Here is a 57,262-nt window from a genome sequence, read left to right on the forward strand (position 1 = left end):
GTCGGTCGGACGGCACCATGGCTCCCCTACCCGCCGGCGCGAGCGTGCTCGCCGCCACATTGACCATTGGTGGCGGCGGATCGGTGGGGCCGGAGGGACCGATCGCCGAGCTGGGCGCAAGTACGGCCAGCGTCTTCGGGCGGCGCCTGGGGCTGCCGCGGCGCTCCGTGCGCCTACTGGCGGCCGCGGGCACGGCCGCCGGGATCGCCGCCGCCTTCAACGCCCCACTGGCCGGGGCATTCTTCGCCCTGGAGGTGGTGCTCATGGACTTCACCGTGGACGCCTTCGCCTTCGTGGTGCTGGCCTGTGTGGCCGCCACGGTGCTGGCGCACCACCTGCTGGGGACCACCCTGTCAGTGTCGCTGCCGGCGCTTGACCTGCACGGCGACACTCAGCTGCTATGGGTGGCGCTGCTGGGCCTGGTCGGCGGCGTGGTCGGGGTGATCTTCTCCCGCTGTCGCTACCTGGCGGCGGACCTGTTGGGGGCCGTCGGAGACTGGCTGCACCTGCCCGCATGGGTCCGGCCCGCGGTGGGCGGACTACTGGTGGGGGCGCTGCTGCTGGCGGTGCCGGAGGTGTACGGCGAGTCGGCCGCGGTGCTGGATCGTGCCCTGGGCGGCCAGTACACGACGGCAGCACTGCTGGGACTCACGGCCGCGAAGATCCTGGCGACCTCGGTGACCCTGGGGGTCGGTATGCCCGGTGGCGTGTTCGCGCCGTCGTTGTGCATCGGGGCCACCCTGGGGGCGGCCTGGGGCAGCGCGCTGGCGCCGAATCGGCCCGAGGCTGCGGCCGTGTTCGGAGTGATCGGCATGGGGGCGGTCTTCGCGGGCTCGGCGCGCGCCCCCATCACCGGCACCGTGCTGATCATCGAGATGACCGGCCAGTACCACCTGCTGCTGCCGCTGATGCTGGCGGTGGCGCTGTCCACCACCATGAGCCGGTTCCTGACCCGCACCACGATCTACACCGAGGAGCTCCGCCGCCGCGGCGATGACATNCACCAACAGAATGCGCAGGGAAAACAGACATCAGGGTGCCTTTCGGTGGGGCGGGTGCGGACGGCGGCAGTAAATCACAAATCAGAATCGGTCGCGCTACACCCAGGGGCAAGCACGGAGACGAGAGCGATCCTCGGCGACCTCTCGGCGGGATCGATCAGACCGCTCAGACCGGCACTAATGACGTGCCGAAACCAATGAAACGGTTCGCGGCTCGCCGATGCCTGCCGGCACCCGGCGCCTTACCGCCGGTCGCCGTCGACCTGGCGCAGCACGCCGTCGCCGCGCCGCGGCACCAGGCGGACCTCCTGGGCACGCGCGGCCGCCTCGCTCCAACGCCAGCCACTGAAGGCCACCGCCTCCGCCAGGGATCGCGACCATGCCACCGGCTCCTCGCCGCGCTCCCGCCCCACCGCCATGTAGTGGCGCAGCAGGCCCGCGCTGGCCAGGGCGTCGTCGAGCGCCGTGTGATGGCGCCCGATCTCCACACCCGCGGTCTCACAGCAGGTGACCAGCCGCCGCGACGGCGTGGCCATGAAGTGCCGTGCCATCTCCATGGTGCACACGCGCGGCACCCGCGCACCGCGCTCCAACCGGTCCAAACCGCCCAGCGCCTGAGTGAGGAAGCCGACGTCGAAGCGCGCGTTGTGGGCGACCACCGCCCGTCCCGCCAGGTCGCGCACCAGCAGGTCGGCGACGTCGGCCAGGGCGGGCGCCCCAATCAGGTCCTCGGCCACAAGACCGTGAATGTACGTCGGGCCCACATCGACACCGGCGCCCGGGTTCACCAGCGTTGACCAAGTGCGCTCCACGGCGCCGTCGGGGCCCGCCAGTACCAGCCCGATCTCAATGATCGAATCCGCCGCCGGGGACAGGCCCGTGGTCTCCAGGTCGACGACGGCGTAGCCCACCCGCGAAACGTCCACGGTCTCCGGCGCGCCCGCGGCGGGGCGGGGCTGGAGAGTCTGGCGCAGTGGACGACGCGTGCGGTGATAGAAGGGCATCGCACCCCATGGTAGGCGTTCGCCGCAGGCCGGCCCCACCCTTGGTTCTCTCCCAACACTCACGGCTGGGACCCGGCCGACCGGGCTAAAGTCGAGTCATGACGACCACGCCTGCCAACGAGTCCACCGGCGCCGCTGCCGCCGCACCAACCGACGCCCTGACCACCCCGGCGACGACGCCCATCACCAACGCCACCATCGCCGCCCAGCTGGCCCACCGCACCATCCGCGCCTACACCTCCGAGCCGGTGGCCGAGGACGTCGTGGAAACCCTGCTCGACGTCGCCCGCCACGCCGCCAGCTCCTCCTTCCAGCAGCAGGTCACCGTCATCCGGGTCAAGGACCCCGCCGTGCGCGAGCAGCTCCATCTCGCCTCCGGCCAGCCCTACGTGGGCGGCGACCGCGGGGAACTGTTCGTGTTCGTCGTCGACCTGCACCGCAACGCCGTCATCCGCGAGCGCGCCGGCGCCTCCCTGGAGCCGCTCGAGCGCACCGCCCTGTTCCTCCAGGGCGTGGAGGACGCCGTCATCGCCGCCCAGAACATGGTCGTGGCCGCAGAGTCCCTGGGCCTGGGAACCGTTTACCTCGGCTCCATCATTGGCGACGTCCGTCGCGTCATCTCCGCCCTGGGCCTGCCCGAACGCACCTACCCGCTGCTCGGCCTGCTCGTGGGGCACGCTGCCCAGGAGCCCCAGTACAAGCCGCGCCTGCCCCGCGAGATCGTCACCGCCGTTGACGCCTACCCCGACCCCGACGCCCACGCCGACGCCCTGGCCGCCTACGACGCCGAGGTCCAGCAGTACTACGACCTGCGCGACACCAACAACCGGGTGGACTCCTTCACCACGCAGATCGCCCGGGCGCTGGGCGGCGGCCCCGCCTCACAGGCGCCCGTCCTGGACGTCCTGCACGAGCAGCGCCTCTGCCTGCACTGAGGCGAGGCGCGATGCCGCCCCCCTTGGGAGCCGACCGGCCGGGTCGAGCCGGCAGCGCCGTGCCCGCCCCGGTCGGGCCGGAGGCCCTCCCCGCTGGGTTTGGCGCCGTGCCCGCCCCGGTCGGGCCAGAGGCCCTCCCCGCTGGGTTTGGCGCCGTGCCCGCCCCGGTCGGGCCAGAGGCCCTCCCCGCCGTACAGCGATTCGACTTTCCCATCGCGCTCATCGCCGGCGAGCTCCTCACGGACGCGGACGCCAACCCTCCCTCCGCCCCCGGCGGGCGACCCCGCTTCCGCACCCTCGCCCGGGTGGGCGACGGCAACGCGGTCTTTCCACTCGCCTCCCTGACCAAGCCGATCGTCGCCTGGAGCGCTCTGATCGCCGCCGACCGCCACCTGCTGGACCTCGACGCCCCCGCCGCGCCCGAGCTCCCCGGCGCCACCGTCCGCGATCTGCTCGCCCACGCCTCCGGTATCGCCTTCGACTCCGATGCCGTGCTGGCGCCACCGCGACAACGGCGCATCTACTCCAACCGCGGCTTCGAGATCCTCGGTCGGCACCTGGAGGAGGCCACCGCCACCCCGCTCGAGGCGTGGGTGGAGGAGGCCGTCCTCGAGCCCCTCGGCATGGCGAGTGTCCGCATCCCCGGCTCGCCCGCTTACTCGGGGACGGGTAGTGCCGCCGACTTGGCCGCCTTCGCCCGCGAGCTCGCGGCCCCCACGCTCGTCTCGCCCGCACTGGCCGAAGCCGCACGCCGCCCCGTCCACCCCGGGCTGCCGGGCGTCCTGCCCGGATATGGACGCCAAAACCCCAACGACTTCGGCCTGGGGGTGGAGATTCGCGGCGCCAAACAGCCGCACTGGACCGCCCCCACAAGCAGCCCCGAGACCTTCGGCCACTTCGGCCAGTCCGGGTCCTTCATCTGGATAGACCCGGTCGCCCGCCGCCAGGCGGTGTTCCTGGGGGAGCGGCCCTTCGGCGCCGTGCATCGGGAGAACTGGCCCGCGCTCGGCGCCCAGATTCTCGCCCTGTGACCCTGGCGGCCGCAGTGGGCACACTCGTCGGGCGCCGTCTTCCCGCTCAGTCGAGGTCGACGACGACGGGCACGTGATCGCTGGGGCCCTTGCCCTTGCGCTCGTCCCGGTCGATGGCGGCGTCCCGCACGCGCGTCGCGAAGGCCGCCGAGCCGTACACGAAGTCGATGCGCATGCCCTCGTTGCGCGGGAACCGCAGCTGCTGGTAGTCCCAGTAGGTGTAGTTGGTGACGCGCTCGCGGGTGACCTCCCGCAGGCCGGCCGCCTCCAGTGCCGCCAGGGCCGCCCGCTCCGGCGCGGACACGTGCGTGGTGCCCTCGAAGACGCTGATGTCCCACACGTCCTCGTCGCGCGGCGCCACATTCCAGTCACCCACCAGCGCCAGCGACTGGCCCGGATCCGCCGCCAGCCAGCCGGCCACGGCGTCACGCAGCGCCGCCAGCCAGGCCAACTTGTACTGGTAGTGCGGGTGGGTCAGCTCCCGCCCGTTGGGCACGTACAGGCTCCACAACCGCACCGGGTCGCCGTTCCCGCCCCCGACGGTGGCGCCCAGCGCCCGCGCCTCCACCACCGGCTCGGCCCCTGCCTTCGCGGCCCAGCCCGGCTGCCCGGGGAAGGCGGTGACGACGTCCGTCAGCCCCACCCGGGAGGCGATGGCGACGCCATTCCACTGGTTCAACCCGTGCACGGCCAGTTCGTAGCCGGCCGCCTCGAAGGGTGCGCGCGGGAACTGGTCGGGGCGGCACTTGGTCTCCTGCATGGCCAGCACGTCCACGTCCCGGCGCTGCAGGAAGTCGACGACCCGGTCGACGCGGGTGCGGGCGGAGTTCACATTCCAGGTGGCCAGGCGCATGCGTGCAGGCTACCGCGACCACTTGCCGACGACGACGGTGCCGGGCGATTAGGCTCGCCGCATGGGAACCGCACTCATCACCGGCGCCACCAGCGGCATCGGCCTGGAGCTGGCCTGGCAGCTCGCCGAGGCCCACCACGACCTCGTCCTCGTCGCCCGCACGCGGACGCGGCTGGACCAGGTCGCCAAGCACATCAGCCAGGTGGCGGGCGTGGGCGTGCAGGTGATCGCCGCGGACCTGTCCGTTGCCGCCGACGTCGCCCGCGTCGCCGAGCGCCTGTGTGTCGAGGCGCCCGCAGCCGGCCCCTCGGCGGGCCCGGCGCGCTCTGATGCCCCCCACACCGCCGCGCAGGTGGCCGCCCGCCCCATCGACCTGCTCGTCAACGATGCCGGCTTCGCCGTCGGCCAGCCCTTCACCAGTGGCGACATCGCCCAGGAGCGGCGCGCGCTGAACGTCATGGTCGGCGCCGTCATGGAGCTGACCCATGCGGTCCTGCCGGGGATGATCGCCCGCGGGCACGGCGCCGTCCTGAACGTCTCCTCCGTGACCGCGCTGACCGCCATGGGCACCTATGCGGCGCACAAGGCCTGGGTGCGCACCTTCACCGAGGGGCTGGCCAGCGAGCTGCGCGGCACCGGGGTGACGGCCACCGTCGTCAACCCCGGGCTGACCCGCTCGGAGTTCCACGACCGCGCCGGCATGGAGGCCGCCTGGCCGCAGATCGCCTGGTTGCGGGCCGACGACGTCGCCCGGGCCGCGCTCGCGGCGGTGCGCCGCGGCCAGGTCATCTGCACCCCATCGCTGCGCTACCTCGGCGTCAACGCCCTGCTGCGCCTGGCGCCCCGCGGGGTGGTGCGGCGCGTCGCCGGGCATGCCAGCGTGCGCACGCGGTACTGACCGCGGTACTTGCAGGGCATAGGTCCTGACTTTTCCTGACACCCTGTGATATCCTGCATAAGGTCAGGAAGCCCTGTGTAGGTCCGTGTTCCCAACGGACGGGGCGTGACATTCCCGGAGCATGAGGGGGTGCCGCGTGGTACGTCTCGTTAGGGCGCTATGGCGCGGCTACACGCGCTTGTTCAGCGGCTGGACGCGAATCGCGCTGGCGGCGCTGCTCGGCGTGGTCCTGGGGGTCGGCGGCTTCACCGTGTACTACTCGGGCGTAACCGGCTACCTCGGTGACGATCCGGCCACCTGCGCCAACTGCCACGCGATGGATGAGCAGTACGAGGCCTGGCAGCGGGGCAGCCACCATGACGTGGCGACCTGCAACTCCTGCCACGCCCCGCACGACAACATCGTCTACAAGTACATCAACAAGGCGGACAACGGCTTCTGGCACTCCCTGAAGTTCACCTTCCAGAACTACCCGGAGAACATCCAGATCCGCGAGCACAACCGCGAGATCACCGAGGCTGCCTGCCTCTACTGCCATGGCGACTTCGTCGACCAGGCCACCAACAGTTCCACCCACAAGGACGAGACGGTGTCGTGCATCCGCTGCCACGACGGCGTCGGGCACATGAGGTGACGCGACATGAGTACCGAGAGGGAAGATGCTGCTATGGAGGACCCCCAGGTGGATGCTCCGGAACCCGACGACGCCGGGGCGGCGAGTGAGGCCAAGAAGCAGTCCCGGCCCGGCCGCTCCCGCAAACTGGTGCCGGCCCTGGTGCTGGTGACCGTGGCCGTGGCCGCGGCCGCCGTGACCTGGCTGCTGACCACGATCTTCGAGCACAAGCAGGAGTCGGCGGCCTCCTTCACCGAGGTGGTGGAGCTGACCGACACCTCCTACGACCCGGCCGTATGGGGGCAGAACTTCCCCATCCAGTACGAGCAGTACCTCAAGACCATCGAGGACACCGACGGCGACTTCATCCCCGCAACCCCCACCGCCGATGATCCGCGCGAGTACCACACGCTGTCCCGGATCGAGTCCGAGACCCGCGCGCAGCGGATGTGGCGCGGATACGCCTTCGCGGTGGACTACACCGAGCCGCGCGGACACGAGTGGGCGCTGGCGGACCAGCGCTACACCGAGCGCACCGGCGAGCGCTTCAACCAGCCCGGCACCTGCCTGAACTGCCACGCCTCCATGCCCGAGGTCTATGACGAGCTGGGCGACGGCGACCGTGAGGCCGGCTTCCACGCCATGAACGCCATGAGCTACGACGAGGCCTATGAGCACGCCTCCTCCTCGATCGCCTGCATCGACTGCCACGACCCGCAGACGATGGAGCTGACCATCACCCGGCCCGCCTTCATCGACGGCATCCGCAAGGCCAAGGCCGCGGAGGGCGTGGAGGACTACGACGTCAACCGGGACGCCACCAACCAGGAGATGCGCACCTACGTGTGCGCCCAGTGCCACGTCGAGTACTACTTCGCCGGAGACTCCAAGACGCTGACCTTCCCGTGGGACAACGGTCTGACCGTCTACGACGCCATGGACTACTACGACGAGGTCGGCTGGACCGACTTCACCCACGAGGAGTCCGGCGCCGAGCTGCTCAAGGCACAGCACCCCGACTTCGAGACCTGGTCGCAGGGCATCCACGCCGCCAACGGAGTCACCTGCGCCGACTGCCACATGGCCTACAGCCGCGTAGGCGCGAACAAGGTCTCCAACCACCAGATCATGAGCCCGATGGCCAGCGACGAGACCATCAACGCCTCCTGCCTGACCTGCCACCACTCCACCGCGGACGAGATGCGCGAGCGGGTGGACGGCATCCAGACCCGCTGGCAGGAGTCGCTGAACGTCTCCTTCACTGCCCTGGATGCGCTGATCACCGACATCGCCGCGGCCGATGCGGACGGCAGCGCGTCGGCGGAGGAACTGGCCACCGCCCGCGACTACCAGCGCAAGGCGCAGTTCGTGATCGACTACTCCTTCTCCGAGAACGGCCGCGGCTTCCACGCCCCGGCGTACTCGATCTCCATCCTCAACCAGTCGACCGACTGGGCCCGCTCCGGGCAGTTGGCGCTGCGCGGCGTCGAGGTCGAGAACGGGATCGGCCCGGCCATCCCCGAGCAGCACATGCCGGACAGCGGCAACTGACGGGGCGCGGGAACGGTATGACCCAGGCGCAGGACAGCGCGGAGCAGCAAGCAGCAGGCACCGCCGACCAGCCGGATCGGGAGGCACTGGCGGCCTTCCTGGCCACCGCCCCGGAGGAGCTGAAGGGCTGGGCGGCCGCCCAGCTGGACGCGCTTCCGCCCACCGCCGAGGCAACGGGCGAGGCGGCCGGGAAGGCGGACGCGCCCGACGGCGGCACCGCCCCCTCCGGGCCGGACGCGCAGGGCGACTCCGACTCCGACGTCGAGGCGGCGGCCGACGTCGAGGACCTGCTGGTCGACGACGACGATGCCGCCCCGCGGCCGCGGCGGAGTGCCTCGGCGGGGCGCGAGCGCACCCCCTCGGCGATTGAGCGCCGCACCGGCGTCTCCCGCCTGAACCTGGCGCTGGTGGCGCTGCTGGCCGCCGCCGTGGTCATCATCGTGCAGCAGGCGGGCCGGGGCGACGCCGCGAGCACGGCCCTGCCCGAAGGCCACCCGTCGGTCGCCGCCACGGCCGCGGCGAGCGCCGTCGCCGCCATGGATGAGGCCGAGCCGGTGGACGCCGAACGGGAGGCGGAGCTCCAGGCGCAGGCCGAGGCTGACCCCGAGGACATCGAGTCCCGCCAGGAGCTGGGCGTCATGTACCTGAAGGCGGCCCTCTACCAGGACTCCATCACCTGGCTGCAGCAGATCCTCGACCTCGACCCGGACAACCTCGACGCCCTGCTGACCATCGGCGTGGCCGAGTACCAGTCCAACCAGTACGAGGAGGCCGAGACGCACTGGCTGCGCGCCTCCGAGATCGATCCGGAGGTGGCCGAGCCCTGGTACAACCTCGGCTTCCTGTACATGGCCCGCACCCCGCCCGACGCCGAGCGGGCCAACCAGTGCTGGGAGAAGGTGCTCCAGCTCGCCCCCGACTCGGAGATGGCCGCCAACGTCCGCGGCCACGTGACCACCATGGGATCGGCCACCGCGACGCCGAGCGCGGGGTGAGCGGATGGAGCTGACCCTTCCGGTCGCCCTGCTGGCCGGCCTCGTGTCCTTCGCCTCGCCCTGCTTCCTGCCGATCGTGCCCGCCTTCGTGGGGCAGCTGGTGGGCACGGACGCGGGCCCGGTGCGCCGCCGCACCGCCCTGGCCAACTCGGTGAGCTTCGTAATCGGCTTCTCCGTGGTGTTCATCGCCCTGTGGGCCTCGCTGGGGCTCCTCGGGCGCTCGCTGGGCCCCCACGTGGTCTACGCGCGCATGGCCGGCGGCGCGGTGCTGGTGCTCATGGGGCTGCATGTGGCGGGCATCCTGACACTGCGGCCCTTCGACACGTTGGTGCGGGCGTCGGGTCCCGCCGACGCCGCCGGGTCGCCGCTGCGCGCCGCCCTGATGGGAGTCGCCTTCGGGGCGGGCTGGACCCCGTGCATCGGCCCGATCCTCGGCGGGATCCTCGCCCTGGCGACGGCGAGCCCGACGGCGTGGTCCGGCGTCGTCCTCATGGCCGCCTACTGCCTGGGCCTGGGGATTCCGATCGTCGCCGTCGCCGTGGGCTCGGCCCAGGCCACACGGAGGTTCGACTGGTTCCGCCGCCACCACGTGGGGGTCTCGCTCGTGAGCGGGGGCATCCTCGTGGTCATTGGGCTGCTTATGATCGCCGGACTGCTGGGAAGACTGTCCGCCCTGATCCCCGCCCCGGGGCTGTGAGGAGGTACCTGAAGGTGAGACAGACCGACACGCGGCCGACCGGGCCGGCGCAGTCGCCCGCCGCGAAGCAGGCGGGCACCACCGGTGAGCCCGGCGGGGCCGGAGCCGTGGACGGCCTGGACGATCAGGCCGCGCCGTCCCCGGGTCAGCTGGCCGGGCAGGTGTACGCCTTCCTCTACAACAAGACCGTCGGCCTGGTGCTGATCCTGTTGGCCGGCCTGCTGGGCCTGCTGGGTGCGATCCTCCCGCAGATGCCCGCCTCCGCCAGGGTGGATGCCCAGGCCACCGAGCAGTGGCTGGAACAGGTGCGGCCGGTGTTCGGCGGCTGGACCGGCATCCTGCGCGCGCTGGGCGCCTTCAACATGTTCACCTCGGTGCCCTTCCTGGTCGTGATGGGGCTGCTGGCCGCCTCGATCCTCGCCTGCACGGCGCACCGGCTGCCGGTGATCTGGCGGGCCGCCCGTCACCCCCGCACCCGGGTGACCGCACGTTTCTTCGACCGGGCCCGGCTGCGTTCCCGCTTCACCGCGCCGGTGAGTGCCGAGGACGCCTTCGAGATCGTTTGTGCCGACGCCCGCCGACACCACCTGCGCGTGATCGTCGACGAGCGGGGACCCGGTCGCAACGCCTACTTGGACCGCAACCACTGGGCGCCCTTCGGCACGGTCTTCGCCCACGTCGCCTTCGTGGTGGTCATGGCCGGATTCGTGGTCTCCTCCCTGACCGGTTTCCGCGACCAGCAGTTCGCCCTGACCGTCGGCCACCCCAAGGACGTCGGCCATGGCACCGCGCTGACCGTGCAGGCCAACAGCTTCCAGGACACCTACTACGAGGACGGCTCTCCCAAGGATTACGTCACCGACCTGACCCTGCTGGACGCCGGCCGCCAGGTCGCCTCCCAGCAGGTGCGGGTAAACACCCCGCTGAGCTACCACGGCGTCATGTTCCACCAGTCCTACTTCGGGGTCTCCGCCGTCATGCGGGTGGTCGACGCCTCCGGGGCGGAGGTCCTCCACGACGGCGTCGCCCTGGAATGGACCACGTCGGACAAGATCTTCAACTACGGCCACACCACCCTGCCCGACGGCACCGTCATGTACGTGGTGGAGGCGGCCTCCGGGCAGGTCGGCACCGGTATCGAGCCCGGCCAGGTGCGCGTCGAGCTGTACCAGGGCGACGCCACCACGCCCAGCGCGCAGGCCGTCCTGGACCAGGGCACGCCCGGTGCGGTGGGCGACTACACCCTCACCTTCGAGCGGGAGCAGCAGTTCACTGGGCTGATCGTGCGCCGTGACCCCGGCGCCCCGATCGTGTGGGTCGGTTTCGGCCTGCTGGCGATCGGCACCTGCATGACCATGTTCTTCCGGCACCGGCGCATCTGGGTGCGGGTCACCGAGAGCGACGGCGGTGCCCTGGTGCAACTGGCCTCCCCGGACCGCCGCGACTTCGGGTTCAGCGCATTCTTCACCGACATGGCCGTCCGCCTGAGCGGACAAATGACGCGGCACGCGGAAAGGACCGACGCCGATGCTTGAGTACTCCCAGGCCCTACTGCTGATCACCACCGCCCTGGTGGTGGTCTCCACCATCGCCTACCTGGGCGCCTTCTTCGCCGCCCGCATGTCGCGGGCCGCGGCCGCCGCGCCGGCCGGGGGGACGGGCGTCACCGTCGTCGTCGACACCGGCGACGGCGAGCGCACCGTGGAGGTGACCGGCGGGGTCCAGCGGGCCACGATCAAGCGCTTCACCGTCACCTGGTGGGCCGCCAAGTCCACCCAGCTGGCCCTGCTGCTGCTGACGGGCTCGCTGATCGCCCGGACCATCGCCACCGGGCACGCCCCCTTCTCCAACCACTACGAGTTCGCCATCTGCTTCGCCTGGGGCATGATGCTGGCGCAGGTGGTGTTCGAGTGGCGCTACCGGGTGCGCACCGTGTCGATCATCGTGCTGCCGGTGATCCTGGCGATGCTCATCTACGCCTCCACCCTGTCCTACCAGCCCAGCCCGCTGATGCCGGCGCTGCAGAACTCCCCGCTGCTGACGCTGCACGTGTTCACCGCCTCCCTGGGCTACGGGGCCGCGGTGGTCTCCTTCGCCGCCGCGGTCATGTACCTGCTGGCCCCGCACGTGCGTTGGCGGGGCTGGCCCCGGCAGGAGGTGCTCGACGACCTGGCCTACCGGGCCACCGTGGTCACCTTCCCCATGCTGACCCTCATGCTGATCCTGGGGGCGCTGTGGGGGAACGTCGCCTGGGGCCGCTACTGGGGCTGGGACCCCAAGGAGACGGCGGCGCTGGTCACCTGGCTGATCTACGGCGCCTACCTGCATGCGCGCGTGACCCGCGGCTGGCGGGGCAACCGCGCCGCCTGGCTGCTGATCCTGGGATTCGCCGCCGTCCTGTTCACCTACCTGGGCAACCTGTTCTTCGGAGGACTGCACTCCTATGCGTGACGATTCGAGTGACAAGCTGCCGGAGGAGACCTCCGCCGACGTGAGCGACCGGCCCGACCCCGAGCCCGAGACCCGGGCCGATGACCCCGACGAGCCCGACTGGCGCACCGGCATCCGCGGCTCCCGCTTCGGGCAGGTGGCCGTGATGATCGTCGCGGCCTTCGCCATCGCCATCGCCGCCTGGTGGGCCGTGGGGCCCGACGACGTCGGCCCGGCCCAGGCCGAGACCGCGGTGGTCACCGAGGTGGACGTGGCGGGGGCGGACAGCGCCCCGGTGGTGGGGCAGAGGGCTCCGGCCTTCACCGCCACCGACCTCGACTCCCAGGAGGTGGTGTTGGATCCGGACGCCATGGAGGGACGGCCGGTGTGGCTGATGTTCGTGGCCACCTGGTGCACGGGCTGCCGCACCGAGATGCCCGACGTGCAGGCGGCCGCCGCCGACTACGGGGACGACGTGGAGGTGATCGCGGTCTACGTGGGGGAGGACGCCGCCGCGGTGAGCGCCTACTCCGAGCGCGTGGGCAATGACTTCACGCAGGTGCCCGACCGCAGCCAGGCGATCTCCGCCGCCTACGGGATCATGGGCGTGCCCTCGCACTTCTTCATCGGCGCCGACGGCGTCGTGGAGCAGGTACAGGTCGGCCTGCTCACCCCCGAGCAGATGGACGAGTCGCTGCGCGCCCTCACCGGCGCCTGACCCTCCTTCTCTCACCGAGGTCGGTTGATCTTACGTGCCGAGGTCGGTTGTGGTGGGCCGATCCGGGGTGTAGGCCGCAGTGGAATGTCCAGATTCGGCACGAACGGTGCCGGCCGTGTCAGCGGCCGCGAACAAAACGTTGAAATCATGCGGATGCCGCATCAGACTGCATCCGCATCGACGCCGTTAATGCCGAATGTGGACATTTCCGGCCTCTGCCCGTCAGTGTGCAGTGCGCAGCCGCGAGTCCTCCACCACCGTCGGCACCCCACCATCCGCACACCCATGCCCTCCCCGTCGTCACCCCTCGAACGCCAAGAGCCGGTTTGAGGCTGTGGTGGTGGCCGGGGTGCTGCGAGGGGAGCGGTAGTACGCGTGCGCAGGGGTGTCGGGTCGGCTCGCCACGCCGGAGTTGACTGTTTGGGTCTCCCAGCTCGCTGGTGAAGGACATCTGCAACGCTACTTCGAGGTTAACAACGCCGGTTAACGGTCTGTTGAAGGCTTGTGGGGCATACAGCAGAACGTAAACTGGCGTCGTTAACGCCCAACCGGCGTTGTAGAAGTTCTAGCCGCCCTTGCCCACCGGACTGAATCGTTCAGCAGCCGCCGTCGGGTTAGCCTTGGCGGCGTGAGTACCGATGTGATCGCCAACGACTCCCACCGCGCCCGCCTGGCCGAACTCATCCGTGACCTCGCCGTCGTGCGCGGGAAGGTCACTCTTGCCTCCGGGCTGGAGTCCGACTTCTACGTGGACATGCGCCGCGCCACCCTGCACCACGAGGCCGCCCCCCTCATCGGCCACGTCATGCTGGACATGCTGGAGGAGGCCGGCCTGAGCACCGAGGACGTCGACGCCGTCGGCGGGCTCACCATGGGCGCCGACCCGGTGGCCACCGCCATGCTGCACGCCGCCGCCTCCCGCGGGCTGGACCTGGACGCCTTCGTGGTGCGCAAGGCCGCCAAGGACCACGGCATGAAGCGCCGCGTGGAGGGCCCCGACGTCGCCGGCCGCAACGTCGTCGTCCTGGAGGACACCTCCACCACCGGCGGCTCCCCGCTGGAGGCCGTCGCCGCGCTGCGCGAGGCCGGCGCCAACGTGCTCGCCGTCGCCGTGATCGTCGACCGCGCCACCGGGGCGCGCGAGCGGATCGAGGCCGCCGGCCTGCCCTACTATGCCGCCCTCGGACTGGCGGACCTGGGACTTGACTGACGCCGCCGACCGCCCCGCTGCGGCCGATTCCTCCGACACCGCCGGTGCGGACGCGCCGACGGCGCGCGTGCGCGAGGTCGGGGTCGGCCCCTGGCCCGGGGGCCCGGATGCGTGGCCCGACGACCCCCGCTACGACCGGGCGCTGCTGGCCGACGGCGACCGCCGCAACGTCGTCGACTGCTACCGCTACTGGACCATTGAGGCGATCCGCGCCGACCTGGCCGGTCGCGCTCACCCGCTGCACGTGGCCGTGGAGAACCTCTCGCAGGATCTGAACATCGGGTCGATCGTGCGCACCGCCAACGCCTTCAACGTGGCCGCCGTGCACATCATCGGGCGCCACCGCTGGAACAAGCGCGGCGCCATGGTCACCAACCGCTACCTGGACGTGCGCCATCACCCCGAGCCGGACGCGCTGCTGGAGTGGGCCGCCGACGCCGGCTACGAGGTGATCGGGATCGACAACGGGCCGCGGGCGGAGCCGCTGGAGAAGGCCGTGCTGCCGGAGCGCTGCCTGATGGTGTTCGGCAGCGAGGGGGAGGGCATCAGCCCGGCGCTGCTGGCGCGCTGCTCACGGGTGCTGCGGATCGGCCAGTACGGCTCCACCCGCTCCATCAACGTGGCCGCCGCGGCCGCCGTCGCCATGCACGCCTGGGTGCTGCAGCACGCCGGGCCCGCCCCCGACTGAGTCGGGAACGGGCCCGGGGAGACGACGGGACGGGCCCAGTCGTTTGACGCGATCACGACGCGCCGCCGGGCGAGTGCCGGGGCGCTGCTGGGTTTAGGCCTTGTCGGCCTCGATGACCGGGTGTTCGGCCGGGGCGTGGGTGACCTCGATCTTGCGCGGCTTGGCCTCCTCGGCCACCGGGATCGTCAGGGTCAGCACGCCGTCGGTGTACTGGGCGGAGATGCGGTCCAGTGCCAGCCCGTGGCCCAGCGTCAGCTGGCGGGCGAAGGTGCCGCTCGGGCGCTCGTGGGCGAGCCACTGCACGTCCTTGGCATCGGTGGCCGGGCGCTCGGCGCGCACGGTCAGGGTGCGGTCCTCGACGTCCACGTCGATCGTCGCGGGATCCACGCCGGGCAGGTCAATGCGGGCCACGAAGGACTCGCCCTCCCGGTACAGGTCCAGGGGCATGCCCACGGACGCGGGGGTGCGGACCATGCCGCCGGTGAGCCAGCGGTCCAGGTCGCGGAACGGGTCAAAGGATGTTGTTGCCATGTCAACCACCTCCAGTGGTTACGGCCTCGGAGGATCCGAGAGTCGAGCGGCGGCGTCCTTGCGCGCCGACCGCCTGTGGCTCAATTGTGGACCCCCTCCCGCCGGAGTGATCCGGGTCATCGCCAACGGTGAAACCCGCCGGTTGCGGGACTGCGCGACCAAACAGGACCATGATCCGGTTCACGCGCGGGTGAATCCGTGACAGAATCAGCGGTGCACCACTGACTATTCACTTTCATCAGGAGGCACCCAGTGGCCATTGCAACCCCGGAGTCCTATGCCGACATGCTTGACCGCGCCAAGGCCGGCAAGTACGCCATCCCCGCGATCAACGTCACTTCCTCGCAGACCCTGTCTGCGGCGCTCAAGGGTTTCGCCGACGCCGAGTCCGACGGAATCGTCCAGATCTCCAACGGCGGCGCCGCCTACTGGTCCGGCTCCTCCCGTCTAGACCGGGTGAAGGGCTCCATCGCCTTCGCGGCCTACGCCCGCGCCGTCGGTGACCTGTACCCGGGCGTCATCGGCCTGCACACCGACCACTGCCCCAAGAAGATGCTCGAGCCCTGGATCCTCCCGCTGCTCGAGATCGAGGCGGAGCAGGTCAAGCGCGGCGAGCTGCCGATGTTCAACTCCCACATGTGGGACGGCTCGGCCGAGTCCCTGGACGACAACATCGAGATCGCCGTGGACATGCTGGCCCGCACCAAGGCCGCCAACACCGTCCTCGAGATCGAGATCGGCGCCGTCGGCGGCGAGGAGGACGGCATCACCGGTGCCGAGAACGCGAACCTGTACACCACCGCGGATGACGCCTTCCGCGCCATCGAGGCCCTCGGCCTGGGTGAGAACGGCCGCTACATCACCGCCCTCACCTTCGGCAACGTGCACGGCTCCTACAAGCCCGGCCACGTCAAGCTGCGCCCCGAGATCCTCGGCGACATCCAGAAGGACGTCGCGGCCCGCCTGGGCGACCGCCTGTCCACCAAGGTCGGTGTGAAGGACTCTCCGTTCGACCTGGTCATGCACGGCGGCTCCGGCTCCACCGACGAGGAGATCGCCACCGCGGTGCGCAACGGCGTCATCAAGATGAACGTGGACACCGACACCCAGTACGCCTTCACCCGCCCGGTCGCCGACCACATGTTCAAGAACTACGACGGCGTCCTCAAGATCGACGGCGAGGTCGGCAACAAGAAGACCTACGACCCGCGCGCCTGGGGCAAGGCCGCCGAGGAGGGCATGGCCGCCCGCGTGGTCGAGGCCTGCGAGCGCCTCGGCTCCGTCGGCTCCGCCAAGCGCTGATCGGCCCGACGACGGCGCGCCCGGCGCGGCGTCGTCGTCCCGGCTCCGGCGTTTCCCGGGGTGCCCGCACGCGGGTGCGGCAGCCTCGGTGCCGTTAAACATGATCTGCGGCCCCGGCACCACATGGTGCCGGGGCCGCGGGCGTGCGCGGGCGAGTGTGTATACTCGCCGAACCGTCTCAACGAATCGGAGAAAACGGTGGCAACGCTCGCGGATGTGGCCCAACGAGTGGGCGTCAGTCAGGCGACCGTATCCCGCGCCATCAACGGCAAACCGGGCGTATCGGACAAGACCCGCCAGGCCATTGTGGAGGTCATGCGGGAACTGGGCATGGTGGGCGACTCCCTGCAGCGGGGTGTTCCCCGGCAGGTGGCCCTGGTGGTGCCCGACCTGTCCAACCCGATCTTTCCCGCCTTCGTGACGGCGATCAGCACCTACCTCGCTCGCAACAACATGCTGCCGGTGCTGTGCACCTACACGCTCACCGGCGCCTCGGAGAGCTCACTGCTGGAGATGGTGCTCAAGCAGCAGCCGACCGGCGTGATCTTCCTGGCCGGTCGCTACGACACCGAGTTCGCCGACCACAGCGACTACGCAATGCTGCGGGAGCGCCGGTTGCCGACCGTCTTCATCAACGCCGCTGCCCCCGAGTTGCGCGGGCAGTGTGTCATGACCGACGACGCCGCCGGCACCCGCATGGCGATGCGTCACCTCGCCAGCCAGGGGCACACGCGCATCGGCATGCTCCTGGGCGACCCGCACCACTACCCGAGCCTGATCAAGCATCAGGCGGCATTGAGCTTCGCACAGGAGGCGGGCCTGGAACTCCCGGAGGAGGCCACCGCGTGGACCACCTACGGCTTCGAGTCCGGGCGCGACGCGGCGCTTCGCCTCGGCGAGCAGGGCATCACCGCGCTGCTGTGCGCCAGCGACCAGCTGGCACTCGGTGCCATCCGTGCCCTGAAGTCCCTAGGGCTGTCGGTCCCCGACGACGTCTCGGTGATCGGCTACGACGACTCCCCCTGGCTGCCCTATACCTCCCCGGCGCTGACCACGGTGCGTCAGTCAGTCGACGCGATGAGCCGGGCTGCGGTCGCGGCGCTGCTGCGCTGCACCGAGGATCCGGCTCTGCTGGATGTACGTCGGGACCTCCTGTTCGAACCCGAGTTGGTGGTGCGCGAGTCGACCGGCATCTGCCCGACGTGGCGGTCCGGCAGCAACTGATTTCGTTGTGTGAGGCGTCACGCAATCAGAACGCAAGAGCTTGCGTGACCAGTGGGAGCCGGGGTTGCCGTGCCGCTGTTGGCTGATGTCGCGGCTTCGGTGCAGGTGCGCGATGGGCGGCGCGCTCCTGGGGTGGCCGCCGCCGGGTAGCTGCGCCTGCGCGAACGGGATGACTTCGGCGTTTCATGGTGCTGCTGCCATATCGACCGACCTCGGTGCGTAACTTCCACCGACCTCGGCACGTAACTTCCGCCGACCTCGGCGTGTGGGGGCGGGGGCACAAGCGGCTTCGCAAGTCGGTGCGCAAGTGTTGCGCAAAACTTGTGCTGACTATAACCTTCTGTCCGACCGAACCGGGGCTCGCGCAGGAGACGGGCCCAACGGGTAGCACTCGGCTCGATGAGGAGTTTGGAATGATGAAGACGTCTCGACGGGGCTTCCTGGCGCTGGGCACCGTGGCCACCGCCGCCGCCGGCTTGGCCGCCTGCTCGGGTGGCGGCAGCAGCACCACCGCCGACGGCAAGCCGATCGTGAAGGTGCAGGTGGTCAAGGACTCCCGCACCGCCAAGATGTCCGAGCTCGCCTGGACCAAGGACCTGGAGGAGGCGGCGGGCTGCTCGATCCAGTGGTTGGAGACGCCGTCGGCCTCCTGGGATCAGCAGAAGAAGGCCTCGCTCGCCGCGGGCGACGTCGCCGACATCACCATCGGCGGCTTCGGCTCCGGCGACATGGCGGACTTCGGCAGCCTGTTCATGGACCTCAAGCCCGAGCTCGGCTCCCTGCCCAACGTGCAGGCCATGTTCGACGCCGAGCCCTACGCCCAGGTGGTCTCTACCACCACCGACGGCAAGATCCTGGGCACCCCCTCCGTGGCGGGCTCCATCACCGCCCGCTCCTCCAACCACATGTTCATCAACAAGCAGTGGCTGGACAACCTGGGCCTCGAGGTCCCCACCACCTGGGACGAGCTGGAGACCGTGCTGGAGGCCTTCAAGGACGGCGACCCCACGGGCACCGGTGCGGACGTCATCCCGCTGGACTTCAACGCCCCCGGCACGGACGGATTCGGCCTGTTCAACCCCAACGTGCTGCTGTCCTCCCGCGGCATCACCGTCTCCTCCGGCGCCCTGGGCATGTACGCACAGGACGGCGTGGTCAAGAACTACCTCACCGATCCCGCCTACAAGGAGCTGATCGTCTTCCTACGGCGCCTGTGGGAGAAGGGGCTGATCTCCGAGGAGGCCTTCACCCACGACTGGTCCGCCTACACGTCCACCGCCAAGGGCGACGGGGACGTCGCCAAGGTCGGCGTGACCTGGATGTGGACGCCGTCGGACATCTTCGGCTCCACCCTGGGGCCCCAGTACGTCACCATCCCGGCCCTGCAGGCCGAGGCCGGTCAGAGCGAGAAGACCGTGTGGACCTACAACGGCGACGACCTCGCCTACCTGGCGAACCGGGCCGTGGTCTCCGCCAACCCCACCAACAAGGAGGCCACGCTCGCCGTCGTCGACGCCTTCTACAGCGCCGACATGACCGTCCAGATGCGCTACGGCGCCTTCGACACCTGCGTGACGCGCAACGGCGACAACGACTACACCGTCCTGGAGCCGGCCGACTCCACCAAGAACGCCTCCGACTGGCAGTTCACCAACTCCCTGGCCGACGGCGCCCCCGGCTGGATCCGCCCCGACATGGTGCTGAACCTGCCCCCCGAGCACACCGAGTACCGCGAGGTCGACGCCGTCTACGACGACGATTACGCCAACATCGACCTCAACGAGGACGTGCTGTACGCCAACATGCCCACCACTCCGGAGCAGTCGCGCACGCTGTCGAAGAACGCCACCGGCATCAACCAGAACGCCATGAGCAAGTTCGCGCAGTGGATCACCCAGGGCGGCGTCGAGGACGAGTGGGACGACTACGTCGCCAGCCTCGAGGCCAACAACCTCGCCGAGTCGATTGCCGTCCAGCAGGAGATCTACGACTCCTACAAGGCCCAGATGGACGAGCTGGGCGTGGACCTGAACTCGCTGAGCCAGTAACGGTCTCGGCTCCGACACACCTGAAGGCGGGCGGCCGGGCGGTGGGGAGACCCCGCCACCCGGGCGGACCCACCGGCTGAGCCGCCGACCGCGCGGCAGACCCGGCCGTCCGCCTCCCTGAAGAAGGAGAAACCCATGCAACAGCAACGCCCCGCTCCCGCGCGCGCAGTGCTCAAGGCCTGCGCCCTCGCCCTGGCCTGCGCCATGGCCCTCACCGGCTGCATGAAGCCGCACCCGCACGCCGGCGGCCGGCCGACCCCCGCCGCGTCCGCCACCCCCGCCGACTCCGGATCCATCATCACGCCCGCCGACGGCGCCTCCGCCGCCCCCGTCGACGCCCGCACCGAGGCGGTGCGCACCTGGAGCCACGCCAACGGCGTGAAGAACGCCGAGGGCGTCGTCGCCGCCGACGAGGTGCGCCAGTCGCCGTACTACACGGTGCGGGTCGCCCCCGCCAGCAACCCACAGGACGCCCAGGAGTCCTTCACCTACCTGTCCATCCCGCGCAACGGGGAGGGCAAGCGCGGCTACACCGGCCCCGACGGCGCCGAGTTCGCCGCCGACGCCGGGGCCAGCATGTCCTGGTCCACCTTCGAGTACGCCGCCGACGTCGTCGTCGACGTCACCCTGAACACCGGGGCGACCATCGCCTCCGCCGACGAGGTGACCATCCGCCCCACCTCCCTGAACCTGGACAAGACGCTGGTGGACGACCACACCGTCCGCGTCACGGTGCCCGCCTCCGCCGAGGGGCTGCGCTTCTCGGTGGACTTCGACCCCGAGCTCATGACCGTGTACGCCGACTCCTCCGGCCTGACCACGCAGGCGGACGGCAACGCGGTGATCGAGACCGAGCCGCGCAACTCCCTGGTCGTCTTCGCCCAGCCGCCCGCCCCCGCCGACACGGTCCCCACCGCGGCCGACGGCACCATCGAGTACGTCGAACCGGGCGAGATCAAGGACCTGGACTCCACCACGGCGGAGATCCTCTACTTCGGGCCCGGCACCTACTGGATGGGCGCGAGCTACCGGGCCATGCTGCCCGAGAACGTCCGCTGGGTGTACCTGGCGCCGGGCGCCTTCGTCAAGGGCGCCTTCCGCTTCACCGACCCCACCGACGCCGACGGCGGCCAGACCGACTACCGGGTCACCGGCTACGGGGTCCTGTCCGGCGAGCAGTACCCCTACGAGTCGGATACCGCCAACAACTACCTGCACAAGGAAGCGGACAACTGCCACGCCACCTGCGTGAAGATGCTGCAGTTCGGCTCCTCCGACGCCGAGCAGCGGCTCCGACTGCAGGGCGTGACCGTCAAGGAGCCGCCGTACCACTCCTTCGTGGTCTACGGCAACGAGGACGCCTTCCACATGGACGTGTCCAACTACCAGCAGGTGGGCGGCTGGTACTGGCAGACCGACGGCATCGAGCTGTACTCCGGCTCCACCATGCGCAACACCTTCTTCCACGCCAACGACGACGTCCTCAAGCTCTACCACTCGCAGGTGTCGGTCCGTGACACCGTGGTGTGGAAGAACGAGAACGGGCCGGTGATCCAGTGGGGCTGGTCGCCGTTGAACATCGACGGCGTGGAGGTGGACTCCACCGAGATCATCCACAACCGCATGTACTCCGGCAGCGTCGGCAACAACACCTGCGTCTTCAACTCCTCCTCCCACTGGAAGGCGCCGAGCGCAACCAACACCGCCGACCCCACCAAGACGGTGCGCAACCTGCGGTTCACCAACACCACGGTTGAAGGCAGCGTCAACTGCGCCATGCGCATCTACGCCCTGTCCAACACCGAGAACGTCGAGATCGACGGCTTCCACATCGACGCCTGGGGCGGGCAGGACCCCTACCTGCAGCAGAGCGTGCTCAAGCTGCTGACCAACGCCGACGGCGAAAAGGTCACCCTAGGCAACGAGGTCACGGACCACAACGGCCTGTACCTGCACAACTACACGGTCGGCGACGAGGCGATCATCAAGGCCGGCGACAACTGGGCCAGCTACGAGACCGGCAGGCTCAACTTCGACGCCGAGGCCTGGGACGGCTGGAACGCCGAGGCCGACGGCCAGCCCCAGGGGCCGGCTCCGGCACTGACCGTAAGCGGCCTGCAGGACGGCGCCACCCTCGCCTCCCGGCAGGTGCAGCTGACCGGAACCACCGACGCCGCCCGCGTCGTCGTCACCGTCAACGGCCAGTCGCAGGACGTTCCCGTGGCGGGAGACGCCTTCGACGCCACGGTAGAACTGACCGGGATCACCAACACGGTGCGCGTGGCCGCCTACTCCGACGCCGGAGTGGCGAGTGTCGAGCGCTACGTGGTGCAGGCCTTCGGTGACGCCGTCGGCTCCCTGACGGATCCGCAGGGCGATGACGACGGGCCCGGCAGCTACACCTACCCGACCGACTCCGCCTTCGCGCCCGGGGGCTTCGACCTGACCGGCATGGGCGTCTACCGCGACGGCGACACGGTGCGCTTCGTGACCAGTGTCGCCAGCGAGGTCACCAACCCGTGGAGCGCCAACGGCATGAGCATCCAGCGGCTGAACCTCTACCTGCGCGCGGCCGGCGCCGCCGACGGGGCCGATACGGAGGATGCGGAAGTCACGCCGCTGCTGCCGGGGACCAACACCTTCGCCGCGGGCGCCTGGGACTTCGCGATCGTCGGCGACGGGCGCAACGAGGGCGCCGCCTACGGCCCCGGCGTGTACGACGCCGACGGCAACCGGGTGGGCCAGGTGGCGCTGACGGTGGTCGGCAACCGCATCGTCCTCAGCGTCGACGCGAGTGTGCTGGGCGATCTGGACCTGGCCGAGGCGGGCTACCAGGTGTCCATGTACTCCTCCTCGGAGGACGGGGAGGCGGTCGGCAACGTCCGGCCCGTCTACTCGCCCGAGTGCTTCTCAGGGCAGACCTGCGAGGACTGGGTCGCCCAGTACCGCTTCGGCGGTGGCAAGGGCGAGCTCACGGGCCAGTCCCCCTACGACACCGACCTGACGGACTCCAACGCGATCGACATGATCACCGGCCAGGCCGACCAGGCAGAGGTGATGGACCTGAGCCGGGCGCGGATCGTCGCCCCCTACGTGACGCTGGTCGCGCCCAGGGCGGGATGACGGGTGGTGCGGGCGGGTAGTTCCTCCGCCCCCGCCCGCACCACCTCCTCTGCGGCCGGCGCCGACAGGGCGGGCCGCAGCCGCCCACCCCGGCGGCTACGCACACGCATAGACAGCACAGAAAGAACAGACAGACTTTAATGACCACGATCCAACGCGCACCGCTTCCGCAGGGCCACTCCAACGGCGCCGAACCCCACCCCTGGTGGGCCAACGCCGTCGTCTACCAGGTGTACCCGCGCTCCTTCCAGGACTCCAACGGCGACGGCTACGGCGACCTGCCCGGCCTGATCTCCCGCCTGGACTACCTGGCCGAGCTCGGCGTCGACGTGATCTGGCTCAGCCCCGTGTACGTCTCCCCGCAGGAGGACAACGGCTACGACATCGCCGACTACCAGGACATCGACCCGATGTTCGGCACGCTGGCGGACATGGACGCGCTGATCGCCGCCGCCCACGCGCGGGGCATCAAGATCGTCATGGACCTGGTGGCCAACCACACCTCCGACGAGCACGCCTGGTTCCAGGCCTCGCGCGCCGGCGACGCCGACTACGCGGACTTCTACTGGTGGCAGCCGGCCCGTGAGGGGAAGGTGCCGGGAACGCCCGGCGCCGAGCCCAACGATTGGGGCTCCCTGTTCGGCGGACCCGCCTGGACCTGGGATCCCCAGCGCCAGGCCTACTACCTGCACCTGTTCTCTCCCAAACAGCCGGACCTGAACTGGGAGAACCCGCGCGTACGCGAGGCCATCTACAAGATGATGAACTGGTGGATGGACCGGGGCGTGGACGGCTTCCGCATGGACGTGATCACCCTGATCTCCAAGCGGCTCGACGACGCCGGCCGCCTGCCCGGCACCCCCGGCTCCACCATCGAGGCCCTGCCCGCCGGTGACGACGGGTACTCCTCCGCCATCCCCTTCAGCGCCGACGGGCCGCGGCTGGAGGAGTTCCTGGCCCAGATGCGCCGGGAGGTGTTCGCCGGTCGGGACGGCTTCCTCACCATCGGCGAGGCCATCGGCGTCGACTCCGCGCGCGCCGGACAGATCACCGACCCCGCCCGCGGGGAGCTGGACATGCTGTTCCTGTTCGATCACACCGGCATCGACCAGGGCGGACCCGCCGGCAAGTTCAGCCTGGTCCCCTGGAAGGTCTCCGACCTGCGCGGCGTGTTCGAGCGCTACGAGCGCGACACCGCCGAGCGCGGCTGGCCCAGCCTGTACTTCTGCAACCACGACCAGCCGCGCGTGGTCTCCCGCTGGGGCGACGACTCCACCCCGCAGCTGCGCGCCCGCTCCGCCAAGGCCCTGGCGCTGCTGCTGCACCTGCACCGCGGCACCCCCTTCATCTACCAGGGGGAGGAGCTGGGCATGACCAACGCCGGCTACACCAGCCTGGTGCAGTACCGCGACGTGGAGTCCGTCAACCTCTACGGCCAGCTGGTGCGCGATGCCGGGGTGGTCAGCCATGAGGAGATGATGCGCGGCCTGGCGGCCATGAGCCGGGACAACGCCCGCACCCCCATGCAGTGGGACGACTCGCCCTTCGCCGGGTTCACCTCCCCGGGCGGTGTCGCCCCCTGGATCGACGTCAACGACAACCATGTGGAGCTCAACGCCCGGGCGCAGGTCGACGACCCCGACTCGGTGTTCTCCTTCTACCGGCGCCTGATCGAGCTGCGGCACACCGAACCGGTGGTGGCGTTGGGGGACTGGCGGGTGGTGGACCCCGACACCGAGGTCTACGCCTTCACCCGGCGCCTGGGGCGGGCGGGGCTGCTCGTCGTCGTGAACCTCTCCGGCCAGCGCGTGCAGCTGCCCGCCGCCAGCGCGGCCCTGATCGACCGGCCCGACCCGGAGCGGGTCCTGATCGCCAACGACGCCCCGGACGACGTCGTCGCCGCCCTGCGAGCGGGACGGCTCGAGCCCTGGTCCGCGCTCGCCTACCGGATCTGACAGGAGGAGACCCTCAATGACCACCCTTTCCACGGCGGTTTCCACACCGGCGTCGGCGCGTCGGCGCCCCGGCCTGTGGGCGCGGCTGCGCCACCACCTGTCCCGCTACTGGCAGCTGTGGGTGATGGTGGCGCCGGCCATCGCTTTCATCGCCCTGTTCTGCTACGTGCCGATGTACGGGGTCCAGCTGGCCTTCCGCGAGTACGACATCACCAAGGGGCTCACCGGCGGGGAGTTCGTCGGCCTGGAGTACTTCCGCCAGTTCTTCCGCGACCCCATGTTCACCAGGATCATCGGCAACACGCTGCGCATCAGCCTGTGGACCCTGGTGATGGGCTTCATCGCCCCGATCGTGCTGGCGCTGCTGATCAACCAGATCGCCTCCAAGCGCACCAAGAGCGCGGTGCAGACCATCACCTACATGCCCCACTTCATCTCCACGGTGGTCATGGTCTCCATGATCAACATCTTCCTGGCCCCGGGCACGGGCATGGTGGGGCGGCTCCTGGGCGGCACCAACCTCATGGGGGAGGCCTCCGCCTTCACCGGCGTGTACTGGGTCAGCGAGGTGTGGCAGCACGCCGGCTGGAACTGCATCATCTACCTGGCGGCGCTGTCCTCGGTGGATCCGGCCCTGTACGAGGCGGCCAAGCTCGACGGCGCCGGCCGGCTGCAGCTGATCCGCTACGTGGACCTGCCGGCCATCCTGCCGACGGCGGGCATCCTGCTGATCCTGAACATGGGCTCTGTCCTGGGGGTCGGCTTCGAGAAGGTGTGGCTGATGCAGAACGCCCTGAACATCACCTCCTCGGAGGTGATCGCCACCTACACCTACCGGATCGGCATCCTGGGGAGTCAGTTCTCCTACTCCACCGCCATCGGCCTGTTCAACAGCGTCGTGAACTTCATCTTCCTCGTCGTCGCCAATGGCGTGGCCCGGCGCACCAGCAACACCAGCCTGTTCTAGAAGGGATGAGACATGAGCAAGTCAGTTTCCGCGCCGGCGCCTCGGGTCAAGGTGGCGTTGTCGGCGGAGAGCGGACGGCGGCGGCGCGGCCGCGGCTACCGCAAGCAGCCCATGGACCGGTTCATTGACGCGGTCATCGCGGCGATCCTCGTGGTGATCGTCCTGGCCGTCATCTACCCGGTGTGGTTCATCGTCATCGCCTCCTTCTCCGACCCGACGCTGGTGTCCACCGGGCAGGTCACGCTCGTGCCCCGCGGCATCACCTTCAAGGGCTATGAGCAGATCCTGGCGGACTCGCGCATCTGGACCGGCTACCGCAACACGCTGCTGTACTCCTTCCTGGGCACCGCCGTGAACCTGGTGGTGACGCTGCCGGCGGCCTTCGCCATGTCCCGCCGGGAGTTCCGCCCGCGCCGGGTGATCATGTTCTTCTTCGCCTTCACCATGTTCTTCTCCGGCGGGCTCATTCCCAGCTACCTGCTCATGCGGCAGCTGGGGCTGCTGAACTCCATGTGGGTGTTCATCCTCCCGGGCGCCTTCAGCGTGTTCAACATGATCATCGCCCGCTCCTTCTTTGAGAACTCGATACCGGAGGAGCTGCGGGACGCCGCCCAGGTGGACGGGCTGTCCTACTTCGGGTTCTTCTTCCGCATCGTGATTCCGCTGTCGGGCGCCATCATCGCGGTGATCGGCCTGTACTACTTCGTGGGGCACTGGAACGACTACTTCACCGGCCTGGTCTACATCCACAACCAGGAGCTCCAGCCCCTGCAGAACGTGCTACAGATGATCCTGCTGGCCAACCAGACCCAGGCCGGCTCGGCGGGCATGAGCGCCCTGCAGTCGCAGAACTTCGCCGACCAGATCAAGTTCGGCGTCATCATCGTCTCCACGGTGCCGCTGCTGATCATCTATCCGTTCCTGCAGAAGTACTTCAACAAGGGCGTCATGATCGGGGCGGTGAAGGGCTGATGCGCTCGGTGGCGCTCGGCTACGAGCGGCTGTGCCGGGTGATCATGCTGGTGGCCACCATTAACGCCGCCTTCGTGGTCCACACCCTCGCGGGGGCGGTGGTGCTCGGCTTCTTCCCCTCGGTGGGCGCCGCCTTCACCACCTACCGCACCTGGCTGCTGGATGAGGACCACGCCTGGAGGGCCCGACGCGCCTGGTCCACCTTCCACACCGCCTGGCGCGCCGAACTGCGCGGGGCCAACCGCTTCGGATGGGCGCAGGCGGCCGTGGGCGCGCTCCTCGCCTGGGACTACTACCTGGCCAACTGGAACCTGCTGGGCGGGGTCGTGGGCATCGGCGTGTCCGGGCTGCTGCTGGTGATCAACGCGGGCTACGCCGTGGCGGCGCTGGCGGCCTGGGCGGTGCGCGCCCACGTGGAGGCGCCACTGGGCTGGACACTGCGGGCCGCCGTCGCCGTGGCCTGCCGGGCGCGGTGCACCGTGAGCATGGTGGTGCTGCTGGGCGTGTCGGCCTGGGTGTGGAGCCGCTGGCCGGGCGTGTTCGTGGCCTTCGGCCCGTCCATGGTCGTGGGCGTGGTGGCCGCCGCCGTGTACACCTTCGGCGGTCTGCCGGGGCTGGAGGCTCGGGCCATGAGCAGGCGGCGGGCGGCGTCGACCGGGGCGGCGGCGGGACGTCCGGCGACGGCGTCGGCGCTGTAGGCCTGGAACCACCCTGTCCTCTGCTGCGAGCTGTTGCGCCCTGATCCGATGGGTATACCCGCACACCAGGGTGCAAAAGCTCGTAGCAGGACGCAAAGTGTCGGGGTACATCCGAAGGTGGTGGAAACGCCCGCGTGTGCCGGTGAGTTGCCAGGTACACTACGGTGAGTTCGGACTAGTCCCGATGAGTGTCACCGGCGAAAGCACGCGGCGCCGGCGGCCGACGGCCCGACAAGTAGTCACGCAGTTCCTCTGGTCACTGTTGATCGCGCGTGCGCTTTTGGGACTGGAAAACGGCAACCTGCTGTCCATCGCGGCCTGGCTGACCCCGCGTGTCTGGCTTTACCCGCTCTTCTTCGGCGTCATGGGCGTGTACTCCTACCTGTACTGGATGCGTCACCGGGACGACTGAGGCTTCCGCCCGATTGGACGTGACTGCGCCGGTGGCCGTATCACCCTGTGAGTCCGGCAGGTGAATCAGGGCCAGGTCAGGGGAATCCCGCATGGCTGGACCTGGGGAACCGGCGTACAAACGAGTCATGGAGACGCGGACACCGGGTGGGGCAGGCACCCAGCACCACCAACACAGCCGACCGGGCGTGGGCTCCCACTCGATCATCACGTTGAACCGTGTGTCGCGAGACTTCGGCCGGCTGCAGGCACTCGCCCCGCTCGATCTGGAGGTCGGCGCGGGGCGAGTGCTTGGCTTGCTTGGCCCCAACGGCGCCGGCAAGACCACGCTCATGTCGATCATGGCCTGTGAGCTGGCGCCGAGCACGGGGACGGTGACGGTCGGCGGCACTACGGTCACCGACACCTCCGCTGCGCGCCGGGCCCGGCGCCGGCTCGCGCTCATGCCCCAGCGCCCGGCGTCGGTCCCGGGATTCAGCGCCCTCGACACGGTCGAGTACGCGGCCTGGACCAAGGGCCTGCCCACGCGCGGGCGACGGGAGGCCTGCATGGAGGCACTCGACCGGGTGGGACTGGCAGCGCAGGCCAAGCGGCCGTTGCGTACCCTGTCGGGCGGCATGGTCCAGCGCGTGCACCTGGCCGCCGCCCTCGTCAGCCGCCCCGCCCTGCTGCTACTCGATGAGCCGACCGTGGGCCTGGACCCCGCCCAGCGCATCGCCTTCCGCGGCCTGGTCGAGGGGCTCGAAGACACCGCCACGGTGCTGGCCACCCACCTGGTCGAGGACGTGCGCGCCCTCAGCGACGAGATAATGGTGCTCGACGCCGGGCAGGTCCGCTTCCGCGGCACCACCACGCAGTTGGAGGCGAGAGCGAACTCTGAGGCTCCCGGAGACAACCAACTCGAGCGCGGCTACATGAGCGTGCTCAGTCAGGAGCAGTCATGAGCGGCGTGCTGCGCATCGAACTGCGGCGCTCGCTGCTGGTCCGTGTGGCGCCCCTGGCCGCAGTAGGACTGGTGGCCCTGATGCTCAGCGACCGTCACCAGTGGCAGGGAGTATGGCCCGAGGCATCGGCGGCCATCACCGCCCCGCTGTGCTACCTCGGCCCCGCCCTGGCCGGGGCGGCAGCCTGGGAGGCGCGGCGTCGCCGCAGGGAAGGCGAGTCCCGCAGCGGCGGCGAGCCCTGGGCCGGACCTTTGCTGGCCGCCTACCTGCTGGCGGGAGCGGGAGTGATCGCGGCTGGCGCGATATGCGCGGTGGTGGTCAACCTGTCCGCCTCCGCCCCGGCGGGCTTCCTGTGGCCCTCGTACCTCATCATCGCCCTGGCCGTGGTAAGCGAATGCCTGGCTGTCGGCGTCCTGTTGGGCCGACTCGGCGGCCCGGCCTGGTTCGCGCCCGTGGTCGCCGTGCTGGCCTGCTTCCTCCGGCTCATCACCACCCAGGGGACGGCCGTGGGCGCGCCGGAGAGTCGGCTGACCCGAGTGTTCCTTGCCGGCCACGCCTGGGTGGCATTGACACCCGCAGGGGTGACGCTCGCCGTCGTCGAGGCCGCGATTGTGATTGCCGCCGCTCTGGCGCTGCCGGGTCTGCTCGCCGCCCCGCGAGCCCGTCGTGAGCGCACCGCCTTCCCCTGGCCGCGGCGAACCCGAGTGGCAGTCACCGCGGGCTGTGCGGTGTGCGTGCTCGGGACCGGCCTCGTGCTGACCGGTCCGCCGCTGACGGTGGAGCGCGCCATTCCCGAACATCCCGTATGCACCGATACGCAGCTGCGGCTGTGCGTGTGGCCCGAGGACGCAGCCCGGCTGCCCGCGCTGACCACGCTTGCCGAGCGCGCCGCCGAGCAGGCGGATGCGCTCGGCCTGGAGCTCCCCGACCACGTCAGTGCCTACGGGCTGGAGCCGGGGGCCTCGAACTTCACCATCGAGTCCGATTCCGTCTGGTTCGCTGCGAACGACCTGGCGGGAATAATCGTCAGCTCGGCGGTGTCGGTCGACTGCCTGCCGACGGACGCGGATCCTGGCGTGGAGGACTTCTATCGGGCGCACGGAGAGCTTGCGGGGTTGGTGGAACTGCGCCTGCAGGGCGCCGACGCCCGCCCCGCCGGCATGGGAGACACCAGAGACATCGACCGTGCGGAGATCGCGCGCGTAGCCAAGTCCGACGAGGCCACACAGGACGCCTGGATGCAAGCGCGCCTCGACACCATGCGTGACAGCGCGGCGGAGCAGTGCCGGTGAAACTCTACGTGCGCTCCCGCAGGCTGCTCGCGGCCGGCGCGCTCATGGCGGTCATTGCGGTCATCAGCGCGGTGATCGGCACCAACATGCTGACGCTCGTATCCCGCGGCGACCCCGTGGCCGTGCCCTACCTGCTGGTGCTCGACGCCTTCATCGCGGTGTTGGCGGTTGGCAGCCTGGGCTCCCCGGTGCCCGCCATGGATCGCGGGGACGTCGGCGTGGTCGCGCGGGCCCGCTGGCTGCACCTGGCGGGCATGGGAGCCCTGGGGCTGTTGCTTGTGGTGGCGGCGTCCCTGCCCCGTTCGGGCATGGGCGCCCTTGAGGCGGGGCGTGCCTACCTCGCCTGGCTCGGCCTGGCACTGCTGGCAGCCGGCATCCTGCGCGAATCCCTGGCCGCAATCGGTCCGTTGGCGGGATTCTTCGTCATCGCCTGGTTCGGGCACCCGGCTGGAGCGCCCGCGCCGTGGAACTGGGAGCAGGCACCCGCCACCATGTTGACGTCCTGGTTGGTCGCCGCCGGGCTGCTGGCAGCTGGCCTGCTCACCTGCGCCCGCCGCTGGCGGGGTGACCTCGGCCTGCCGCGCCCCTGACGCAGGAACACGCCCTTTACCTCTGCTGCGAGCTTTTGCGCTCTGATCCGATGGGTATGCCCGCACACCAGGGTGCAAAAGCTCGCAGTAGGAGACAGGGGGTCGGCACAGGCGTTGAACCCTGTGATGTCCAGGAGGCCGGCCTCGCCGTCGTCGGCGGGCTACACGGCGATTAGGCGCAGCCCGGGGCCGACGGCGTGCAGGTCGCCCGGGTCCGAGGTCACTACCGCGTGGCCCTGCTCGCGGGCGTGCAGCACCACATGGACGTCGACGGCGTCGGGGTGTCCGCTGCGGCCGCACAGCAGCCCCACCGCCCGCGCCGTCATGTCGTCCAGCGGGATGATCTGAACCGCGGGGTCTCCCAGCAGCCGTGCGACTCGCGCCTGGCGGGGTCCTCCTCGCCAGGCCTGGGCGACGACGCCGGCGGGTACTGCCAGCGCGATCCCGGCCTCGACTGCCCGGCGCAGCAGGGCCCGCATTCTGGCGTCGCCGCGCTCAAGCGCCAGCAGTGCCCCGGTGTCCAGGGTCAGGCCCGTGACCTCGCCGTCCGTGGTCACGCCAGTCCCAGGGCGCGGTCGGCCCAGGCCAGGTCGGCGTCGTCGACCTGGCCCAGCTCGCGGTCCAAGTCGTCGAGCAGCTCGGTCAGGCCGTCCTCGCATTCGGTTCGGGCGACCGCCGCGCTGATGTACCCGGACACCGAGGCCGCCCGCCCCTGCGCAACCGCACGCCGGATGTAGCTGACCTGCTCATCCGGGAGGCTTACCGCAATCTTCTGAGTCATACTGGATTCATACCGCTCGGGGTGCGATGCCTCGGCCGCGGGACATGGGTTGCCGAGTCCGGGTTGCGGTGCGCGGGTGACCGCGGGCCTGCAATGGAGTGACGCCGTCCTTGCAAAAAGGTTACAGGATGGTGCCGCAAGTCCACGCAAAACCCCGTATCCGCCCATGAATATCCCGAATCCGGCTTGCAAGGCTTGCAACAAGGCGGGGTGTCGTGTGTAATGGGGGCGTCAGCGCCGTCGAGCTGTGGGCCGTTCCGCGGTTCATGGCTCACGATTGGCAGTTGCTCTCTACCCGGGCCTCGGCCCGGCAACCTCGTGTCCAAGGGAGGACAATCAATGCGACCCATCACCCGTCGCTCCATGCTCGGTGGCTCCGCGGCGGTCGCGCTCGCCGCGACTCTGGCCGCCTGCTCCAACGGGTCCGACTCCAGCTCCGGCTCCGGCGACTCCGGGACCGGCTCGGTCTACTTCCTGAACTTCAAGCCCGAGGCCGAGGACGCCTTCAAGACCATCGCCTCCACCTACACCGAGAAGACCGGTGTCCAGGTCAAGGTCGTCACCGCCGCCTCCGGCACCTACGAGCAGACCCTGCAGACCGAGGTCGCCAAGTCCAACCCGCCCACGATCTTCAACATCAACGGCCCGGTCGGCCTGGCCACCTGGCAGGACTACGCACTCGACATCTCGGACGCAGACTTCGTCAAGGACCTCACCGACCCGTCCATGGCCCTGACCGACGACTCCGGCACCGTCTACGGCTCCCCGCTCGCAACCGAGGGCTACGGCCTGATCTACAACGGCGAGATCATGGACGCCTACTTCGCGATGGACGGCGCCAAGGCCTCCTCCATCGACGAGATCAAGGGCTTCGACAAGCTCAAGGAGGTCGTCGAGGACATGCAGTCCAAGAAGGACGACCTGGGCATCGACGGCGTCTTCGCCTCCACCTCCCTCACCCCCGGTGAGGACTGGCGCTGGCAGACCCACCTGGCCAACTACCCCATCTACTACGAGTTCAAGGACAAGGAGGTCACCGACACCCCCGACCTCGAACTGACCTACTCGGACAACTACCAGCAGATCTTCGACCTGTACCTCAACAACTCCACGATCGCCCCCTCCGAGGCCTCCGCCAAGACCGTCTCCGACTCGATGGCCGAGTTCGCCCTCGGCAAGGCCGCCATGGTCCAGAACGGCAACTGGGCCTGGTCCCAGATCTCCGAGGTCGACGGCAACGTCGTCAAGGAGGACCAGATCCACTTCATGCCGATCTACATCGGCGTGGACGGCGAGGAGGACTCCGGCATCGCGCTGGGCACCGAGAACTACCTGTCGATCAACTCCCAGGCCTCCGAGGCGGACCAGCAGGCCTCCATCGACTTCCTGAACTGGCTGTTCATGGACGCCGAGGCCGCCAAGCTGCTCACGGACAACTCTGTGGTCTCCATGGCTCCCTACTCGGCCTTCGCCGAGCTCGCCCCCGCCGACCCGCTCGGTGCCGAGGTCGTGGAGTACATGAACAACGAGGACCTGTACCCGATCAACTGGGTGTTCCAGACCTTCCCGAGCCAGGACTTCAAGGATCAGGTCGGTCAGCACCTGTCCCAGTACGCCTCCGGCGCCGAGGAGTGGGACGACGTCAAGACCTACTTCGTCGAGGAGTGGCACGCCGAGAAGAGCGCCTGATTCTCCGCACTCCCACAGCGGCCGTTGAGTGGCCCTTGTAGAATCGCGAATTGACGACGGCGGCGCCCGGTGACACTGCCGGGCGCCGCCTGTCATTCCCGCTCAAACGCGCCGTCACCACCCCGCCTCCGTGAACCCCTCGAGACACACATGACCAAGTCGCTCAAGAAGTATTTCGTCGTCTTCACCGGCCCCACGCTGATCGCCTTCCTCATCGCGTTCATCGTGCCCTTCTTCATGGGCCTGTACCTGTCGCTGACCAAGTTCACCACGCTGACCAACGCCAAGTGGGTCGGCTTCGCCAACTACCAGACCGCCCTGACCGGCAACACCGGCTTCGTCAAGGCGCTCGGCTTCACGGCCCTGGTCTCGGCCATATCCATCATCACCGTCAACCTCGGCGCCTTCGCCCTGGCCTACCTGCTCACCCGCAAGCTGCGCGGCACCAACCTGTTCCGCTCGGTGTTCTTCATGCCGAACCTGATCGGCGGCATCGTGCTGGGCTACACCTGGCAGGTCATGCTCAACGCGATCCTGCGCCACTGGGGCCAGACCATCGTCAACGACTGGCACCTGGGCATGCTCGGCCTGATCCTGCTGATCAACTGGCAGCTCATGGGCTACATGATGATCATCTACATCGCCGGCCTGCAGAACGTGCCGCCGGAGCTGATCGAGGCGTCCCAGATCGACGGTGCCGGTAAGTGGATGACCCTGCGTCACGTCACCATCCCGATGGTGATGCCCTCCATCACCATCTGCCTGTTCCTCACCCTGGCCAACACCTTCAAGATGTACGACCAGAACCTGGCGCTGACCAACGGCGCCCCGCTCAAGCAGACGCAGATGGCGGCGCTGAACATCGTCGACCTGATGTACAAGCAGGTCGGCAAGCAGGGCATCGCCCAGGCACAGGCCGTCATCTTCTTCATCATCGTTTCCGTCATCGCCGTGCTGCAGCTGCGCGCGACCCGCGCCAAGGAGGTTGAAGCGTGAGCACCGAGACCCTCGCCCCCATGGGCCCGACGGCCATCAAGCCGATGCAGCCCTCCAAGCCCGCCCGCCGCAAGCAGACGGCCGGTCAGAATCTGCTCACCGCCCTGCTGACGGTGCTGTCGCTGATCTGGATCATTCCGCTGCTGTTCATCCTGATCAACTCCTTCAAGGGCAAGTTCTTCATCTCCGACTCGCCCTTCTCCCTGCCCACCGGCGAGACCTTCGCCGGGCTGACCAACTACATCACCGGTCTGCAGCTGTCCGGCTTCGCCCGGGCCCTGGGCTGGTCGCTGTTCATCACCATCGGCTCGGTGGCGGTGATCGTGCTGCTGACGGCCATGACCGCGTACTACATCACCCGCGTCAAGACCTGGTGGACCTCCCTGATCTACTACCTGTTCGCCTTCTCCATGATCGCCCCCTTCCAGCTGGTCATGTTCCCCACCGTCAAGATCGCCGACGCGCTGGGCCTGGCGACGCCGTGGGGCATGATCATCCTCTACCTGGGCTTCGGCGGCGGCCTGTCCGTCTTCCTGTTCGCGGGCTTCATCAAGTCCGTGCCGATGGACATCGAGGAGGCCGCCTACATGGACGGCTGCACCCCGTTGCAGAGCTACTTCCGGGTGGTCATGCCGCTGCTCAAGCCGACCTCGGTGACGGTCGCGGTCCTGAACGCCATGTGGGTGTGGAACGACTTCCTCCTGCCGAACCTGGTCATCGGCCAGGACGAGCGCTACAAGACGGTCCCCATCGTCATCCAGATGCTCGTCGGCTCCAACGGCAACCGCGACATGGGCGCCCAGATGGCCATGCTGGTCCTGGCCATCATCCCGATCGTCGTCTTCTACGCCTTCGGCCAGAAGTACATCGTCGAGGGCGTCGCCGCCGGGGCCGTCAAGGGCTGAGTCGGCCCGCGCCATGCCCGGTTTCCTAAGACCCGACTCGGCCTTCTACCGGGCCTGGTCTGCGGCCGCCGACCTCGTCGTCGTCAACCTGCTCACCCTGCTGGCGTGTCTGCCGATCATCACCGCGGGCGCAGCGCTTACCGCCTGCGCCCGCGTGGTGATGGAGATGGTGCGCGAGGAGGACACCTACACGGTGCGCACCTGGTGGCGGTCCTTCCGCACCAACCTGGTCCAGTCGCTGGCCTGGTGGCTGCCGGTGCTGGTCGCGGCGGGACTGGCCGCGTGGATGAATCTGTCGCTGTCCCAGCTGGGCGGCGCCGCCCTGACCGGTCTGGTCGACGCCGGGGCGCTGCTTATCGTCGCCGTCTTGATCTGGCTGGTGCCGCTGGTCGCCTTCTTCGACAACACCGTCGGCGCGCACGTGGCCAATGCGGCGCGCCTGGCCGTTGGGGCGCTCGGCCGCACCGCCGTGTGCCTGCTTCTGCTTGCCGCCCCCGTGGTCTTGGTGGTGGCCCTGCCGGGCGCGCGCGCCGCCGCCGGCTGGTTCGTGGTGTTGCTCGGCGTCGCCTTCATCGGTTACCTCATGGCCCTGGTGCAGCGTCCCGTCATCGACCGCCTGCGTGAGGGCGCCCGTACGCCCACCGGGTAGCGCGGCTCGGCGCCGCGCTACCCGGCACCGGCTACTGCTTCAGCTCGGCGTCGATCACCGCCATTTCATTGGGCACCACCGACAGGTCCAGGCTGGAAAGCAGCTTGCCGGTGGAGATCTGCACCAGGTGCAGCTTCTTGGCGGTGGGGTCGGTGATGTAGGCGAAGTCGCCGGCCGTCTTCACGTTGGGGCCGGGCTCCTGCCAGTTCTCGTTCTCCGTCCAAGGCGTGACCACGTCCACCTGCTTGGTCACCGCGGCCGATGCCGGGTCGATGAGGTTGAGCCGGCCGTCGTAGGTCAGTACCACTCCCTCCCCGGCGGCGCCGCGGCCGAAGGAGCGGAACCAGTAGGCCGAGCCCAGCTCCACGGTTGTGGTGGTGGCATCGGTCGTATCGATGATGCCGACCTTGGTGGGGTGCTCCGGCGCGGCGCCGTCCACCGGCTCAACGGTCTTGTAGTCCGTGAGCACGTACGGGGAGTCGGGGGAGCCGAACTGGTTGCCGCTGCGCTGGTACGCCTCCGGCACCGGCACCTTGTGGAACTGCCCGTCGCGGAAGACCACCGAGCCGTTGGTGCAGCCGAAGCTGGCCACGTCCTCGCCCTGTGCAGTGGCCTCGCCGTGGACGCCGGGGCAGTCGGTGGACTCGGCACCGATGCTCCCGTCGGCCTTGCGCTCGTGGACCGTGTGGCGCTCGTCCTCGGTCCCCTCGGTCACCAGGACGCTGCCACCGGCCAGGGGGACGGCGACGCCGTGGTGCGGGTCGTTCGTCTGGAAGCTGGTCAGCTCGTCGGGGCTGAGTTGTCCGTCCTCCAAGGCGCTGGTGTCGAAGATGGTGACCGTGCCGGTGCCGTCATCGAAGACGGCCGTCTTCCCGGCGTGGGTGACGACGTGTCCGGGGGTCTCCGCCGCGATCACGGAGCCGGTGAGGCCGGGGGTGGTGGTGTAGTAGTGGTTGTGGTCGCCGTGGGGCTTGACGATCATTCCCAGGTCCAGGACCTCGAACCCCTCAGCGGAGGAGACCAGCACATGGCGGCCGTCCCCGGCCGGGTTGAGGCGCAGGAAGCCTTCCTTCTTGATGTCCGCCACGACGGTGCCGTCGGAGGTGTCGACGATCTGGATGCCGCCGTCGTAGGCGATGGCGGCGCGCGGATCCACATCGCTGACCTCCACCGGCTTCTCCGAGGCGGATGCCTGCGCGCCCGCGCCGTCCCTATCGCCGTTGGGCGAGCCGGTGGTGGGCGCGGAGGCGTTGGAGCACGCTGCGGCGGACAGCACGAGGACGGCCGCGGTGGCAAGTGCAAGGGTGTGCGGAAGGTGCTGGACTCTCATGCCGCAAACGGTAATGATTATCGTTACGGCTCGCAAGGCGGCGTTGACAATGCGCGCCGGATCCCGCTGCGTGTGCGTCGTGCGCAGGAGGCCGGAGCCATGGAGGTCGTTTCCGAGAAGGAGCCCTCGCGGCGTCATCTCCTCCTCCGGGCTCTTCCCGGCCGCGATCCCGTATCGCAACGTGGATGCCGGGCGCGCGCAGAGTCGTCGTGGACGCCCTGATGCTGAGTTTCTCGGGAGGATTCATGATGCGAAGGCAACTGCGCCGTCGAGCATCGCTGGCGGTCGTCATGGCGGTTGTCATCGGGTTGCTGCTGGCATCCGGTGCCCGGTATGGGCCGGAGCAGTCACAGCCCGCCGTCAAGGAGACGGCCACCGCGGTTATCGACTCCGGTGACGTGGACGGTCCGCACGCCCCGGTCGACCGCGTGCCCGCCCACACCACGGTTGAGCTCAGCGATGGCGCGGTTGTCAGGGATTTCGACCTCGGCGACGTCGAGCTCGGTCCCCAGTCGAATCCCGGGGCGTTCCGGGCGCCGGTGCGCGGCGTCCTGGTCACCCCCGATACCGAGGCCCAGAGCGCGCCCCTGGTGATCTTCAGTCACCTGCGCACCTTCGGCTGCGCCGATGACACCTTCGGCTACCCCTGCGCAAGGGGCGTCGAGGAGATCCGTGCGGACCGGGGCATGACCTATTTCGGCAAGGCCCTGGCCGCGCAGGGGTACGCAGTGCTGATCCCCGACCTGTCCCCACTGTGGTCGGGGGCGGAGCTGTCCGCCCCCTATGACCAAGTCGCCGGCTGGCTCGCCACCGTCGGGCGCATGCGCGAGGAGGCCATCGCCGCATCGGCTGGAAGGGACTCCGTCCTGGGGGAAGGACTGACCGGGGCCGTCGACGCGAGCCGGACCGCGCTCATCATGCACTCGCGCTCCGCCGGCATCGCCAATGCCGCGGTGGAGTCCTGGCGGGAGTCCGCGAGCCCCATCACCTCACTGATGTCCTACGGCGGCGACTACGGTGTCCCGGACGGGCCGGAGGCAGACTTCGCCGCTCCGGCGCCCGCGTATGTGCCCCTGCTCGCCGTCGACGGCGATGCCGACCGCGATGTCAAGCAGGCCGGCCCCATGTGGCTGGCCGAGCATATCGGCCAGCCGCGCAGTGCCCCGGCCATCAGTGTCCGGCTCCCCGGATACGGGCACAACTACATCAACCGGGCGCTGTCGGAGCGCGGCTTCGACGACCGGGTACTGGACGAGGGGATGGAGGCGCCCAAAGCGGCCGACCACGAGCGCATGCTGACGGACGTAGCCGTGCAGTGGCTGGCCCAGACTGTGCGGGGGGAGACCGGGGCGATCCCCACGTCGTCGATGGCTGAGCTGCCCGAGCAGCTCGTCGGCATTCCGGCGCGCTGGCTCATCGCCCCCGGAGTCGAGCGAGTGAGCTGGACTGCCTCCGGTGATGCGGCCGACGCACCGGCACTGACCGCGCTCAATGGCGGAAGCGTGACCACCTGCCGCACCTACGCGGATATGGATCCCAACCAGTATTCGGACCGGTGCCCGTACCCCGAGGTGGGAGTCCTGTCCTCCCGCTCATTCACGGCCGCCGTCACCCTTACCGATGGCGGTGGTGGGCACCTGGACACGGACGCGCACGACGTGCAGTCCCTCGCCGTCCACCTGGCGCCCACGGGGGACCGTGCAGACGGCCTGACGCATACGCCACTGCGCGTCGTGGTGACTGCGGCGGATGGCTCTCGATACGTGCTGGAGCCCTCCGGGAGGCTTGAAGCGCTGCGGAACCTGGCGAGGGCGGACGCGAACGGGGACTACACCCTGGCCACGATCAGGTTCGTGCTGCCTGAAGAGGCGGCCTCCACCCATGTTGTCGGGGTGGACCTGACTGGTGGCCCCGCTGGAGGAAATATCAGTGTGCGCGGCGTGGACCTGGTGACAGCCGGGCGGTGAGGGCGGCGCGTCCCAGGCCACCAGGCACCGGTGCGATCGGGGTCGTCGTATGAGGTAGTGGTGCCAAGTAGCGGCAAAACCGGGCCCGGTGGTGGGGGCGGGCGCCGAGACAGATGGGCTCCCGCCCACCGGGCCTCGGGTAGGCTGTCCGCGGCGCGCCCAGGCCGCGCCTGCCCTCCGGGGCACCCACGCACACAGGGAGCAGCAATGCCAGCCGTCGTCGTCGTCGGAACTCAATGGGGAGACGAAGGAAAGGGCAAGGCGACCGACCAGCTCGGTCAGGGCGTCGACTACGTCGTCAAGTTCAACGGCGGCAACAACGCCGGCCACACCGTCGTCATCGATGGCGAAACCTTCGCCTTCCACCTCCTGCCCGCGGGCGTCCTCACCCCCGGGGTGACCCCCGTGATCGGCAACGGCGTGGTGGTGGACCTGGAGGTCCTATTCCAGGAGATCGAGGAGATAACCTCCCGCGGCAAGGACGCCTCCGCACTGAAGATCTCCGCCAACGCCCACCTGATCCCCTCCTACAACCGGGTCATGGACCGCACCACCGAGCGCTTCCTCGGCGCCCGCCAACTGGGCACCACCGGCCGCGGCATCGGCCCCACCTATGCGGACAAGATGAACCGCGTGGGCCTGCGCGTGCAGGACCTGTTCGACGAGTCGATCCTGCGGCAGAAGGTCCACTCCGCCCTCGCCCAGAAGAACAGCCTGCTGCTGAAGGTCTTCAACCGTCCCGCCATCGACCCCGACGCCGTCGCGGACGAGCTGCTGTCCTACGCCGACCGTGTGCGCCCCATGGTGGTGGACACCTCCCTGCTGCTCAACCAGGCCCTCGACGCCGGCAAGACCGTCCTGTTCGAGGCCGGCCAGGCCACCATGCTCGACATCGACCACGGCACCTACCCCTTCGTCACCTCCTCCAACCCGACCGCCGGCGGTGCCTGCACCGGCACCGGGGTGGGCCCCACCCGCATCGAGGCCGTCGTCGGCGTGGTCAAGGCCTACACCACCCGCGTCGGCGAGGGGCCCTTCCCCACCGAGCTCACCGACGCCATGGGTGAGCGGCTGCGCGCCGAGGGCGGCGAGTACGGGGTCACCACCGGCCGCCCGCGCCGCTGTGGCTGGCACGACGCCGTCGTCACCCGCTACGCCGCCCGCGTCAACGGGCTCACCGACCTGGTCATGACCAAGCTCGACGTGCTCACCGGGCACGAGACCATCCCCGTGTGCGTCGCCTACGACGTCGACGGGGAGGTCACCTCCGAGATGCCACTGACCCAGACCGACTTCCACCACGCCAAGCCGGTTTACGAGGAGCTGCCCGGCTGGAGCGAGGACATCACCGGCGTGCGCCGCTTCGAGGATCTGCCCGCCGCCGCCCGCGACTACGTGCTGCGCATCGAGGAGCTCGCCGGCTGCCGCATCTCCGCGATCGGGGTGGGGGCGGGCCGCGAGGCCACCATCACCCGGCACCGGCTGCTCGGCTGAGCGGTTAACGACGACGGCGGCCGGCCCCGCAGGTGGGGCCGGCCGCCGCTGTTGTCACGCGGGCACGCTCACGTCTGGACGGCGCTAGCTCACTGGTGTCCGTAGGGGCCGGACTGCTGGCCGTAGGGCGGCTGGCCGGGCTGGTACTGCTGCGGGTTGCCGTAGCCGGGCTGGCCGGGCTGGTACTGCTGCGGGTTGCCGTAGCCGGGCTGCTGCGGCTGTACGCCGGGAGCCTGCTGGCCATAAGGCTGCCGCGCGCCATAACCCGGCTGGCCGTAGGGCGGCTGACCGGGCTGCTGGTAAGACTGGGCCGGGTATCCGGTGGGGTATCCGGTGGCCGAGACGGCGTGCTTCTTCTGGTTCTGGTAGACGACGACGCCAACCACGACACCGACGATCGCTAGCAGGCCCACGAGGCCGAGAATGACCGGCAGCAGCGAATGCCCGTCGTCGGAGTCGGCACTGGCGGGTGCCGCAACCGCTTCGCTCGTGGGAGTGGGTGTCGCGTCCCCGGTGGCAGGAGACGGCGCGTCGGTGGGCTCCGCGGAGGCGGAGGGGCTGGGCGTGGCCGGATCGGCGGTGTCCCAGCCGGTCGCCTGGAGGGAGTTGAGCGCGGCGATATCCTCCCAGTCGGCCTTGTGGCCGGAGATGGTGGCGTTCTCGTCGGCTTCGATGACGTCGCCGGGGAAGGTGAGCGTCATGGTGGCGGAGTCGTAGTCGCTGAAATCTGTGAGACTGGCGATCTCGACGATATATGTGTTGTCCTGGTGCTTAATCTTGAAGTCGTCGTCGGTGAATCCGATGATGGGGATTCCGGCCATTGTCAGGATGCAGCTGTTGTCCTCGGTAGAGAGCGTAACGTCGACATCATCATCGGCGTCGTCAATGGCCTTGAGGTCATCGAGCTCCAGAAAGTCCTCTGTGCAATAAACATCGGGTGTCAAGTTGTCGAAGCTCATGTTCAGGGTCATGTCCACGGTTTTGTTCTCGTGCAGCTCGAGGTCCAAATGGGCTGCGGCATACACGCCGTCGTTGTTGTCGGCGACGGCGGCGGGACCCACGAGTGCGGAGCCGAGCAGTAGCGAGGAGCCGGCCACTGCGGCGCCGGCGCGGCGCAGGGTGGCGGGGGAGAGGATGCTCATGCCGGGAGTGTACGGAACCTTCTGGGCGGCGGCCTAGAGCCGGTCTGGGAGGTGGCCGCTTAAGCGCCGCCGAAGGATCGACGGGCACGACATAGGGCGACGCCCACGCGTCCGGTGCCGGGCGCGTGGGCGTCGCGAGGCGTTTGCTCAGTGCTGCGCGTTGGGGTCTACGGGCGGCTGGTACTGCTGCGGGTTGCCGTAGCCGGACTGGCCGGGCTGCTGTGGCTGGGCGCCGTAACCCGGCTGCTGACCGTAGGGCTGCTGCGGCTGGGCGCCGTAACCCGGCTGGCCGGGCTGCTGCGGTTGGGCCGGGTATCCGGCCCCGGGGTAGCCGACGGCCGGGGCGGGCTTCTTCCGGCTCCGGGAGACGATGAAGGCGATGACGCCGGCAACCACCAGGAGCGCCACCACGACGAGCACGATCCAAATGGCCGAGCTCTTGCCGGCCGAGTCCTTGCCGACCGCCCGGATGGTACCTGCGTCGGTCAGGTCGTCCCAGGTGACCTTGTTGCCATCGATCTTGGCGCTGTCATCGGCTTCGGTGACCTTGCCGGGGAAGGTGACGGAAATGGAGATCGAGCTGAGGTAGTCGCCGGCGTCCCCCAAGTCGCCGAAGTCGACGATGTACTCGTCGCCCTCGTGCGTGATCGGGGAGTCGGAGCTGTCAAGGGCGTCAAGAGAGGCGCCGGTGACGGTCAGGGTGCAGGAGTCGTCCTGGGCGGCGACGTCGAGCTTGGCTTCGTCACCGAGTTCCGCGATGTCGTCGTCACTGATGCCGCTGAGCTCCAGCATGTCCTCGGTGCAGTAGAGGCTGGGGTCGATGCCGTCGATTCCCGTCGATATGGACATGTCGATGACCTCGTCCTCGTGGAGCACGAGGTCGAGGCTCATGCTTGCTGAGAGTCCGTAGAGGTCGTCGTTATCGTCGGCGATCGCGGTGGGGCCGAGGAGGGCAGAGCCAAGCAGCAGCGCGGAGCCGGCCACTACGGCGCCCGCGCGGTGCAGGGAGTTGGGGAAGAGGTTGTTCATGCCCCGGAGTGTACGGAAGCACCCCACCTCCGGCAACAAAACGATGACGTTCAGTGGCGCCGCGAACGGTGCCGCCACAGTGCGGCCGCGCCCACCGCCGCGCCGGTGACCGCCACCCCTGCCACGATCCAGGTTCCGTAGCGGTCCCAGGCCGACACGCCTGCACCCGCCTGCGCTCGCCCGGACGCGCTCACGCCGTCGTACAGCAGGTCGGCGTCCTCCCAGGTGACGGTGGTGCCCTTCACGGTGCCGCCGCCGGCGTCCACGACGGCGCCCGGGAAGGTGATCGACAGACGGGCGTCCACCACCGTGTTCAGTGACTCCGACGACCCAGACGGCTCAGACGTGGACTCCGCGGTGGCGGCCTGCGTGGGATCGGTCGCCGCGGTGGCGGCGGCATCCGCATCCTCCTGAGCATCGTTGGCGGCGAGTGCGCCCCCGACACCGGCGATGTGCACCACGTACAGGTCCCCGTCGCGAACCACCAGCTGTTCCGATGCGGCATCCTCGGCGTCGGCGTCGGGGATGGGCACGCCGGTGACGTGCACCTCGCAGCCCAGTCCCTCGGCGTCGTCGGCGGAACCGATCGGGGAGGCGGTAACCGTCGCGCCGGTGCCGGAGCCGATCAGCGAGTCGGCGGCGAGGCTCTCACAGTCGGCGCCGTCGGTGAAAACCGTGCCGGTGGTGTCCCGCATGACCAGGTCGACGGCGTAGGTGCCGGCCGCATCCAGGCGCATGTCCATGTGGGCGGTGCAGCCGGACAGCGCCAGTGCGGCCGCGCCCACCGTGATCGCGAGGCGGTGGGCGAGTGCGCGTTTGCGGCGGTCGGCGAGTGGCTTCGGAGGCACGCCCCGACGCTACACGGCGGCGGGTGTGGCGGGAAACACCACCCCGGAGGGCCCCAATTCCGCGTTCGGGGGACCTTCGGACGTGACCTGGGGCGCCAGATGAGGAAGGATAGGACCTGACCCGTTGAGTCACGAGAATCGAAGAAAGAAGGACTCACATGACAGTGTCTGAGCAGGATGTCCGGGCGGCTGCACCGGCCAACGCCCCCGAGGACGTCATTGCCTTCGCCGTCCGCCTCGCCGAGCTCGGCAAGCCGGAGGACGTTTACTTCTGCGACGGCTCCGAGGAGGAGTGGGACCGCCTGACCACCGAGATGGTCGAGTCGGGCATGTTCATCCGCCTCAACCCGGAGAAGCGCCCCAACTCCTTCCTGGCGCGTTCGCTGCCCAGCGACGTCGCCCGCGTTGAGTCCCGCACCTTCATCTGCTCCGAGAAGGAGGAGGACGCCGGGCCGACCAACAACTGGTACGACCCGACCGAGATGAAGAAGATCCTCAACGAGAAGTTCGACGGCACCTACGCCGGCCGCACGATGTACGTGATCCCCTTCTCCATGGGTCCGCTCGGCGGTCCGATCTCCCAGCTGGGCATCGAGATCACCGACTCCCCGTACGTCGTGGCCAACATGCGCATCATGACTCGCATGGGCGCCAAGGCCATGGACCTCATCAACGAGGGTCGCACCTGGGTTCCCTGTGTGCACTCCGTGGGCGCCCCGCTGGCCCCCGGCCAGGAGGACACCACCTGGCCGTGTAACGAGGAGAAGTACATCACCCAGTTCCCGGAGACCAACGAGATCTGGTCCTACGGCTCCGGTTACGGCGGCAACGCCCTGCTGGGCAAGAAGTGCTACGCGCTGCGCATCGCCTCAACCATGGCCCGCCGCGACGGCTGGATGGCCGAGCACATGCTGATCCTGCGCCTGACCGACGAGAAGTCCGGCAAGCAGTACCACGTGACCGCCGCCTTCCCGAGCGCCTGCGGCAAGACCAACCTCGCCATGCTCCAGCCGACCATCCCCGGCTACAAGGTCGAGACCGTCGGCGACGACATCGCCTGGATGCGTCCCGGCGAGGACGGCCGCCTGCGCGCCATCAACCCCGAGGCCGGCTTCTTCGGCGTCGCCCCCGGCACCGCCTACACCACCAACCCGGTGGCCATGGACACCATGAAGGCGAACACCATCTTCACCAACGTCGCCCTGACCGATGACGGCGACGTCTGGTGGGAGGGCATCGACGCCGAGCTGCCCGACCACCTGATTGACTGGCAGGGCAACGACTACACGCCCGCCGACGCCGCCGCCGGTAAGAAGGCCGCGCACCCGAACTCGCGTTTCACCACGCCCGCTTCGCAGTGCCCGATCATCTGCCCCGACTGGGAGGCCCCCGAGGGCGTCCCGATCGACGCCATCCTGTTCGGTGGCCGGCGCGCCACCAACGTGCCGCTCGTGGCCGAGCAGTACAGCCCCGCCCACGGCGTCTTCATCGGCTCCTCCGTGGCCTCTGAGGTCACCGCCGCCGCCACCGACGTCAAGGCCGGCTCGCTGCGCCACGACCCCTTCGCCATGCTGCCCTTCTGCGGCTACCACATGGCCGACTACTGGGGCCACTGGCTGGAGATGCAGGAGAAGCTGGGCGACAAGTTCCCGAAGGTCTACCAGGTCAACTGGTTCCGTAAGGACGAGAACGGCAAGTTCCTGTGGCCCGGCTACGGCGACAACTCCCGCGTGCTCGACTGGATCGTGCGCCGCGCCGCCGGTGAGGTCGACGCGATCGAGGGCGTGACGGGTCTGTACCCGAAGTTCGAGGACTTCAACCTCGATGGCCTGGACGTCGACGAGTCCGTCTGGAACAAGATGTACGACATCGACCCCGACGCCTGGGCCGTCGAGATGGACAGCACCGAGGAGTACTACGAGCAGTTCGGCGACAAGGTCCCGGCTGCCCTCCGCGAGGAGCTGGCCAAGTTCCGCGAGCGCATCGCCGCTGCCAAGGCCAACGCCTGAGCAGCCGACACTCCCCAGGCGACGCCTGGATGTCAGCGGGCGCCTGAGCGCCTCGGGGTCCCCGGTCTTCTGACCGGGGACCCCGCCGCATTCGGCGGGCGAATTGTCCAGAATCGGCACGAACGCCCCTCCCTCCCGCCGACGGCGAACCATGATCGGCATCATTTCAACGTTACGCACCCGGCCGCTCCGCGCCCGCAGGGCGTTTATGCCGATTTTGGACGTTTTCTGCTGTGTGATCGGTTTCCTGCGGCGAGGAGCTGGTGGATCTCCGCGCCTACCTTGCCCAGCTCCACGTCCTTGCGAGTGAATCGGGCTACCCGGTAGCCCTGTTTGATCAGTTCGCGGTCCCGGGTGCGGTCCCGGGCGAACTGGAACTCATCCTCGTGGTATGTGTAGCCGTCCAGTTCCAGCACCAGCCATCCCGCGACCAGCAGGTCGACTTCCCCCACCCTGGGAATGTCCACGCCGTCCACGAAGGGAATTCCGGCGTCGTGCAGCTGCAGACGTGCCAGCGTCTCCAGGGGTGAGCGGGCTCTTGGACTGGCCAGGGCCAGACGTCCTCGGGCTTGAACCGAACCCGGACCGCGCAGCAGTGTGGCGACCGCCTCTGCCGATGTGTGCCCCTGGTGCAGCGCCGCATCGCAGGCCATTAGGGGCCCTTCACGGCTAGGGGCGCACCGCAGGTAGAGGGCCAGCATTAGTGGTACCGGCGCCACCGGGAACTGGGCCAAGGGCGGCAGCTCAAGACCGCTTTCGACATGCAGCACCTCGCCCCGGAGCGGGGCTCGATTCGAGGTGTGGGGGACTGCCAGGTGGACGGGTGCCCATAGGCGCGGTCGGGGATAGCCGTAGTGCTTCACGGCGTGCAGGCAGGTGATCAGCCCGCCATGGACGCGTGCCAGGATCAGGTCCCAGCCCGCGCCGGGTAGAGCCACCACTCCGTGTGGGTAGGCGAACAGGGCGCGAGCCTCGACTAGCTTCTGGGCATGGCGCCGCTCTGTGCGGTCCAGGCCCAGATCCCGCAGCCGCACGGCGCCGTGGCAGGCCCGTACCCGCGCCAGAATGTCGTCGTCGCACTGTCTCATGGTTCCGAGGCTGCCCTGGGCGAGCGCTAGCACGCCAACGGCCCCAACGAGCTCTGTGGATTCACCCTGCACGAACTCGACCTGTGGGTACCGGTGACTATCGTCGGCGCGATTGTCCAAGAACGGCATAAACGCCCTGCGGGCGCGGAACGGCCGGGTGCGAAACGTTGAAATGACGCCGATCGTGATTCGCCGTCGGCGGGCGGGAGGGGCGTTCGCGCCGATTTTGGACAATTTGCCGACTGTGCGGAGGCAATCCAGGGAGCTCGACGGCGGTGATCCCGGGGTGAGGATGGTGATTGCACCGGATCCGGTGGGGCACCCGAGGAGACATCGGCTGTAACGCCCGGTTCCTCTGGGCTTCTGGGGCCCTGGGGCAGAAGGTCAGCTGGGGAGCATTCCTGCTCCGGTACGGGGACGGCCTCAAGTGGACCGTCGCGGTTGAGCCGGACATCGACCTGGGCGGTGGGGCCTGGCTGACACGCTGGTGCCATACGGTCAGTGCGCCGCTGGTGGGGTCGGCATCCTGGCCGGGGAGGAGAACGATGGCATCGTCGTCCTCATGACGGGCGACGTCGCTAGCGAGGTGGCAGTAGCGCTGAGCTGGAGTGCGGGTGGCGGGGTGAGACTTGTAGGCACGTCGCTTGCTGCGGCGAAGGTGCCCTTCACGGATGTGAACCGTCGCGATAGTGTAGTGATGTGCACGTAATATTGTTTGAAATGGCCTATTGGTACCGGCGCGCCCGCCAGACTCGGGCGAGTAAACGAAGCGTAGGAAGGTCCGGCGGCTTTGAGACCGACGGGAGGTCGGACGCCGCGCTACGGCATGAAGAAGGAATGCGTGGTCGCGAGGAGGCCGGCTCGTTGTCAGATGCTGGACTCCGGCGTTCTGGGCAGAGTGATGTTGCGGAAGGTCGCACTAAGGATGCTGAGCATGCTACGCAGGAGGCTGATACGGATATTTCCGCAGTCGGTGCGGAAGCAGATGGACCTGCGCGCGACAAGAAGAACAAGAAGTTCCGGGGGTACCGGCCTGTCAGTGAAGTTGGCGGAAGAATGCAGCCAGGTTACTATACTATGTTACTGGTGACGGCATTCATGTCAGTGACGATGGCGCTGGGGATCTGCGTGCTGGTACTCATGCCTGTGTCTGGTGGCTCGCTCTCCGCAAGTAGCATTGATGGACTCATTAGTTGTCTGCGCCGCTCGGAGGTGCAGGAGACCTTACTGGGGCTCGAAGGCATCATCGCCGGGCTGACGGTGACGCTGGCGGCACTGTCCTGGGTAAGGAAAAGCCGTCCCGACGACCCGCGCTACTGGCGTGCCTGGCTGAATGATGTGTTTGATGACGCGCGGCGCGAGGAGATCTCGCTAGCGATGATGATGGTGCTTGCGGCACTGTTTGGTGCCGTGGCGTGGCTGTACCTGGTGGGCGTGTGGCCGACCGGCGGTGTGGAGGAACCCACATATGGTGGTTTTGTCTGTGGAGCGGTACTGGTCGTGGTCGCAGGCCTAGTCGGTTTTCTGCCCTATGTCCAGGTGAGTGGTGAGAGCGGAAGACTTAGGGCCTACGCGGAGACGCTTCAAGGGCTGGTCGCATTCGCACGGTGGTGGATGGCGGTCTCTGACGAGGCTGGTGATTGTGGTGACAGTGGCGAAAGTAGTGGCACACGAGTACGGGAGTGGCTGCCGGTGAGCATTGCTTGCGGGCTGCTGGCTGCGGCGGTGGTCGTCGTCGTGATGATTTTGTCTGGAGCGGGCGGCCTCCAAGGGATGGTTATGATGATTGGTGCATTCGTTGTCAATGCAATTACCGGGACCTTTGCTGTCTACTCGACAATCCCCTGCATTCCCGGAGTTATTATGTGGAAACGTGGCGCCAGATTGAATATGTGGGTTGTCTTTGCTGTAGGTTCACTTATTGCTTTCATGTACAACCTGCTATTATTGGTGGTCGCGATTGTGTCCATCCGAGGGGAGAGTGTGGGTGGCCTTCAAAAGATTGCTCTTGCGGTGTTGCTCGCCCCAGTTCCATGGGAAATTGTCTTGGCGGTATATCTGTCGCGGGGCTACCGGATTCCACTCCTGCGGCGGGTGGGTGCAAGGACTGTCCGAAATAAGAGGGCGTCTCTGCAGAGGTCGTGCCGGTACTACTTTGCGGCAGACTCGGAACCGGATGCCGGCATCAACGACGAGGATATGACTGTGATCGCCGACATCCTCCTGCCTAGGCGCAGCGTGCTGGTGCTTCCCTCTGGTGAACGGAGTTGCTCTGACTCGTCTGCCGGAGGGCGGGAAGGTCTGCGTGAGGAGCCGGTGGCGCGCAAGCATGGCAAGAGCAAGTCGATGCCAAGAGGCTCTTCTAGTCGCTGGCGGCAGCGCGTTGACTTCTGCGAGCCTGCTGGCGGTTCTGACGAAACAGGCTCCGGGGCTGGGGTCGCTGGACGTCGTATGAAGGACCGTTCTTCGAAGAAGAACCCAGGTAGCGGTCCTGCCGACTTTGACCGCTCCGAGCCGCAGCCGGACGCGCGGGGTCGCGTCAACGCCCGGGATTACATTGAACAGCTCTTCGAGATCACGCTGTCGACGGCGTGTACGTATCGGCCCGGTCCTGATGCTCCCTGAGTGCGGATGCGCTCATCCTGGGTGATGCGGTGCCTGCGGCGCGCGGTATCGACGAGAGCCCGGAGGTGGCCCGGCGGATGGGCCTGTGGGGTGGTGAGATGAAGCCGTCGACGCCCGAGCGACCGTTAGCGGGCGCCCGAGCCCCGGACCGTACTCGCAAACTGTCCAAGAACGGCATAAACGCCCTGCGGGTGCGGAGCGGCCGGGTACGAAACGTTGAAATGACGCCGATCGTGATTCGCCGTCGGCGGGAGGGAGGGGCGTTCGCGCCGATTCTGGACAGTTTGCCGACTGTGCAGAGACAATCCACGGAACTCAACAGCGGCGACGCCGCCGACGGATTAGGTGGGCGCCTTGTGTCAAGACACCTGGGCGGCTAGCGTGGTCGCATGACTGCTGCCAACCGCGCTCTGATCATCGTCGATGTCCAGCCGACCTTCTGCGAGGGCGGCGCCCTGGCCGTGGCGGGCGGGAACGCGGTCGCCGAGCGAGTGGCCGCCTACGCCGCTGCCCACCGCGACGACTACGACCTGGTGGTCACCACCCAGGACTGGCACATCGACCCCGGCGAGCACTTCTCCGAGACCCCCGACTTCGTGGACACCTGGCCGCCGCACGGCGTCGCCGGCACCGCCGAGGCCGAACTGCACCCGGCCCTGGCGGAGCTGGCCCCGGATGTGAGCGTGAAGAAGGGCCAGTACGCCGCCGCATACTCCGGCTTCGAGGGCGTGGACGAGACCGGCGCGGGCCTGGACGCGCTCCTGCGCGCCCACGGCATCGAGGCCCTGGACGTGGTCGGACTCGCCGAGTCCCACTGCGTGAAGGAGACAGCGCTCGACGGCGTGCGCGGCGGGTACCGGGTCCGCGTCCTGACCGACCTGACCGCCCCCGTCAGCCCCGAGCAGGGTGAGGCCGCCCGCACCGCCATGGCGGAGGCGGGCGTGGAGCTGGCGCCCTCCGCCTAGTCGTCCAGCTGGGCGCGCGGCGCCCGCCAAATGCCGAAACGCTCAATCTCGGCCCGCAACGCCGGCCGGGCGGCGACCTCGTCCCAAGGTAGAAATACGTGCCGCATGCGGTCGTCGACGAGCATCAGCACCTGACTGTCGGCGTCATAGCTGGTCAGCTGCAGGCGGGACATGTCGGCCCAGCGCACGGAGGTGTGCCCGGTCAGGCGCCAGGCGCCGTCGTCGTCGCGACGACGCTCCTGCCACAGGGCGGCCAGCGTGTGCTCGCTGACGCGCAGGCTCTCGGGGTGGGCGATGTCGATGCCGCGGTCGGGGTCGTAGGGGAGCGCGACCTCCATGCGGGCGGGCTCTTCGGGTACGTCCCAGACGATGTAGCCGTAGCGCTCGGCCAGTACGCGGGTGGAGTTGTTCAGGGGTACGTGCGCGCTGGCGCGCAGCTGGTCATAGGCGCGGCGCACCCCGGCGGAGGTCGGGCGCAGTTCGGCGCTGCGTCCGGTCAGGCGCAGATGCCGGTCGAGAGCCGCCACTTCCTCCGGCCCGAACTCGTCGAGCGCGGCATCGACGACGGCGTCCGGGATGGGCAACGGGTTGTGGATCAGCTGCTCGATGATGCGGCGCAGCAGCATGGGGGTCGGCTCCCGCTCCTCCAGGTGGATGCAGCAGTAGGCGGCGTCGCGCAGCTCCACCACGTTCAAACCGAGGTTGTCGTAGACGTTGAAGTCGCGCAGGACACGGATCGACTGATGCGCCAGGGCACGCATGGCCACCAGTGTGTTCGCGCCCGGCACGCCCACGGAGCTGAGCAGGATGCGCCGGTCGTCATTGCAGGGCAGCAGGGCGGGGCGGCGGTCGAGGTACATGGGCGGACGCGCCGGGGCCGTGCCGTAGGCGGGCTGCGCGGTCCAGCCCACGCCGACCAGGTAGGGGTCGTTGGAATCGAATACGTGCCGGATTTCGCCGCGGCGCGGGTCCAGGCGTGCCAGCAGGGCGCGTACGGCCTGCCAGGCGGCCTCGCCGTCGGGCGCGTGCACGCGCAGGTTGCCGAGGGTCTGGGTGTTGGTCCCGACGTAGGTGGCCAGGTCCCGGTCCCAGACGACCCCGGGGCGGCTAATCGGTGTCGCATCGGTGGTCAGCAGGCCCGGCTCGGCAAACAGGTCGCCCAGATGCTCCCAGGCGCGCAGCACGGCTTCGCGGCGCCCCCAGACGGCGATGGTGAGACTGACGGCGGTGAAGCTCGCGTTCGCCTCGGGCACGGCCACGTCGCCCACGCCGATCTCCACCGGCCGCTGCAACTCGGCGCGCAGTGCCCCGCACAGGCGCGCCAGGGTGTCGAGCGCGGCGGGCGGCTCGTCGACGGCGCCGTAGTCCAGGGTCAAACCCAGCAGCGCCTGTCCGGGCTCCAGGCCCGCGGTGCGCACCATCCAGTCGTGCCCGGCGAAGGACTCCCACTCGTGCTCGGGTTCGACGACGTCGTTCATCTCGGCTCACCTGCCTGACCGCCTGCTTGCGTGCGGACCGCTGCCGGGTCGGGCGAGGCGGGCCGCCCCGGCGCGATCATTGGATGCTTCCGAAGGTACCGCGCGGCAGGCGCCAGATGCCGTGGCGTTCCAGTTCGGTGCGCAACTGGGGGTGGGCGACGACCTCGTCCCAGTACAGGCTGACGGTGCGCAGCCGGTCGTCGATCAGCTCCAGGTACTGGTCGGAGGGGTCGTAGCAGGCCATCACCAGCCGGGTGGAGTCCACCCACCGGAAGCCGGCGGAGTGGTCGGGATGCCAGCGTCTAGGCAGCCCCCGATACACCCAGTTGAACTGGTGCGCCTGAATCTGGTGGGCGGTCAGCTTGATGGCATCGGGATGGTCGGCGTCGCGCCGATGTTGCGGCCCGTCATGGAGGAGGATGACGTCGCCTCCGGGCTCATCGATGTGCTTCCAGAGCAGGTAGCCGGCCTGCTCCGCCAGCGGCTCGGTCTGATCGCGCAGCGGCAGGTGCACCGAGGCGCGGATCTCCGCGAGAGCCCGCCGCACGCCGTTGGCGGTCGGCTGCACGTTGCCGGCCCGACCGCTGGTGCGTAGCCGCAGGGCGTCGTCGACCGCCGCGGAGGGGCCGTAGGCCGTCAGCGCCCACTCGATGAGCGGGTCGGGCACGGGCTGGGGGTGGGCGACGACGGCGTCGTGCACCGCCATCACCTCCCGGCCGCCCAGGCGGCCGTCGTTGGTGTTGAGCGCGAAGCAGCAGTAGAAGGCGTCCCGCAGGGTGATGAACTCGTAGCCGAGGCGGGCCTGCATATCCATCCGGTCCAGCATGCCGGCGATCAGGGACTGCATGACGAACCCGGCCACATAGGCGTCGGCGCCCGGGGTGGCGGTGGCGGAGAGCACCACGCCGTCGTCGGGCGGGCACAGCACCAGGGCCGGGCGCCGGTCGAGGTAGACGGGCGGGCGGACGGGAGGCGCCGCGGCGGGCGGGTCGGCCGTCCAACCGACGCCGACCAGGGCGGGATCGTTGGTGATGAACACGTGCCGGACTGCGCCGCGGCGCGGATCCAGGTGGGCGAGCAGCTCGCAGGACAGTAGTCGGCCCGCCTCGCCGTCGGGGCCGTGGATGGGCATATCCGCCAGGTTCATGGCGGAAACACCAGCGTGGGTGGCCAGGTCCCGGTCCCAGGCGTTGATCTGGCGGGGGAGTAGCGGCGCATTGGCGGGCAGATCGGGGCGAGTGAAGAGCTCTCCCAGATGCGCCCAGGCGCCGAGCACGGCGGCGCGGCGGCCGCGGATGCGCAGTCCCAGCATGGAGGGCTCCAGTTCGACGGCGACCTCGGGCACCGAGACCTCGCCGACGCCGACCTCGATCGGGCGCTGCAACTCGGCGCGCAGCGCGCCGCACAGGCGGGCGGCGGCATCCAGGCGGGCGGGCGGCTCGTCCACCAGGCCGTAGTCGAAGTAGGCGGCCAGCAGCAGCTGCTCAGGGTCGGGATCGGCGAGTACCAGCCAGTCGTGGCCGGCGGCGCTGGTCCAGGAGCCGACGTCGCCGAGGTCCGGGGGCGGGGTGGAGGGCGCGGTGGAAGCGCTCGCGGGGCTGATGCCGTATCCGCCGTCGCTCATGGGGGTCCTTCCTGCGCCGCGGCCGGGAACCGCGCACACCCGCAGGCTACCGGGGTGAGCCGGCGCCGCCATGGGTAGCGGTGCCCACGGGCGACTCGCCCGCCCCGGCGGGGAACGGCGAGGCTCCCCCGGGACGGATCGCCGCGAGCCCGCTAGGCTGGGGGCGTGAAGATCTTGCTGCTGGGGTCCGGCGCGCGCGAGCACGCCCTGGCCCGCGCCCTCGCTTCCGACCCCGCCACCACCGAACTCGTCGTCGCCCCCGGCAACCCCGGCACGGCCGACATCGCCACCAACATCAAGATCGACCCCACCGCCCCGGAGGAGGTGGTGGACCTGGCCACCCAGATGGTCGCCGATCTGGTCGTCGTCGGCCCGGAGGCGCCACTGGTCGCCGGGGTCGCCGACGCCGTCCGCGAGGCCGGCATCCCCGTCTTCGGCCCCGGCGCCGAGGCCGCCCAGCTGGAGGGATCGAAGTCCTTCGCCAAGCGGGTCATGGCGTCGGCCGGCGTGCCCACCGCCGACTCCGTCACCTGCACCACCGAGGCCGAACTGGACACCGCCCTGCGCAACTACGATGCGCCCTACGTCGTCAAGGATGACGGCCTTGCCGCCGGCAAGGGCGTGGTGGTCACCTCCGACCTCGAGGCCGCCCTCGCCCACGGGCGCGCCTGCCTGGCCAAGGAGGGCGGGGCCGTCGTCGTCGAGGATTATCTCAACGGTCCGGAGGTCTCCCTGTTCTGCGTCTGTGACGGCGCCACCGTCCGCCCACTCGCCCCCGCCCAGGACTTCAAGCGGCTGGGCGACGGCGACGTCGGCCCCAACACCGGCGGCATGGGCGCCTACACGCCGCTGACCTGGGCCCCCGATGACCTGACCGAGCAGGTGGTGCGCGAGGTCGCCCAGCCGGTGATGGACGAAATGGCCCGCCGCGGCACCGCCTTCATCGGCCTGCTCTACTGCGGCCTGGCCCTGACCGATAGGGGCCTGCGCGTGGTCGAGTTCAATGTGCGCTTCGGCGACCCCGAGACCCAGGCCGTCCTGGCCCGCCTCGACTCCTCCCTGGCCGAGCTGCTGCTGGCCGCCGCCACCGGCCGCCTGGCCGAGGTTCCCGCCCCGCGCTGGTCGGAGCAGGCCGCCGTCGACGTCGTCCTGGCCGCCCCCGGCTACCCCGGCACCGTCACCACCGGCGGCCTGATCACCGGCATCCCCGACGCCGAGGCCCTCGACGGCGTCCACGTCCTGCACGCCGGCACCGCCCGCGACGACGACGGCAACCTGATCGCCTCCGGCGGGCGGGTGCTGTCCGTGGTCGCCCTGGGGGAGACGGTCGCCGACGCCCGCGCCCGCGCCTACGAGGCCATCGGCAAGATCCACCTCGACGGCGCCCAGTACCGCACCGACATCGCCGCCGGCCGCTGAGCCGATCGGTTCTTCCGCCTGCACGTCCAGTCGCTGCGGCGGTCAGCGGCGCGTCTGCGCGTCGGACCTGCGCGGGGGGAGCGTGTGTGCACTCCGCGGCATCATGTGCGCAGTGGCGGTGTCGCGTGTGCAGCGGGGCCGGATGACGCACCCGAGGGAGGGGCACCCGCGGCGTGCGGGTGTCATGGATTGCACCACTTTACCCGTTTGTCTGATGCCCGTGACTGACTATGGTCGCGGAATTGCGCGGTTCTTGTGAAGCCTGGGCGGCGCTGACCGGCGAAAGTGGTGCATTCTGTGCCAGGTGCGGCGCAGCCAGGACCGTCACCCGCCGACGTTGCGCGGCAGGAGGGGCGGGTCTCGTAGCGTGTCGTCCAGATCCGCCGAACGCATGAGTTCCCCTTACGCACACGAGTCTTGGAGCTTTGCCGGTGTTTAGCGCGTTTATTACTCCGAATCTCGTGTGTCTGGCGACAATGCACGCGTATGTACCTAGTGCGCGTGCGTGACACGGTCACAGGTGATGGCTTGCGCTCCGCGCCTCGCCCGTCACCGCCCGCGGTGGCAGGATGGGGGCATGAGCGAGCTCAGCACCCCTGACGCCCCCTCCACGTCCGCTGCGGGCGGGCCCCCGCCGGCCCCCGACCTGCCCGGCTGGAAGCACGTCTCCTCCGGCAAGGTGCGCGACGTCTACGCCCCCGCCGAGGTTGGCCCCTGGGCCGGGCAGGACGTGCTGTTGCTGGTCGCCTCCGACCGCATCAGCGCCTATGACCACATCCTGTCCACTCCGGTTCCGGACAAGGGCAAGGTACTCACCGCCCTGTCCGTGTGGTGGTTCGAGCAGCTCGCCGACATCGTCCCCGGCCACGTGGTCAGCCTGGACGTGCCGGCCGCGGTCGCCGGTCGCGCCATGATTTGCCGGCGCCTGAAGATGTACCCGGTCGAATGCGTCGCCCGCGGCTACCTCACCGGCTCCGGCTTGGTCGAGTACCGCGAGTCCGGCACCGTATGCGGCCTGCCCCTGCCCGCGGGCCTGACCGAGGCGTCGCGCCTGCCAGAGCCGATCTTCACTCCCGCCGCCAAGGCCGAACTCGGCGAGCACGACGAGAACGTCTCCTTCGAGCGGGTGGTGGAGATGGTCGGCCGCGAGGCGGCCGAGGCGCTGCGCGAGACCACCCTCGCCCTGTACTCCCGCGCCGCTGATATCGCCCGTGACCGCGGCATCATCCTGGCCGACACCAAGTTCGAATTCGGCCAGGACCCCGCCACCGGCGCCCTGATCCTGGGCGACGAGGTTCTCACGCCCGACTCCTCCCGCTTCTGGCCCGCCGATGCCTGGACGCCCGGCCGCCCCACCCCCTCCTTCGACAAGCAGTACGTGCGTGACTGGCTCACCTCGCCCGCATCCGGCTGGGACCGCGGCTCCAATGTCGCCCCGCCCGCCCTGCCCGACGACGTCGTGCAGCGCACGCGGCAGCGGTACCTGGAGGCCTACGAGCGCCTTACCGGCAGCCCCCTGGAGCTGGCATGAGTGCTCCCCAGGCGACGCCGGACCCCACGGCCGTGCGCACGACCCGCAGCTTCCAGCCGGGGCCCGGCTTCGTGATTGCGCTGGTTGCCGTCGGCGCGGTGCTGCTGCTGGCGCTCGTGGCCGCCGCCGCCAGCGCCTTCGGTGCACCCGGTCTGTCCGCCATCCTCGGTGGCGTGGCGCTGGTGATCGTCGGGGTGGGGCTGCTGTTGCTGCTGCGCGTACCGGCGCGAAGCGTCGTCGTCAACGCGCCCCGGCTGCGGCTGGAGCGCAACCGGGCGCGGATGGCGCGGCGGCGGCGCGGGACGCAGCAAGCCGCCGCGACGGGGTACCCGGAAGAACCGGCCCCGCTGACGGTGCCCGGCACCGACCTGATCATTCCCGACTCCGGTGGGCGACGGGAGCTGACCACGCTCGACGTCGTGAGCGGGCCGCTGACCACCGCGCTCGCCACCACCGCCGCGGGGCGGAAGGCCGATGAGCTGCTGGCCGGAACCACCATCGGCGAGACGCTGATCCGGGTCCTGCAGTTGCTCGCCGGAACGCTCGGCTTCCTGCTGCTCGCCCTCGGACTCGCCTCGATCCTCGGGCAGGTGATCGTGTGACGCCGCCACGCGACCGCCGCCGGGAGGATGAGCGCGGTCCCGTCGACTGGGGCACGGGGGAGCGCGCCAGGGCCTACGCCGCCCAGGGCGGCGGCACCCGGGCCCGCGCCTATGCGGCGGCGGACACGGATACCGAGCCCGACGTTGACTGGGGTGCTCCCGCCTCTCCCGGAGGCGCACAGCGTCGCCGCAGCGACGCCGGCACCGACTGGGGCGTCGGGCGCGGGCCCGCTTCCGCCGCCGCGCCCGGTCGCAGCCCCTGGCCGCAGGCGGTGCGCCGCCAGCGCCTGGCCGGCATCGTGTTCGCCATGGTCGGGTTGGCGCTGGCCACCTGGTCGGCCATGCACCTCGCCGCCAATGCGGAGGCCGGCCACCCGTGGCTGCCGCCCTGGCTGGTGATCGTGCTCGGC

At 69.4% G+C, this 57,262-nt stretch carries 50 protein-coding genes (1 of these 50 running past the window's edge); 38 read left to right on the top strand and 12 right to left on the bottom strand.

Features of this window, described 5'->3' with window-relative positions; genetic code table 11:
- The coding region (locus tag BN1056_RS12635) for a chloride channel protein (protein ID WP_210581979.1) at positions 1–1,000 on the top strand (1,000 nt) is incomplete at both ends.
- Positions 1,001–1,243: 243 nt separating this feature from the next.
- Here the strand turns inward: BN1056_RS12635 and BN1056_RS12640 are convergent.
- The gene (locus tag BN1056_RS12640) at positions 1,244–2,005 is read right to left on the bottom strand and encodes a 3'-5' exonuclease (protein ID WP_210581728.1); all 762 of its coding nucleotides are present in this window, start codon (positions 2,003–2,005) and stop codon (positions 1,244–1,246) included.
- 182 nt (positions 2,006–2,187) lie between these two features.
- On the opposite strand from BN1056_RS12640, the gene BN1056_RS12645 reads away from it, so the two are divergent.
- Positions 2,188–2,940 carry an NADPH-dependent oxidoreductase gene (locus BN1056_RS12645; protein WP_244671722.1) on the top strand — a complete coding sequence of 251 codons (753 nt, stop codon included), beginning with the start codon at positions 2,188–2,190 and terminating at the stop codon, positions 2,938–2,940.
- A gap of 155 nt (positions 2,941–3,095) precedes the next feature.
- On the top strand, positions 3,096–3,971 hold the full coding sequence (locus BN1056_RS12650) for a serine hydrolase domain-containing protein (RefSeq protein WP_244671706.1): 876 nt from the start codon (positions 3,096–3,098) through the stop codon (positions 3,969–3,971).
- Between the two features lie 46 nt (positions 3,972–4,017).
- Here the strand turns inward: BN1056_RS12650 and BN1056_RS12655 are convergent, their stop codons facing one another.
- On the bottom strand, positions 4,018–4,824 hold the full coding sequence (locus BN1056_RS12655; protein ID WP_210581734.1) for an exodeoxyribonuclease III: 807 nt from the start codon (positions 4,822–4,824) through the stop codon (positions 4,018–4,020).
- A gap of 61 nt (positions 4,825–4,885) precedes the next feature.
- Between BN1056_RS12655 and BN1056_RS12660 the strand changes: the two genes are divergently transcribed.
- From BN1056_RS12660 to BN1056_RS12705, 10 genes are all read left to right on the top strand, one after another.
- The gene (locus BN1056_RS12660) at positions 4,886–5,722 is read left to right on the top strand and encodes an SDR family NAD(P)-dependent oxidoreductase (protein ID WP_210581736.1); all 837 of its coding nucleotides are present in this window, start codon (positions 4,886–4,888) and stop codon (positions 5,720–5,722) included.
- 136 nt (positions 5,723–5,858) lie between these two features.
- Positions 5,859–6,356 (top strand): cytochrome c nitrite reductase small subunit, encoded by a 498-nt coding sequence (nrfH, locus tag BN1056_RS12665; RefSeq protein ID WP_244671707.1) that lies wholly within the window; start codon positions 5,859–5,861, stop codon positions 6,354–6,356.
- Positions 6,357–6,362: 6 nt separating this feature from the next.
- Positions 6,363–7,886: an ammonia-forming cytochrome c nitrite reductase subunit c552 gene (locus BN1056_RS12670; protein ID WP_244671708.1), complete on the top strand. Its 1,524-nt coding sequence runs from the start codon at positions 6,363–6,365 to the stop codon at positions 7,884–7,886.
- A gap of 17 nt (positions 7,887–7,903) precedes the next feature.
- A complete protein-coding gene (locus BN1056_RS12675; RefSeq protein WP_210581740.1) occupies positions 7,904–8,881 on the top strand; it encodes a tetratricopeptide repeat protein in 978 nt (325 codons plus the stop codon).
- A 4-nt stretch (positions 8,882–8,885) separates the two neighbouring features.
- On the top strand, positions 8,886–9,578 hold the full coding sequence (locus BN1056_RS12680) for a cytochrome c biogenesis CcdA family protein (protein ID WP_210581743.1): 693 nt from the start codon (positions 8,886–8,888) through the stop codon (positions 9,576–9,578).
- A gap of 14 nt (positions 9,579–9,592) precedes the next feature.
- Entirely contained in the window at positions 9,593–11,113 is a 1,521-nt protein-coding gene (locus BN1056_RS12685; protein ID WP_210581745.1) for a cytochrome c biogenesis ResB family protein, read from the top strand.
- Positions 11,106–12,029, top strand: coding sequence for a c-type cytochrome biogenesis protein CcsB (ccsB, locus tag BN1056_RS12690; protein ID WP_210581747.1), 924 nt, complete (start codon positions 11,106–11,108; stop codon positions 12,027–12,029). Before BN1056_RS12685 ends, ccsB begins: the two co-directional genes overlap by 8 nt.
- Entirely contained in the window at positions 12,022–12,726 is a 705-nt protein-coding gene (locus BN1056_RS12695) for a TlpA family protein disulfide reductase (protein ID WP_210581749.1), read from the top strand. The genes ccsB and BN1056_RS12695 overlap by 8 nt, the downstream gene beginning before the upstream one ends.
- Before the next feature lie 640 nt (positions 12,727–13,366).
- Positions 13,367–13,936: an orotate phosphoribosyltransferase gene (gene pyrE, locus BN1056_RS12700; RefSeq protein ID WP_170866503.1), complete on the top strand. Its 570-nt coding sequence runs from the start codon at positions 13,367–13,369 to the stop codon at positions 13,934–13,936.
- Complete coding sequence (locus tag BN1056_RS12705; RefSeq protein ID WP_210581751.1) at positions 13,899–14,624, top strand: TrmH family RNA methyltransferase; 726 nt, start codon at positions 13,899–13,901, stop codon at positions 14,622–14,624. Before pyrE ends, BN1056_RS12705 begins: the two co-directional genes overlap by 38 nt.
- 93 nt (positions 14,625–14,717) lie before the next feature.
- On the opposite strand, the gene BN1056_RS12710 is transcribed toward BN1056_RS12705, so the two are convergent.
- On the bottom strand, positions 14,718–15,155 hold the full coding sequence (locus tag BN1056_RS12710; protein WP_210581753.1) for an Hsp20/alpha crystallin family protein: 438 nt from the start codon (positions 15,153–15,155) through the stop codon (positions 14,718–14,720).
- A 252-nt stretch (positions 15,156–15,407) separates the two neighbouring features.
- Between BN1056_RS12710 and fbaA the strand changes: the two genes are divergently transcribed.
- From fbaA to BN1056_RS12770, 12 genes are all read left to right on the top strand, one after another.
- A complete protein-coding gene (fbaA, locus tag BN1056_RS12715; RefSeq protein WP_073331285.1) occupies positions 15,408–16,457 on the top strand; it encodes a class II fructose-bisphosphate aldolase in 1,050 nt (349 codons plus the stop codon).
- 198 nt (positions 16,458–16,655) lie between these two features.
- Positions 16,656–17,681, top strand: a complete 1,026-nt coding sequence (locus tag BN1056_RS12720) for a LacI family DNA-binding transcriptional regulator (protein WP_210581756.1) — start codon at positions 16,656–16,658, stop codon at positions 17,679–17,681.
- 413 nt (positions 17,682–18,094) lie between these two features.
- A complete protein-coding gene (locus BN1056_RS12725) occupies positions 18,095–19,729 on the top strand; it encodes a type 2 periplasmic-binding domain-containing protein (RefSeq protein ID WP_244671709.1) in 1,635 nt (544 codons plus the stop codon).
- A 135-nt stretch (positions 19,730–19,864) separates the two neighbouring features.
- A complete protein-coding gene (locus tag BN1056_RS12730) occupies positions 19,865–22,852 on the top strand; it encodes a glucodextranase DOMON-like domain-containing protein (protein WP_210581758.1) in 2,988 nt (995 codons plus the stop codon).
- Positions 22,853–22,992: 140 nt separating this feature from the next.
- Positions 22,993–24,807 carry an alpha-glucosidase gene (locus tag BN1056_RS12735; RefSeq protein ID WP_210581760.1) on the top strand — a complete coding sequence of 605 codons (1,815 nt, stop codon included), beginning with the start codon at positions 22,993–22,995 and terminating at the stop codon, positions 24,805–24,807.
- A gap of 16 nt (positions 24,808–24,823) precedes the next feature.
- Entirely contained in the window at positions 24,824–25,774 is a 951-nt protein-coding gene (locus tag BN1056_RS12740; protein WP_210581762.1) for an ABC transporter permease, read from the top strand.
- A 12-nt stretch (positions 25,775–25,786) separates the two neighbouring features.
- Positions 25,787–26,746, top strand: a complete 960-nt coding sequence (locus tag BN1056_RS12745; RefSeq protein ID WP_210581764.1) for a carbohydrate ABC transporter permease — start codon at positions 25,787–25,789, stop codon at positions 26,744–26,746.
- A complete protein-coding gene (locus BN1056_RS12750) occupies positions 26,746–27,444 on the top strand; it encodes a YesL family protein (protein WP_210581766.1) in 699 nt (232 codons plus the stop codon). Before BN1056_RS12745 ends, BN1056_RS12750 begins: the two co-directional genes overlap by 1 nt.
- A 184-nt stretch (positions 27,445–27,628) precedes the next feature.
- Positions 27,629–27,856 (top strand): hypothetical protein, encoded by a 228-nt coding sequence (locus tag BN1056_RS12755; protein WP_210581768.1) that lies wholly within the window; start codon positions 27,629–27,631, stop codon positions 27,854–27,856.
- Positions 27,857–27,983: 127 nt separating this feature from the next.
- On the top strand, positions 27,984–28,799 hold the full coding sequence (locus tag BN1056_RS12760; RefSeq protein ID WP_210581770.1) for an ABC transporter ATP-binding protein: 816 nt from the start codon (positions 27,984–27,986) through the stop codon (positions 28,797–28,799).
- Complete coding sequence (locus tag BN1056_RS12765) at positions 28,796–30,091, top strand: DUF7224 domain-containing protein (protein ID WP_210581772.1); 1,296 nt, start codon at positions 28,796–28,798, stop codon at positions 30,089–30,091. Before BN1056_RS12760 ends, BN1056_RS12765 begins: the two co-directional genes overlap by 4 nt.
- Complete coding sequence (locus BN1056_RS12770) at positions 30,088–30,681, top strand: hypothetical protein (protein WP_210581774.1); 594 nt, start codon at positions 30,088–30,090, stop codon at positions 30,679–30,681. Before BN1056_RS12765 ends, BN1056_RS12770 begins: the two co-directional genes overlap by 4 nt.
- A gap of 161 nt (positions 30,682–30,842) precedes the next feature.
- Here BN1056_RS12770 and BN1056_RS12775 read toward each other — a convergent pair whose 3' ends face one another.
- Both BN1056_RS12775 and BN1056_RS12780 read right to left on the bottom strand, forming a co-directional pair.
- Positions 30,843–31,238, bottom strand: coding sequence for a type II toxin-antitoxin system VapC family toxin (locus BN1056_RS12775; protein WP_210581776.1), 396 nt, complete (start codon positions 31,236–31,238; stop codon positions 30,843–30,845).
- Positions 31,235–31,462: a toxin-antitoxin system antitoxin subunit gene (locus tag BN1056_RS12780; RefSeq protein ID WP_210581778.1), complete on the bottom strand. Its 228-nt coding sequence runs from the start codon at positions 31,460–31,462 to the stop codon at positions 31,235–31,237. Before BN1056_RS12780 ends, BN1056_RS12775 begins: the two co-directional genes overlap by 4 nt.
- 339 nt (positions 31,463–31,801) lie before the next feature.
- Between BN1056_RS12780 and BN1056_RS12785 the strand changes: the two genes are divergently transcribed.
- The 4 genes from BN1056_RS12785 (at position 31,802) to BN1056_RS12800 (ending at position 35,701) form a co-directional block, all read left to right on the top strand.
- Positions 31,802–33,151 carry an ABC transporter substrate-binding protein gene (locus tag BN1056_RS12785; protein WP_210581780.1) on the top strand — a complete coding sequence of 450 codons (1,350 nt, stop codon included), beginning with the start codon at positions 31,802–31,804 and terminating at the stop codon, positions 33,149–33,151.
- Positions 33,152–33,301: 150 nt separating this feature from the next.
- Complete coding sequence (locus BN1056_RS12790; protein WP_073331246.1) at positions 33,302–34,147, top strand: carbohydrate ABC transporter permease; 846 nt, start codon at positions 33,302–33,304, stop codon at positions 34,145–34,147.
- Positions 34,148–34,191: 44 nt separating this feature from the next.
- A complete protein-coding gene (locus tag BN1056_RS12795; RefSeq protein ID WP_244671724.1) occupies positions 34,192–35,052 on the top strand; it encodes a carbohydrate ABC transporter permease in 861 nt (286 codons plus the stop codon).
- A gap of 13 nt (positions 35,053–35,065) precedes the next feature.
- A complete protein-coding gene (locus tag BN1056_RS12800) occupies positions 35,066–35,701 on the top strand; it encodes a MusI family membrane protein (protein WP_210581782.1) in 636 nt (211 codons plus the stop codon).
- A 31-nt stretch (positions 35,702–35,732) separates the two neighbouring features.
- On the opposite strand, the gene BN1056_RS12805 is transcribed toward BN1056_RS12800, so the two are convergent.
- Entirely contained in the window at positions 35,733–37,031 is a 1,299-nt protein-coding gene (locus tag BN1056_RS12805) for a hypothetical protein (protein ID WP_244671710.1), read from the bottom strand.
- Between the two features lie 245 nt (positions 37,032–37,276).
- On the opposite strand from BN1056_RS12805, the gene BN1056_RS12810 reads away from it, so the two are divergent.
- Both BN1056_RS12810 and BN1056_RS12815 read left to right on the top strand, forming a co-directional pair.
- Positions 37,277–38,998, top strand: a complete 1,722-nt coding sequence (locus BN1056_RS12810; RefSeq protein ID WP_139240944.1) for an alpha/beta hydrolase family protein — start codon at positions 37,277–37,279, stop codon at positions 38,996–38,998.
- Between the two features lie 207 nt (positions 38,999–39,205).
- Positions 39,206–40,492 (top strand): adenylosuccinate synthase, encoded by a 1,287-nt coding sequence (locus BN1056_RS12815; protein ID WP_210581784.1) that lies wholly within the window; start codon positions 39,206–39,208, stop codon positions 40,490–40,492.
- 89 nt (positions 40,493–40,581) lie between these two features.
- Here BN1056_RS12815 and BN1056_RS12820 read toward each other — a convergent pair whose 3' ends face one another.
- From BN1056_RS12820 to BN1056_RS12830, 3 genes are all read right to left on the bottom strand, one after another.
- A complete protein-coding gene (locus BN1056_RS12820; RefSeq protein ID WP_210581786.1) occupies positions 40,582–41,634 on the bottom strand; it encodes a hypothetical protein in 1,053 nt (350 codons plus the stop codon).
- Positions 41,635–41,781: 147 nt separating this feature from the next.
- A complete protein-coding gene (locus BN1056_RS12825) occupies positions 41,782–42,663 on the bottom strand; it encodes an LppM family (lipo)protein (protein ID WP_210581788.1) in 882 nt (293 codons plus the stop codon).
- 50 nt (positions 42,664–42,713) lie between these two features.
- A complete protein-coding gene (locus BN1056_RS12830; RefSeq protein ID WP_210581790.1) occupies positions 42,714–43,511 on the bottom strand; it encodes an LppM family (lipo)protein in 798 nt (265 codons plus the stop codon).
- A gap of 158 nt (positions 43,512–43,669) precedes the next feature.
- On the opposite strand from BN1056_RS12830, the gene BN1056_RS12835 reads away from it, so the two are divergent.
- Positions 43,670–45,520 (top strand): phosphoenolpyruvate carboxykinase (GTP), encoded by a 1,851-nt coding sequence (locus BN1056_RS12835; RefSeq protein WP_210581791.1) that lies wholly within the window; start codon positions 43,670–43,672, stop codon positions 45,518–45,520.
- Positions 45,521–45,726: 206 nt separating this feature from the next.
- Here the strand turns inward: BN1056_RS12835 and BN1056_RS12840 are convergent, their stop codons facing one another.
- The gene (locus BN1056_RS12840; RefSeq protein WP_244671711.1) at positions 45,727–46,608 is read right to left on the bottom strand and encodes an endonuclease domain-containing protein; all 882 of its coding nucleotides are present in this window, start codon (positions 46,606–46,608) and stop codon (positions 45,727–45,729) included.
- Between the two features lie 1,077 nt (positions 46,609–47,685).
- On the opposite strand from BN1056_RS12840, the gene BN1056_RS12845 reads away from it, so the two are divergent.
- Together BN1056_RS12845 and BN1056_RS12850 are read left to right on the top strand one after the other, a co-directional pair.
- Entirely contained in the window at positions 47,686–49,233 is a 1,548-nt protein-coding gene (locus tag BN1056_RS12845) for a hypothetical protein (RefSeq protein WP_210581793.1), read from the top strand.
- Between the two features lie 389 nt (positions 49,234–49,622).
- A complete protein-coding gene (locus BN1056_RS12850; RefSeq protein WP_210581795.1) occupies positions 49,623–50,198 on the top strand; it encodes an isochorismatase family protein in 576 nt (191 codons plus the stop codon).
- Here BN1056_RS12850 and BN1056_RS12855 read toward each other — a convergent pair.
- Positions 50,195–51,676, bottom strand: coding sequence for a hypothetical protein (locus BN1056_RS12855; protein ID WP_210581798.1), 1,482 nt, complete (start codon positions 51,674–51,676; stop codon positions 50,195–50,197). The genes BN1056_RS12850 and BN1056_RS12855 overlap by 4 nt on opposite strands.
- 76 nt (positions 51,677–51,752) lie before the next feature.
- Positions 51,753–53,300, bottom strand: a complete 1,548-nt coding sequence (locus tag BN1056_RS12860; RefSeq protein ID WP_210581799.1) for a hypothetical protein — start codon at positions 53,298–53,300, stop codon at positions 51,753–51,755.
- A 165-nt stretch (positions 53,301–53,465) separates the two neighbouring features.
- Here BN1056_RS12860 and purD point away from each other — a divergent pair, with 165 nt between their 5' ends.
- From purD to BN1056_RS14860, 4 genes are all read left to right on the top strand, one after another.
- A complete protein-coding gene (gene purD, locus BN1056_RS12865) occupies positions 53,466–54,719 on the top strand; it encodes a phosphoribosylamine--glycine ligase (RefSeq protein WP_210581801.1) in 1,254 nt (417 codons plus the stop codon).
- A gap of 577 nt (positions 54,720–55,296) precedes the next feature.
- Positions 55,297–56,250, top strand: a complete 954-nt coding sequence (locus tag BN1056_RS12870) for a phosphoribosylaminoimidazolesuccinocarboxamide synthase (protein ID WP_210581803.1) — start codon at positions 55,297–55,299, stop codon at positions 56,248–56,250.
- Positions 56,247–56,852, top strand: a complete 606-nt coding sequence (locus tag BN1056_RS12875) for a hypothetical protein (RefSeq protein WP_073331199.1) — start codon at positions 56,247–56,249, stop codon at positions 56,850–56,852. The genes BN1056_RS12870 and BN1056_RS12875 overlap by 4 nt, the downstream gene beginning before the upstream one ends.
- On the top strand, positions 56,849–57,262 hold the beginning of the coding sequence (locus tag BN1056_RS14860; protein ID WP_244671712.1) for a PsbA protein. 456 nt of this gene lie beyond the right edge of the window; 414 of the gene's 870 nt are visible here — the first part of the coding sequence; it begins with the start codon at positions 56,849–56,851; its stop codon lies off the right edge, out of view. Before BN1056_RS12875 ends, BN1056_RS14860 begins: the two co-directional genes overlap by 4 nt.

The organism is Actinomyces succiniciruminis (assembly GCF_900002405.1).
In the GTDB taxonomy this organism is placed as follows: Bacteria; Actinomycetota; Actinomycetes; order Actinomycetales; family Actinomycetaceae; genus Actinomyces; species Actinomyces succiniciruminis.

Excerpts from the sequence above, each read along its gene's own strand:
- BN1056_RS12640 (WP_210581728.1), bottom strand. The coding sequence starts at position 2,005 with ATGCCCTTCTATCACCGCACGCGTCGTCCACTGCGCCAGACTCTCCAG.
- BN1056_RS12655 (WP_210581734.1), bottom strand. The coding sequence starts at position 4,824 with ATGCGCCTGGCCACCTGGAATGTGAACTCCGCCCGCACCCGCGTCGAC.
- BN1056_RS12660 (WP_210581736.1), top strand. The coding sequence starts at position 4,886 with ATGGGAACCGCACTCATCACCGGCGCCACCAGCGGCATCGGCCTGGAG.
- BN1056_RS12670 (WP_244671708.1), top strand. The coding sequence starts at position 6,363 with ATGAGTACCGAGAGGGAAGATGCTGCTATGGAGGACCCCCAGGTGGAT.
- BN1056_RS12675 (WP_210581740.1), top strand. The coding sequence starts at position 7,904 with ATGACCCAGGCGCAGGACAGCGCGGAGCAGCAAGCAGCAGGCACCGCC.
- BN1056_RS12680 (WP_210581743.1), top strand. The coding sequence starts at position 8,886 with ATGGAGCTGACCCTTCCGGTCGCCCTGCTGGCCGGCCTCGTGTCCTTC.
- ccsB (WP_210581747.1), top strand. The coding sequence starts at position 11,106 with ATGCTTGAGTACTCCCAGGCCCTACTGCTGATCACCACCGCCCTGGTG.
- BN1056_RS12695 (WP_210581749.1), top strand. The coding sequence starts at position 12,022 with ATGCGTGACGATTCGAGTGACAAGCTGCCGGAGGAGACCTCCGCCGAC.
- BN1056_RS12705 (WP_210581751.1), top strand. The coding sequence starts at position 13,899 with ATGCCGCCCTCGGACTGGCGGACCTGGGACTTGACTGACGCCGCCGAC.
- BN1056_RS12710 (WP_210581753.1), bottom strand. The coding sequence starts at position 15,155 with ATGGCAACAACATCCTTTGACCCGTTCCGCGACCTGGACCGCTGGCTC.
- BN1056_RS12725 (WP_244671709.1), top strand. The coding sequence starts at position 18,095 with ATGATGAAGACGTCTCGACGGGGCTTCCTGGCGCTGGGCACCGTGGCC.
- BN1056_RS12730 (WP_210581758.1), top strand. The coding sequence starts at position 19,865 with ATGCAACAGCAACGCCCCGCTCCCGCGCGCGCAGTGCTCAAGGCCTGC.
- BN1056_RS12735 (WP_210581760.1), top strand. The coding sequence starts at position 22,993 with ATGACCACGATCCAACGCGCACCGCTTCCGCAGGGCCACTCCAACGGC.
- BN1056_RS12740 (WP_210581762.1), top strand. The coding sequence starts at position 24,824 with ATGACCACCCTTTCCACGGCGGTTTCCACACCGGCGTCGGCGCGTCGG.
- BN1056_RS12745 (WP_210581764.1), top strand. The coding sequence starts at position 25,787 with ATGAGCAAGTCAGTTTCCGCGCCGGCGCCTCGGGTCAAGGTGGCGTTG.
- BN1056_RS12750 (WP_210581766.1), top strand. The coding sequence starts at position 26,746 with ATGCGCTCGGTGGCGCTCGGCTACGAGCGGCTGTGCCGGGTGATCATG.
- BN1056_RS12755 (WP_210581768.1), top strand. The coding sequence starts at position 27,629 with ATGAGTGTCACCGGCGAAAGCACGCGGCGCCGGCGGCCGACGGCCCGA.
- BN1056_RS12760 (WP_210581770.1), top strand. The coding sequence starts at position 27,984 with ATGGAGACGCGGACACCGGGTGGGGCAGGCACCCAGCACCACCAACAC.
- BN1056_RS12765 (WP_210581772.1), top strand. The coding sequence starts at position 28,796 with ATGAGCGGCGTGCTGCGCATCGAACTGCGGCGCTCGCTGCTGGTCCGT.
- BN1056_RS12780 (WP_210581778.1), bottom strand. The coding sequence starts at position 31,462 with ATGACTCAGAAGATTGCGGTAAGCCTCCCGGATGAGCAGGTCAGCTAC.
- BN1056_RS12785 (WP_210581780.1), top strand. The coding sequence starts at position 31,802 with ATGCGACCCATCACCCGTCGCTCCATGCTCGGTGGCTCCGCGGCGGTC.
- BN1056_RS12790 (WP_073331246.1), top strand. The coding sequence starts at position 33,302 with ATGACCAAGTCGCTCAAGAAGTATTTCGTCGTCTTCACCGGCCCCACG.
- BN1056_RS12795 (WP_244671724.1), top strand. The coding sequence starts at position 34,192 with ATGCAGCCCTCCAAGCCCGCCCGCCGCAAGCAGACGGCCGGTCAGAAT.
- BN1056_RS12800 (WP_210581782.1), top strand. The coding sequence starts at position 35,066 with ATGCCCGGTTTCCTAAGACCCGACTCGGCCTTCTACCGGGCCTGGTCT.
- BN1056_RS12805 (WP_244671710.1), bottom strand. The coding sequence starts at position 37,031 with ATGAGAGTCCAGCACCTTCCGCACACCCTTGCACTTGCCACCGCGGCC.
- BN1056_RS12810 (WP_139240944.1), top strand. The coding sequence starts at position 37,277 with ATGATGCGAAGGCAACTGCGCCGTCGAGCATCGCTGGCGGTCGTCATG.
- BN1056_RS12815 (WP_210581784.1), top strand. The coding sequence starts at position 39,206 with ATGCCAGCCGTCGTCGTCGTCGGAACTCAATGGGGAGACGAAGGAAAG.
- BN1056_RS12820 (WP_210581786.1), bottom strand. The coding sequence starts at position 41,634 with ATGAGCATCCTCTCCCCCGCCACCCTGCGCCGCGCCGGCGCCGCAGTG.
- BN1056_RS12825 (WP_210581788.1), bottom strand. The coding sequence starts at position 42,663 with ATGAACAACCTCTTCCCCAACTCCCTGCACCGCGCGGGCGCCGTAGTG.
- BN1056_RS12835 (WP_210581791.1), top strand. The coding sequence starts at position 43,670 with ATGACAGTGTCTGAGCAGGATGTCCGGGCGGCTGCACCGGCCAACGCC.
- BN1056_RS12840 (WP_244671711.1), bottom strand. The coding sequence starts at position 46,608 with ATGAGACAGTGCGACGACGACATTCTGGCGCGGGTACGGGCCTGCCAC.
- BN1056_RS12845 (WP_210581793.1), top strand. The coding sequence starts at position 47,686 with ATGTTACTGGTGACGGCATTCATGTCAGTGACGATGGCGCTGGGGATC.
- BN1056_RS12850 (WP_210581795.1), top strand. The coding sequence starts at position 49,623 with ATGACTGCTGCCAACCGCGCTCTGATCATCGTCGATGTCCAGCCGACC.
- BN1056_RS12855 (WP_210581798.1), bottom strand. The coding sequence starts at position 51,676 with ATGAACGACGTCGTCGAACCCGAGCACGAGTGGGAGTCCTTCGCCGGG.
- BN1056_RS12860 (WP_210581799.1), bottom strand. The coding sequence starts at position 53,300 with ATGAGCGACGGCGGATACGGCATCAGCCCCGCGAGCGCTTCCACCGCG.
- BN1056_RS12870 (WP_210581803.1), top strand. The coding sequence starts at position 55,297 with ATGAGCGAGCTCAGCACCCCTGACGCCCCCTCCACGTCCGCTGCGGGC.
- BN1056_RS12875 (WP_073331199.1), top strand. The coding sequence starts at position 56,247 with ATGAGTGCTCCCCAGGCGACGCCGGACCCCACGGCCGTGCGCACGACC.